The organism is Pseudomonas sp. EU05-FHT14B02 (assembly GCF_058791055.1).
Map to the genome: position 1 here is coordinate 57,672 of NZ_JBYTDD010000013.1, position 57,110 is coordinate 114,781.

The window sequence follows — 57,110 nt, forward strand, 5'->3', positions numbered from 1 at the left end:
CTGGCGGACTTGGGTCAGGGCGAAGGTGCGGCGCATGAGGGACTGGCGGTGCTTGAGGCCGAGTTCAACCAGTTGAACCGTACCATGCAACGCTGGATGAACTCGCCGACCGAGTCCTTTCGTTTTAGCCCGGAGGGCGTGGCGGAGTGGCATGCGCGAAACAACATCTACAAAGCGCTCAGGCAATGCTGGCAGCGCACCGGGCCAGAGGGCATCGAGGCTACCGGGGTAGTGCGGCCGCAGGCGTTGAACCTGGACAACATTCCCAAGCTGGGCCGACTTCTGGAAACCCTGCCGAAGCTGGAGGCCAACTTTGACCATGTCACCAGGCTGAGCCTGCGCGGTGGCCAATTGCGTGCCGGGCACATGTCTTTCCTCGACTCGTTTCATCAGGTGCGCTACCTCAATCTGCAAGACAATCTGCTGACGGCCGTTCCGCAGGCGGTGGGGGACATGCGCCATCTCAGCCACCTGTTTCTTGACGGCAATAAAATTGAACTGGATGCATCGGCGGTAGATCGCCTGAAGAATCTGACGCGCATGACGTCCCTGCGCTTGAGTGGTAACCCCCTGAAGCTCATTCCAAACATCAGCCGAATGCCGCATTTGCAGGTGCTTTTGTTGCGCGAAACAGGGCTGGACAGCTGGCCTGTCGGGCTGTTTTCGCAGTCGCGACCGCGCGCTATCTATCTTGATCTGAGCGCTAACCCGATCAACCGGATACCTGAAGTCGCGCCCGGTTCATTTCGCGCAGAGTTGCTGGCGCGCACCGTGATCAGCAGGGATCCGCGTTGGATTTCGCCGGAAAATCTCGACATCCTGAAGTCTTACATCGAGTCGGTCGGCATGGACCCGGAGCGTCCTTATCCGCCCCTTGGCGTGCTCGACAGTTCGGATTGGGTGACGGGCATGTCTGAGCGGCAATGGCAGGCAAAACAGGAAGTCTGGAACGCGGTCGAGGATGAATTCGATTCAGTGCCGTTCTTCAACGAAATTCGCAGGCTCACCCAATCCGCCGACTTCAAGGCCGGCGGCACCTATCAGGCAGAGCTTACGGCCAAGGTCTGGCGCATGCTTGAGGCCATGGCCAGCGACACTGAACTGCGCATCAAGTTGTTCAACGAAGCCGCAACCCCCACCGAATGCGTGGATGGCGGGACGCAACTGTTCAATGCCATGGGCGTGCAGGTGATGGTTCACGAGGCCTACGCCCTCGTGCGCGCAGATCTGATCGAGACGCAATTGCTTGAGCTGGCCCTGGGCAAATCCCGGCTCGATGAACTCGGCGCCATCGCCCGTCACCGGGTGTCCGAGCGATTGGCGAAGGGAGAACAGTTCCGTCGGACCGGTGTCGATGGCGAAGTGACCGGTACGATCGATGAAGTGGAAGTGCACCTGGCCTACATGACCGATCTGGCGCAGCGCCTGGATTTACCGTGGCAGGCGCGGGGCATGCAGTTTCGCAGCATCGCCGAGGTCAGCAAAGAAATGATCGAGGCGGCGCTCGAGCGGATCAAGGCGCTGGAGGAGGGTGATCTGCTGATCGATCGGATCTTTGAGCAACCGCTCTGGAAGTCCTGGCTGGAGTCGACTTACCGCGAGGAATTGAATGGCTTGAAACGCCGGATCGACGCCACCACCGATTTGCAGGTTGCGTTGCAGCGCAGGGCCGAAGGTACGCGGCTCACCACCGAGGAAAAGGCTGCAGTGGAGGCGGAAATCAAGGGGCTGTGCAGCGAATTGGGCAAAAGTGAAGCAGACTATGCAGATGGCCGGGTGATGACTGACGAGGCGTATGTTCAAGCCTTGAATGACATCGACCGGCAGGTCACACAGCGGCTGAAGAACCTGACCCGAGAAGCGATGGCGCGGGCCAAGCTGGACCGGCTGCGGATTGGGGCCGATCAATAATCACGGAAAATACAAAGGCCTCGACACCCTGGGTGCGAGGCCTTTGTGTGGGGTGCAACAAACGGCTTAGAACAGGAAATAACGCTGGGCCATTGGCAAGGTTTGCGCTGGCTCACACCACAGCAACACGCCATCGGCCTTGACCTGATAGGTCTGCGGATCGACGTCGATGTTCGGCAGGTAGTCGTTGTGGATCAGGTCGGTTTTCTGCACGTCGCGGCAACCTTTGACCACGGCGATTTTCTTTTTCAAACCCAGGGCTTCAGGCAAGCCTGCATCCTGCGCCGCCTGGCTGATGAAGGTCAGGCTGGTGGCGTGCAGCGAACCTCCGTAGCTGGCGAACATCGGGCGGTAGTGCACCGGTTGTGGCGTCGGGATCGAGGCATTGGCGTCGCCCATCAGGCTGGCCGCGATGGCGCCGCCCTTGAGAATCAGCGTCGGTTTCACGCCAAAAAACGCCGGACGCCAAAGTACCAGATCCGCCCATTTGCCCACTTCGACCGAACCCACTTCATGGCTGATGCCGTGGGTGATCGCCGGGTTGATGGTGTACTTGGCGATGTAGCGTTTGGCGCGGAAGTTGTCGTTGCCTTCACCATCACCGGGTAGCGGCCCGCGTTGCTTTTTCATCTTGTCGGCGGTCTGCCAGGTGCGGGTGATGACTTCGCCGACCCGTCCCATGGCCTGGCTGTCGGAGCTGATCATCGAAAACGCACCGAGGTCGTGGAGGATGTCTTCGGCGGCAATCGTCTCGCGGCGGATGCGGCTTTCGGCGAAGGCCACATCCTCGGCAATGCTCGGGTCGAGGTGATGGCAGACCATCAGCATGTCGAGGTGTTCATCAATGGTGTTGCGGGTGAACGGCCGGGTCGGATTGGTGGAGCTCGGCAGCACGTTGGCAAGACCACAGGCCTTGATGATGTCCGGCGCGTGACCGCCACCGGCACCTTCGGTGTGATAGGTGTGAATGGTGCGGCCCTTGAAGGCGGCAATGGTGGTCTCGACGAAACCGGATTCGTTGAGGGTGTCGGTGTGGATCGCCACCTGCACGTCGAACCGGTCGGCCACGCTGAGGCAGTTGTCGATACTCGCCGGCGTGGTGCCCCAGTCCTCATGCAACTTGAGGCCGATGGCGCCGGCCTTGACCTGCTCGATCAATGGTTCCGGCAGGCTGGCATTGCCTTTGCCGGTCAGGCCGATGTTCATCGGGAACGCATCGGCGGCCTGGAGCATGCGCGCCAGGTGCCACGGCCCGGAAGTGCAGGTGGTCGCATTGGTGCCAGTGGCCGGTCCGGTGCCGCCACCGATCATGGTGGTGACGCCGCTCATCAATGCCTCTTCGATCTGTTGTGGGCAGATGAAGTGGATGTGGGTGTCGATGCCGCCGGCGGTGAGGATCATGCCTTCGCCAGCGATGACTTCGGTGCTGGCGCCAATGGCAATGTTGACGTTGGGCTGGATGTCCGGATTGCCGGCCTTGCCGATCGCCGCGATGCGCCCGTCCTTGAGACCGACGTCGGCCTTGACGATGCCCCAGTGATCGATGATCAGTGCGTTGGTGATCAGGGTATCGACCACCTCGGCGGCTAACAACTGGCTCTGACCCTGGCCATCACGGATGACTTTACCGCCACCGAATTTCACTTCTTCGCCGTAAGTGGTGAAGTCCTGTTCCACTTCGATCCACAACTCGGTGTCGGCCAGGCGCACTTTGTCGCCGACAGTGGGACCGAACATGTCGGCGTAGGCTTGACGGGAAATCTTCATGTGTTCGCCTTGAGATTCAATTGAATTTGAAATCGTTCGCTGCGCTCACATCGCGAGCAAGCCCGCTCCCACAGTTGATCGCGTTCCCCTGTGGGAGCGAGCTTGCTCGCGATGGGGGCGGTACTGACAACGCATTAATCAGAGATCGCCCATGATCCGCCCGGCAAACCCGAACACCCGACGATGCCCGGCCAGGTCCACCAACTCCACCTCGCGGCTCTGCCCCGGTTCGAAGCGCACGGCGGTGCCGGCAGGAATATTCAAGCGCATGCCACGGCTGGCGGCGCGGTCGAATGTCAGGGCGTCGTTGGTTTCGAAAAAGTGGTAATGCGAGCCAACCTGGATCGGCCGGTCGCCGCTGTTGGCCACCTTCAGGCTGAGGGTGCGCCGGCCAACGTTGAGCTCGATCTCGCCGGGCTGGATCTGGTATTCACCGGGAATCATCAGTGGGCTCCTTGGAGAATCTTGTAGTAGAGGGCGGTCGGCTTGTAGCGGCCGCTCGGGTCGCAGGCGTAGTCGGGGATTTCACCGGCGCGGGTGTAACCCAGCGATTGGTAGAAGGCTTCGGCGGGCGAACCGGCTTCGGTGTCGAGGTAAATCATGCCGCGCTTTTGCTGCAGGGCAGCCGCTTCCAGAGCGCTCATCAGTTGCTGGCCCAGACCGCGACGCCGCGCATCTTCGCGCACCAGCAGCTTCTGCACTTCGGCGCGGTTCAGGCCGTTGGCTTTCTGGCACAGACTCAGTTGCACGCTGGCCTGTACCTGCTCGTCCTTGACCACCACCCACAGCAACACACTGCCTTTGTTCAGGTTGTCCTGGACTTCATCGAACCAGGCGTGGGCCTGGGCCGCATCGAGGTCAGCCATGAAGCCGACACTGGCGCCATAGCCGACGGCATCGAGCAGCAGATCGATCAGGCCCTGGCGATAATGCGCAAAGCTTTCGACGTTGACGCGTCGCAGTTGGGCGGCGTTCATCGGGCATTACTCCTGGTTGATGCTGGGCGGCTGCGCGCCGGGGTCGAGGGTCAATTGCATGAAAGTCAGGTCCAGCCAGCGACCGAACTTGGTGCCAACCTGCGGCATTTGCCCGGTGGTGATAAAGCCGATGCGCTCATGCAAGCGAATGGAGGCGAGGTTACCGCTTTCGATGGCGGCGACCATCACGTGCTTGCCGCAGCCTTTGGCACGCTCGATCAGTGCTTCCATCAGTTGCGGACCGAGGCCGTTGCCGCGCTGGTCGCTGCGCACGTAGACCGAGTGTTCGACGGTGTGACGGAAACCATCGAAAGGTCGCCAGTCGCCGAACGAGGCATACCCGAGCACCGTGTTGTCGGCATCGACGATCACCAGAACCGGATAAGCCTGGGATTGCCGAGCGCTGAACCAGGTCTGGCGGTTGCCGAGGTCGACTGCCTGCTCGTTCCAGATTGCCGTGGTGTTGAGCACCGCGTCGTTGTAGATGTCGCGGATGGCCGGCAGATCGGCATGCACGGCATCGCGGATGTGGTAGGTCATGGCGCGGCCTCAGGCGATGGGTTGGTGGACTGTGACCAGTTTGGTGCCGTCGGGGAAGGTGGCCTCGACCTGGATTTCCGGGATCATTTCCGGGATACCTTCCATCACTTGTTCGCGGGTCAACAGGGTGGTACCGAAGTGCATCAGCTCGGCCACGGTCTGGCCGTCGCGGGCGCCTTCAAGCAACGCTGCGCAAATGTAGGCCATGGCCTCCGGGTAATTGAGCTTCACACCGCGAGCCAAACGCCGCTCGGCCACCAGGCCGGCGGTGAAGATCAGCAGCTTGTCTTTTTCGCGTGGGGTCAGGTCCATCGTAGACATCCATCCGGGCAGATTAAAAAGAGTGGGATCTGCTCCCACATTGAATGGTATTTCACGTGTTCCAAATTCGTGGTGGCACGGCCTCGCGCCCCAATGATGCCGGTCTTAACAATCGCCATAGGTCGATTAGCCAGCCTCGCGCCAACAGCGCCTCACTGGCCAGGCATCGGGCAACCAGCAGCCCCGGCAACTGCGTCAGATCCCCGCGCACGTCATGGCTCAGCGAGCGGCAGCGCTCCAGTAGTTCGCTATCAATTTCACCCGTCACCAGCAATGTCGCAAACACCGGCTGCCCATCCAGCCCAATCGGCGAATCGAGCAAACCGTCAGCCCCGACAATGCGCTGGCGTTCGTGCCAGAGCAACTGACCGTCGCGGCGGATATCCAGTTGCGCCTGAAAGTGCCCGAGGTCGAAGCGTTCGCCACTGGCCGGACGGCCCAAGGCCACGACGTCCCAGTAGAACAGCCGCGCATCGCCTTCAAGCTCAATGCAAGTGCTGAGTTCAGCTCGGGCAGCACTGAAAATGATCGTCTCCTGGGGCAACCATTCCAGTGTCGCACCGGCCGCTACTCGCAAGCTCAGCCGCTGAAACGCGGGACCAGCCGCACGATACCACTTGGCTGCCCCGGGGCTGGTGATCTGCGCCCAGGCGTCAGTGCCGACGCTGGCCGAAATGTCCAGTCGATCACCACCGGCAATTCCGCCTGGGGGGTGGACGATGATGTGCTGGCAGACTTCAGGCCCTTCGGCGTACAGGTGCTTTTGCACCCGCAGTGGGCCTTTGTGTCGACGCTGGACCGGGCGGGTGGTGTTGTCGAATCGGGCGTAGCCCAGTTCCAGTTCGGCATGCCAACTGGGGGTAAACAAAACGCCGGATGCAGGAAGAGTCATGGTCAGTGCTTATCGAGAGGTCCTCAGGAGGGTTGCAAAGGCTGTGCCGCAGGGCATCACTGGAATGAGAGCGCCGTTGAGCGTCGCCGCGCACCAGTTGAGGGCGCAGCGTGGAAGATGGTGCGACAAAATGGTGCTTCGAGCCCGCTGTGGACGGAAGCTCAGATCGTGACCAGCCCGCGCACCCCTTCAGCTTCCATATTCTCGCCGCGACCCTGTTGCACGATTTCACCCCGGGACATCACCAGGTATTGATCGGCCAGTTCGGCGGCGAAATCGTAGAACTGCTCAACCAGCAGAATGGCCATGTCGCCACGGGCCGCGAGTTTCTTGATCACCGCGCCGATCTCCTTGATCACCGAGGGTTGGATGCCTTCGGTGGGCTCATCGAGGATCAGCAGGCGAGGGCGGCTGGCCAGTGCACGACCGATCGCCAGTTGTTGTTGCTGACCACCGGACAGGTCACCCCCTCGGCGTTGCTTCATTTGCAGCAGCACCGGGAACAGCTCGTAGATGAACGCCGGCACTTCCTTTGCCTCACTGCCGGGAAACCGCGACAGGCCCATCAGCAGGTTCTCTTCCACGGTGAGGCGGCCGAAGATCTCCCGGCCCTGTGGCACGTAGGCGATGCCGGCATGCACACGCTGGTGCGGTTTGAAGGCGGTGATTGGCTTGCCTTCCCAATTGACCGCGCCTTCTTTGGCCGGCAGCAGGCCCATCAGGCATTTGAGCAGCGTGGTCTTGCCCACACCGTTGCGCCCGAGCAGGCAGGTGACTTCACCGACCTTTACGTCAAACGTCAGGCCACGCAGGATGTGGCTCCCGCCGTAGTACTGGTGCAGCTTTTCGACTTGCAGCATTTCCAGACTCTCCTCAGATCCCCTGTGGGAGCGAGCTTGCTCGCGATGGCGTCGGCACACTCAACATTGTTGTTGACTGATACACCGCTATCGCGAGCAAGCTCGCTCCCACAGTTGGATAGGTGTTTGCAAGTTTAGCGACCGAGGTACACCTCGATCACCCGCTCGTTGTCCTGCACCTGCTCCAGCGACCCTTCGGCCAGCACGCTGCCCTGATGCAACACCGTGACGTGGTCGGCAATCGAGCCGACGAAGCCCATGTCGTGTTCCACCACCATCAGCGAGTGCTTGCCGGCCAGGCTCTTGAACAACTCGGCGGTGAATTCGGTTTCGGCGTCGGTCATGCCCGCAACCGGTTCGTCGAGCAGCAGCAATTGCGGGTCCTGCATCAGCAGCATGCCGATCTCCAGGAATTGTTTCTGGCCGTGGGACAACAGACCGGCCGGACGATTGACCGACGAGGTCAGGCGAATGGTATCCAGCACTTGAGCGATGCGGTCTTTCTGCTCGCCGCTCATGCGCGCCCGCAGGCTGGCCCAAACGGATTTGTCGGTTTTCTGCGCCAGCTCAAGGTTTTCGAACACGCTCAAGGCTTCGAACACCGTGGGCTTCTGGAACTTGCGGCCGATACCGGCCTGGGCGATCTGCACTTCGCTCATTTGCGTCAGGTCCAGGGTTTCGCCGAACCAGGCCTTGCCGTGACTGGGGCGGGTCTTGCCGGTGATCACGTCCATCAGGGTGGTCTTGCCCGCGCCGTTGGGGCCGATGATGCAGCGCAGTTCGCCGACGCCGATGTACAGGTTCAGATTGTTCAACGCGCGGAAGCCATCGAAGCTGACGCTGATGTCTTCCAGGGTCAGGATGGTGCCGTGGCGCGTGTTCAGCCCTTTGCCGGCACGTTGGCCGAGGCCGATGGCATCGCGGCTGCTGCCGGCGTCCTTGTTGGGCTCCACAGGAAAAAACGCCGGTTCGAGCATGAATTCAGCCGTTGCAGTGACTCTCATGATTCACCTCTTTTTTTCAGCAGACCGATCACGCCCTTGGGCAGGTACAGGGTCACGACGATGAACAGCGCACCTAGGAAGAACAGCCAGTATTCGGGGAATGCCACGGTGAACCAGCTCTTCATGCCGTTGACCACACCGGCACCGAGCAACGGACCGATCAAGGTGCCGCGACCGCCAAGGGCCACCCACACCGCTGCTTCGATAGAGTTGGTCGGCGACATCTCACTCGGGTTGATGATCCCCACTTGCGGCACGAACAGCGCACCGGCCAGGCCACACAGCACCGCGCTCAATACCCAGACAAACAACTTGAACCCGCGCGGGTCGTAGCCACAGAACATCAAGCGGTTTTCCGCATCGCGCAGTGCGGTCAGTACCCGGCCGAACTTGCTTTGCGCCAGACGCCAGCCGATAAACAGGCTCGCCACCAGCAACAGCACCGTGGCGAAAAACAGCACTGCGCGGGTGCCCGGCTCGGTGATGCCGAAACCGAGAATCGTGCGGAAGTTGGTGAAGCCATTGTTGCCGCCGAAGCCGGTTTCGTTGCGGAAAAACAGTAGCATCCCGGCGAAGGTCAGGGCCTGGGTCATGATCGAGAAATACACGCCCTTGATCCGCGAGCGGAAGGCGAAGAAGCCGAACACCAAGGCCAGCAATCCCGGCGCCAAAACCACCAGGCACAGGGTCCAGAGGAAGCTGCTGGTACCAGTCCAGAACCACGGCATTTCGGTCCACGACAGGAACGTCATGAAGGCCGGCAAGTCATCACCCGCGGCCTGGCGCATCAGGTACATGCCCATGGCATAGCCGCCGAGGGCAAAGAACAGGCCGTGCCCGAGGGACAGAAGGCCGGCGTAGCCCCATACCAGATCCAGCGCCAGTGCGACGATGGCGTAGCAAAGAATCTTGCCGACCAGGGTCAGCGTATAGGCTGAAATATGCAGTGGGCTGTCCACCGGTAACAACGACAGGAGCGGTAGCGCCAACAGTAAAGCGAGGATCACTGCACCTGCGGCAATCGAGGCTTTAGGGCCGGCTTTTTGGGTCGCGGTAACGAGCAGGGGCTGGTTCATCAGTCGATCACCCGTCCTTTGAGTGCGAAGAGGCCTTGCGGACGTTTCTGGATGAACAGAATGATCAGCGCGAGGATGAGGATTTTGCCGAGTACGGCGCCGATCTGCGGTTCGAGAATCTTGTTGGCGATCCCCAGGCCAAACGCCGCCAGCACGCTACCGGCCAACTGACCGACACCGCCGAGCACCACCACCAGGAACGAATCGATGATGTAGCTCTGGCCGAGGTCCGGGCCGACGTTGCCGATCTGGCTCAGGGCCACACCGCCAAGGCCGGCGATGCCCGAACCGAGACCGAAGGCGAGCATGTCCACGCGTCCGGTGGGAACGCCGCAGCAGGCGGCCATGTTGCGGTTCTGGGTGACGGCGCGAACATTCAGGCCCAGGCGAGTCTTGTTCAGCAGCAGCCAGGTCAGCACCACCACAAACAGCGCAAAGGCAATGATGACGATGCGGTTGTACGGCAGCACCAGGTTCGGTAGCACTTGAATGCCGCCCGACAGCCACGCGGGGTTGGCCACTTCGACGTTCTGCGCGCCGAACACCAGGCGAACCAGTTGAATCAGCATGAGGCTGATGCCCCAGGTGGCGAGCAGGGTTTCCAGTGGGCGGCCATAGAGGTGGCGAATCACCGTGCGCTCCAGCGCCATGCCGATGGCCGCGGTGACGAAAAACGCCACCGGTAGCGCGATCAGCGGATAGAACTCGATGGCCTGCGGGGCCAAGCGCTGGAACATCAGTTGCACGACGTAGGTCGAGTAGGCCCCGAGCATCAGCATTTCGCCGTGGGCCATGTTGATCACACCGAGCAGGCCGAAAGTGATCGCAAGTCCCAGGGCCGCGAGCAGCAGAATCGAGCCCAGGGACATGCCGCTGAATGCCTGGCCGAGCATCTCGCCGACCAGCAGTTTGCGTTTGACTTGAGCGAGGCTGGTTTCGGCCGCAGTGCGTACGGTGGCATCAGCCTCAACGCCAGGATCGAGCAAGCCTTCGAGGCGGGTGCGGGCCAGGGGATCACCCGTTTCGCCGAGCAAGCGCACAGCGGCCAGCCGTACAGCCGGGTCCGTATCCACCAGTTGCAGGTTGGCCAGAGCCAGGCTCAGTGCGGCGTGAACGCCTTCGTCCTTTTCGCCCGCCAGCTGTTGGTCGAGGAATTTCAACTGCGCCGGTTTGGCGCTTTTCTGTAGTTGCTGCGCGGCGGCCAGACGGATTTTGGCGTCGGCGGCGAGCAACTGATGAGTGGCCAGGGCAGTGTCGATCAGCCCCCGCAGGCGGTTGTTCAGGCGCAGGGCTTTCGGTTGCCCGTCGATGGTCAACTCGCCTTGTTGCAGGGCGTTGATCAATTCGATGCGAGCCGGATCGGGCTGCGCGGCCCAGGCTTCCAGCAGCCTGGCTTGCTGCACGGGATTGGCGGCGACGAAGTCTTCGGCGTCGCCGGCATGGGTGGCCATCGGCAGTAGCAGCACGAGGGCAAGGATGTAGCGGTAGAGGGCAGTGGGCATGTCATTGGCCTTACGCGATCAATGTGGGAGCGAGCTTGCTCGCGATAGCGGCGGTTCAGTCACAGTGATGTTGAATGTGCCGCCCTCATCGCGAGCAAGCTCGCTCCCACAGGGAATTGTGTCGTCCTCAGGCACCGTGCCTGGAACCGACACCCAGTGGCTCAGTTGCTCTTCATCGCGTAGTCCGGTTTCTTGTCGTTACCCGGAATGAACGGGCTCCACGGCTGGGCGCGGATCGGGCCTTCGGTCTGCCACACCACATTGAACTGACCGTCGGCCTGGATCTCGCCGATCATCACCGGCTTGTGCAGGTGGTGGTTGGTCTTGTCCATGGTCAGGGTGTATCCGGACGGCGCGGCAAAGGTCTGGCCGCCCAGGGCTTCGCGAACTTTGTCGACGTCGGTGGACTTGGCTTTTTCAGCCGCTTGCGCCCACATGTGGATGCCGACGTATGTGGCTTCCATCGGATCGTTGGTCACCGCTTTGTCGGCGCCCGGCAGGTTGTGTTTCTTCGCGTAGGCTTTCCAGTCGGCGACGAATTTCTTGTTCGCCGGGTTCTCAACCGACTCGAAGTAGTTCCACGCCGCGAGGTTACCCACCAATGGCTTGGTGTCGATGCCACGCAGCTCTTCTTCGCCCACCGAGAACGCCACGACCGGCACGTCGGTAGCCTTCAGGCCCTGGTTGGCCAGTTCCTTGTAGAACGGTACGTTGGAGTCGCCGTTGACGGTGGAGATGACCGCCGTCTTGCCGCCTGCCGAGAACTTCTTGATGTTGGCGACGATGGTCTGGTAGTCGCTGTGACCGAACGGGGTATAGACCTCTTCGATGTCCTTGTCGGCCACGCCTTTGGAGTGCAGGAACGAACGCAGGATCTTGTTGGTGGTGCGCGGATAGACGTAGTCGGTGCCGAGCAGGAAGTAGCGCTTGGCACTGCCGCCTTCTTCGCTCATCAGGTATTCAACGGCAGGGATCGCCTGCTGGTTCGGCGCAGCGCCGGTGTAGAAGACGTTCGGCGACATCTCTTCGCCTTCGTATTGCACCGGGTAGAACAGCAAGCCGTTGAGTTCTTCGAACACCGGCAGTACCGATTTTCGCGATACGGAAGTCCAGCAACCAAATACCACGGCGACCTTGTCCTGGGTCAGCAATTGACGACCCTTCTCGGCGAACAGCGGCCAGTTCGAGGCAGGGTCGACCACCACCGGCTCGAGCATCTTGCCGTTCACGCCGCCCTTGGCATTGATCTCGTCGATGGTCATCAGCGCCATGTCTTTGAGCGATGTTTCGGAGATCGCCATGGTTCCGGACAACGAATGCAGAATACCGACCTTGATGGTCTCGGCGGCCTGGACAGTCCAGGTCATGCCCATCGCGGCAATGGATGCCGAGAGTGTGAAAGCCTTGATCAAACTGCGACGCTTCATTGTGCGATCTCCATGAACTTATGAGTTTTCTTGGTTGGCAGATGCGGACTACTGAAGGTGTGTTTTGCAAGGGCTGTGCCCGGTCGGCAAAGGCAGGGAAATGTCGGTTTAGAGCGGTCGTGCGGTTTGATGGCGCACCATGAAGGATCGCGACAGGCGTGTTGGTGCGAAGAGGTGCGCCAGATTGGAGCGCAGATCTTGTGGGCAACCCCAATCAACTGTGGGATCAGCGACGGCGCATCAGGCCGATGAAGAACAGTCCGCCAATCGCGGCGGTTGCGACGCCGATGGGAAGATCTTCCGGGGCGATCATGGTTCGGGCGGCGACGTCGACCCAAAGCAGAAACACGCTGCCAAGCAACACGCACACCGGCAGTAATCGGCGGTGTTCCGCGCCGACCAGCCGCCGCGCAATGTGCGGCACCATCAGCCCGACAAAACCAATCGAGCCGCTGATCGACACCAGCACTCCGGTCATCAACGAGGCAATCAAAAACACTCGCAGGCGCACGGTGCGTGCATTCAGGCCCAGGGTCACCGCCGTCTGCTCACCGGCCATCAGTGCATTCAGCGGTCGCGCCATGCCCAGCAGCAATATCAGCCCGAACAACACACTGGCTGTCGGTACTGCCAGCAATTCCCAGCGTGCCAACCCTAGCCCGCCGAGCATCCAGAACATCACCGCCGAACTGGCACGATGGTCGCCCATGAACAGCAGCAGATTGGCGATCGCCATCATCACGAACGAGACCGCCACGCCGCACAGCAGCAACCGGTCACTGTCCAGGCGCCCATGACGACTGGCAATCATCAGCACCACCAGCATGCTCAGCAATGCGCCGATGAATGCCGCGATCGGCAAGGTCAGCAGGCCAACGATTTCGCCGACATGCAATACCACAATCACCGCCCCGAGGGTGGCGCCGGAGGTGACGCCGAGCAGGTGCGGATCCGCCAACGGGTTGCGCGTCACCGCTTGCAGCACCGCGCCGATCAGTGCCAGGCCGGCGCCCACCAGTGCGCCGAGCAACATGCGCGGGACGCGGATCAGCCAGACGATGTGATCCTGGCCGGCGCTCCAGTCCTGCGCGCCGATGCCGAACAGCTTGTGCAGCAGGATCCGCCACACCACGTCCACCGGCACCCGGGCCGGGCCGAAGCCCAGCGACACTACGCACGACACCAGCAACAGGGCACCGAGTGCGATCAGCATCAGGACGTAGCGATGGTTGGTCATTCTCCGTGGAAACCCTTGGCCAGGGTTGCGACCGCCAGCACGTTATCGATCCCCGGCGTGGCCTGCACGTAAGGGATGACGATGAAGCGCTGGTGCCTGATCGCGTCCACCGATTGCAGGGCCTTGTTGCTCAGCAGGAATTGAATCTTCTGATCGGCAGTGATTTCGCTGTAGTCGACGATCACGATCACCTGCGGATTGCGCTCGACCACGGTTTCCCAATTGACCCGGGTCCAGCTTGCGTCGACATCATCGAGAATGTTGTGCCCGCCAGCGGCATCGATCAGCGCTTGTGGCATACCCAGGCGCCCCGAGGTCATCGCGCGATCTTCGCCACTGTCGTAGAGAAAAACCCGCGGTTTTTTCGCCGGCAGGCCCTTGTGGATCTCTGTGATCTGATTCTGCATGGCGGCGATCAGCGCGTTGGCGCGGTCCTGCACATCGAAGATTTTGCCGAGGTTGCGCAGGTCGTTGTAAGTGTCTTCCAGGGTCGCGGCAGGGCGCTTCATCACGAAGGCGCAGGATTCGCTCAGCTCATACACATTGATGCCCAGCGGTTGTAGGGTTTGCGGCGTGAGATCGCCACCGATACGCATGCCGTAGTCCCAGCCGGCGAAGAAGAAATCGACGTTGGCATTGAGCAGGGTTTCCACTGACGGGTACTTGGCCGCCAGTTCCGGCAGGCCTTCGAGAATGCCCTGCATCTCGGGCGTCACGGCCTTCCAGCCACTGATGCCGCTGTAACCGGCCATCCGTGGCTTGAGGTCTAGGGCGAGCATCATTTGGGTCATGTTGATGTCGTGGCTGAGGGCGTGTTGCGGTGCCTGCCTGAAGGTCACTTCGCGGTTGCAGCTTTTGATTGTCAGCGGGTAGTGGGTGGCTTCAGCCAATACCTGGACGCTGCCCAGCAGCATCGCGAGAGAGAGGCCGGAGCGCAGCAGGGAACGCAAAGTCATGGTTGGGTTATCCAGGTGATTCGTGGGTAGCCGTGCAGCGGATGTTCATCGATCAGTGCTTGGACGCCGAACACATTGCGCAGCAGCGCAGCCGTCAGGACTTCTTTCGGTGTGCCGCTGGCGACGATATGACCATGGTTGATCACGTACAGTCGATCACAAAAAGCCGCCGCCAGATTGAGGTCGTGGATGCTTGCCAGGGTGCCGATATTCAAGCGCTTGACCAACTTCAAAAGCTCAAGCTGAAAACGCGGGTCGAGGTGGTTGGTCGGCTCGTCAAGGATCAGCAATTGTGGTTGCTGGGCCAGGGCGCGGGCGAGGATGACCCGCTGTTTTTCACCTCCGGAGAGAGTGGCGAACCCGTGGTCTTCGAAGCCCTTGAGACCGACGGATTCCAAGGCCTGATTGACCAGGTCGCGGTCTTCAAGGGTGTCGCCATCGAACAAGCCTTTGTGCGGCGTGCGGCCCATGGCGACCACTTCCTCGACAGTCAGGCCGAAGGCATCAGGGAACTCCTGCAACACCACGGCGATGCGTTGCGCGCACCAGCGCGAGGAGCGCTTCCAGACGTTTTGGTGATCGAGTCTGACCTCGCCGGTTTCCGGTTGATTGAAGCGCCAGGCACACCGCAACAGGCTAGTCTTGCCACTGCCGTTGGGGCCGATCAGCCCGACGAACTCACCGGCGGCCACGTGTAGCGAGGCGTCACGCAGCTGGAATTGGTGGTGGCAATGGCCGTGACCCAGTGGGGACCAGGTGAGGTTTGTCAGATTCAGCGAGGTCATGCAGTGACTCTTGAGGTGATGCGCGGGGAGTTTACAGTGCCTTTCGCCCGGCGCATCTCGCCTGTTTCAAGATGAAGATGAAGCCGACTCAGTTTGCCGGGTAAAGCGCGACAGCAGCACGCGATCGAGCACCCACACCGCCACCAGAGAAGCACCCACCAACGGGAAGGCCACTGCCAGGGCGAACATGATAACCATCGCGGTTTTCCATTTTGGCAGGTGATGGCGCAGCGGCGGCACGCCGAGTTTTCCTTGTGGGCGGCGCTTCCACCAGATCACCACGCCGCTGACCGCGCTGAGCAAAATCATCAGGCAGATCAGCAACACGACGATCTGATTGAACACACCGAACATCTTGCCCTCGTGCAGCATCACGCCGATTTCCGTGGCGCGGGCGACGGTGCCGTACTGCTCGAAGCGTACATCGGCCAGGACCTTGCCGGTGTACTGGTCGATGTGCAGCGTGGCGTCATTACGCGGGTCGTCGGCGAATACGGCGATGGTGAACACGCCGGTCGCGGTGGTCGGCAGGGTGATGCTGTAGCCCGGTTCGACCTTGCGCTCTCTGGCGATGTTTTGTACGTCCTGCAGGCGGATGGTCGGCGATGCCGGACCGGCCGCTGCGCCGTCGTGGGCCATGTGCTCGGCATGGTCGCCGGACATCGGCAACGGGGTGTTTTCCATGGCCCACGGCACGGTCTGGCGGGTGGCGGTGTTGAGGCTGCGTGCCTCGATGTCGGACTTCGGCACGTCATCCCACATGGCCGCCGGGAACACGTTCCACACTTCGGCGTATTGCTTGCCCCAGAATCCGGTCCAGGTCATGCCGCTGAGCAGCATCACCAGCAGTAGGGACGCGCCCCAGAACCCGGTGACCGCGTGCAGGTCGCGCCACAATACGCGACCTCGACTGTTCAGGCGTGGCCACAAAATGCCTGCCGCCTGACCGCGCGGCCACCACAGGAAAATGCCGGACACCACCAGCACCACGCCCCACCCGGCGGCCAGTTCGATCAGCCGATCGCCAACGGTGCCGATCATCAGCTCGCCGTGAATCGACCGGGCGATGGCTTGCAGGTTCTTCTTGGCATCTTGTTCACCGAGGATGTCACCGTGGTACGGATCAACGAAAACGTTCAGCTCCTTTTCATCGTTGAGCACGACAAACTGCGCGCTGCGCCCGGCATTGACCGGCGGCAGGTACTGGGTGACCTGACCTTGTGGGTAAGCCGTTTTCACCCGTTTCAGCAGGTCGTCGGCCGGGACGGTGTGATGACCGGCCGGGACGTTAAGCAGGCTGCTGTACATCAGCGAGTCGAGCTGCGGTTTGAACAGGTAGACGGTGCCGGTCAACGCCAGCATCACCATGAATGGCGCAACGAACAATCCGGCATAGAAATGCCAGCGCCAGGCCAGGTTGTAGAAATTCACTTTGGGCTGTTTCATCACGTGTGCTCCGCTTGGCTGGATCTTTCAGTTGTTTGTTTTTGCGATTGCTGCGCAACCGATCGCGAGCAAGCTCGTTCCCCTGTAGGAGCGAGCTTGCTCGCCAAGCTTTTAGAAACTCATGTCCACCTTGGTCCAGAGTGTTCGCCCCGGTTCCTTGATGGCTTGCGGGTCATTGGCCGGGTAGCCGAAACCGGCGTTGCCGGCCAGGTTCAAGTGTTCGGCGTAAGCCTTGCCGAACAGGTTGTCGACGCCGCTGCTGACCTTCCAGTTGCTGTTGATCCGATAGGCTCCGTTGAGGGAGAACACGCCGAAGCCCGGCGTCTTGTCGAAGTCCTTGCCGACCACGTTGCCCTTGTTCTGGTCGATGCGGTTTTGTGCGGCGACTACTCTCCACAGTGCGCCGGCGCTCCAGTTGTCTTCGCTGTAGGTCAGGCCGAAACGGGCATCCAGCGGCGGCATCTGCGGCAATGCACTGCCATCGCTGCTGTTCTTGCCCCAGGCATAGGCCAGGGTCGCGTCGGCTTTCCAGTTGTCGGTGAAGTTGTAAGCGGCGCCCAGTTCGCCGCCCATGATTCGTGCGTCGATGTTTTCGGCTTGCGAGGTCGTACCCATCATTGTCGGGGTGTAGTTGAACAGGATGTAATCGCGCACCTGTCCGACGTAAGCCGAGGCCCAGGCTTCGAGGTCTTCGGTCTTGTATTGCAGGCCGAAATCGAGCTGGGTGGTTTTTTCCGGTTTGATCGAGTCGAAGGCATTCACCGAACCGGCGGGGCCGGACTTGGGAGAGAAAAGCTCCCAGTAATCCGGGAACCGCTGGGAGTGACCGAGGCCTGCATACAGGGTGGTCGGGCTATCGGCCAGGTCATGTTCATAGCGGATGAAACCACTCGGCAGGGTGTCGGCGCGGGTGTCGTCGGCGGTCGGATTCGGACGGGTCATCATGCCCGAGCCAGTGGTCTGCCGATAATCCTTGGCCGATGCTCGGTCCAGGCGCGCGCCGCTGATCAGGCGGTCACGGTCGGCGGCGTACCAGGTCAATTCGCCGAAGACTCCGTAGTTATGGAAGTCGGCATCCTTGGTGTACGGCAGGTCCTTGTAGGTGTCGACGCCCATGGCACCGCGCTGGCGATGTTCGTTGGTCTGCGCGTCGATGCCGCTGATCAGTTGCACATCAGTCCAGCGCCAGGTGGCCTTGACCCGGGCGCCGAGGGTGCGGCGGTCGACGTTGGAGGCCATGGGGCCGGCCATCATCCCGGTGCCGGACGGCGTGCGCAGGGTGTAGTTGTCCATCACGTGATCGGCGTAGTTGTAGTAGACCTGCGCCTCGACCTTATCCAGTACCTCGCCGATGTTGGATTGCTCGAAGCGCAGGCCAAGGCTTTCGCGCAGGAACTGCGAGCCGTCCATGCCGCGCCCGGCGTAGCGGGCTTCACCATCGCCACGGCCGGCGGTCAGCTCCAGCAAGGTGTCGGTGTTCGGCGTCCAGCCGACGGCCACGTCGCCGTTCCATTTGTCATAGCGCGACGCCACGGTGTCGTTGTTGCCGTCCTGGTAGTCGTCGGAGTGCGCGGTGTTGCCGATGACCCGCACATAACCCGATTGTCCACCGGCGGCAGCGTCCACCAGTTTGTCGAAGCGGCCGTTGGAGCCGGCCAGCACGCTGGCGTTGACCCGTGTGCCGAGTGCGCCGAAATGCTCCGGCTCGCGGTCGAACAGGATAGTGCCAGCCGAGGAGCCCGGTCCCCACAGCACGGTTTGCGGGCCTTTGATCACGGTGAGCTTGTCGTAGGTTTCCGGTGAGATGTAGGAGGTCGGGGCGTCCATCCGGCCCGGGCAGGCGCCGAGCATCATGCTGCCGTTGGTGAGGATGTTCAGCCGCGAGCCGAACATGCCGCGCAGCACCGGGTCACCATTGGTGCCACCATTGCGCACCATGGCAAAGCCGGGGATGGTCTTCAGGTAATCGGCGCCATCGCTGGCCGGCACCGGTTGTCGCGGGTCCTTGGGGTTGGTGACGATGGTCAGGGGCAAGCTGGGCGCAACGGCGGTAATCACCGTCGGGCTCAGTTCTTCGGTGTGACCGGCATGATCATCGGCCAGCGCAGAAGGCGCCAGCAATGCACCGCACAGGATGGCGGTGGCGTGCCTGAAACGAACACCGGATTCGTTCAGGGCATAAGAGGCTTGGGCAGGGCTCAAGCACGGGACAGCGGAAAACCTGGACATGACAATTTCCATCGAACAGTCGTAAACGACACGGCCGGCAGCCTGAAGCTGTCCCTGTGGGAGTGGGCTTGTTCGCGAAAGCGGTGTGCCAGACGACATCAACGTTGACTGACACTTCCTCCTCGCGAGCAAGCTCGCTCCCACAGGTTGCTTTGGCTGTCTTGCGGACCGTGTGAAATCAGAAGTGAGTGTTTACGCGACGACGGGCGGGGCGCGGGTACGGGCGCCGGGGAAGAAGGTTGGCCGAGCATGGCCCTGGCGCGCAGAGGGTGTGGTGAAGGTGTTGACGGGCCGGATGACGAAGTTGGCGAAAGACACGCCACCGGTCAGCGCCGGGCAATTGAACAGCAGGCTGCAATAGCCGCATTTTTCCCACAGCACATGGTGCCCCGGGGCTGGCGGGCAATGCTCGGCGGTGGCTTGCGTGCCATGGTCTGCATGCTCCATCGCCGACATGTCCATGCTCATACCCGTAGGCATGTTCATCGACATGGCGCGCGAATCCATCGGCATCGACTGAGAAATCAGCGGACCGATAAAGATCATCAGCATGGCGAACAGGCTGATCCAGCTGCCACGTGTCAGGCTCAATGCCTGATTGCGTGACCTGGATGACCTGGCGCTAAGCGGGCGCATGGGCGTATTCAGCGCAGGTGGTTATTGCGCGTGCTTGTGTTCTTGCATGGCGTCCGGCGCTTGCTTCTGCACTGCGACTTCGACCGTCACGTCACCGGACTTCTCGAAGTGCAGCGTCATGGGGAAGCGCTTGCCGTCAGTGAGCAGGCTGCGGTCCTTGAGGCCCAGCAACATCACGTGATAGGCCATGGGCGCGAAAGTGACCTCGCCACCGGCGGGCACTTCCACGCTCGGTACGTGCTGCATTTTCATCATGTCGCCTTGCATCACGTGCTCATGCAATTGCGCTTCGCCCGCAATGGGGGTGTCGACGCTGAGCAGGCGGTCGGCGGTCTTGCCTTGATTGTTGATCACGAAATACGCCGCAACGGTGGGCGCATTGGGCGGCAACTCCTGGGACCACGGATGAGCGATTTCCAGTGTGCCGACCTTGTATTCGTGGGCATTGGCAAAGCAGGCAGGCAGCAGCAACGCAGCCAGAACGATGAGTTTGTTCAACATGGCAATTCTCCGGAACGATTTAAAACGCAGTCAAATGCGAGAAAAAATCACACCAGAGGGGACGCGCGGGGGTTGAGACTCGGCCATTGCTGGCGCGGTGAAGGGCTTTCCAGAGAGGTCGCAGGCAGGCTTCGGTTGGACTCGAAGTGCGCAAAATACAGCTGTGGCGTATGCCCCGGCAGCGCCACCAATGGTGCAGAACCCGAGCAGCACCAGCAATGCTGCATGTTGGAATGATCGTCGCTTTGCGGGGCTTTCTGTTCCAGGTCCCCGATGGAAATCGCCACCATCCTGGTGCCGCTGGAGCTGCAGAAACTGCCCCACAACAACTGTTCGGCCGGTGACTTCACCGATTGCGCCATCGCTCCGGACATCGGCATGGCGAGCATGTTGAACAGCACTGCGAAGCAGGCTATCCAGGCAATTGCAAGCCGTTGTCGGGACATGGGACAAATCCGTTTGGGTGGGCGATCAGGCGCGGGCTATTTAGCCTGATCAGGGCCGATAAGTAAAAAGACGGCGTGCGGTGTGGTGTCGCAGCATCAGACAGCGATGGCGTGCAAACGCAGACCCAAGGCTTTCATAACCTTCATGATAGTCGCGAATTCCGGATTGCCACTACTGCTCAGCGCCTTGTACAGACTCTCGCGCCCCAAGCCGGCATCACGGGCTATTTGTGTCATGCCCTTTGCCCGGGCGATATCGTTGAGCGCTGCACGTATCAGCACGCCGTCTCCAGCATCCTCTTCAAAGCAGGCATCCAGATAAGCCGCCATTTCTTCCGGTGTCTTGAGAAACTCGGCGGCATCAAAACGGGTAAATTGTTCGGCCATGATTTACTCCTCATTACCGATATTGTGTGCCATTTGAATAGCACGTTTGATATCTCGTTTTTGAGTCGACTTGTCACCCCCAATCAACAGCAAGTAAATCACCTCATCTCGGCGAGTGAAGTACAACCTGTAGCCTGGGCCGTAGTGAACGCGCATCTCATACACCGCAGCACCTACAGATTCACAATCACCAAAATTTTCATACTCGGCTGCCCGGAGTCTCGCGATTATTCGAGCTTTGCCAATGGTGTCCCTCAGCGAGTTGAGCCAGTCAGCAAATACTCGGGATCGCTCAAATTCGACCATATTTAATCGTATTCCTTGGGATACAGGGTGGCAAGCGTCACTTTCTTTTGGGCGAGGCCATTCATCCCCGTGGATGTCGGGTGCGCTTGATCGGTTCAGGAGGAGGCGAACTATAGGAATGCGGTCGTAGAGTACGATAGCCAGCTGCGTCTGAGTTTATTGCCAGCGCAATCGCTGGATTTAGCAACTCTCAGGAACAGTCCTACATAGATAGGACATCCAGCATATCCGCCACCGAGAGGAATTCACAATCCACGTCGGGCAACACCGGCCGCTTCAAGACAATCACCGGCACCCCACGTTCACGTGCGACTTCCAGTTTCGGTTCGGTCGCCGTGCTGCCGCTGTTCTTGCTGATCAGCACGTCGATGTTTCGCCGTTCGAACAACTCACGTTCATCGTCGATCAGGAATGGTCCACGGGCGCCGATCACTTCGCAGCGCTCGTTGCCCGGATACACATCCAGTGCGCGCAGGGTCCAGAATTGTGCCGCTGGAATTTCGTCCAGGTGTTGCAGGGGCTCGCGACCGAGGGTGAACAGCGGTCGACGGAAGGGCTTCAGAGCGTCGATCAGTCTCGCCCAATCGCTGACTTCCCGCCAGTCATCACCCGCCTGGGCTTGCCAGGCGGGACGCCGTAGCGCCCAGCAAGGAATGCCGCTCAAGCGCGCGGCGGTCGCGGCGTTCTGGCTGATTTGGGCGGCGTAGGGGTGAGTGGCATCGAGCAGCAGATCGATGCCTTCTTTGCGAATGAACTGCGCCAGACCCTCGGCGCCGCCGTAGCCGCCGACGCGAACCTGGCATTGCAGATCTGTTGGTATCCGACCTACGCCGGCCAGGCTGTAGATGTGCTGCGGTCCCAGCGTGCGGGCAATGGCCATGGCTTCGGTCACGCCGCCGAGCAACAGGATGCGCTTCATTGAAAGGCCCCCGCATGGCCAACGATCCCGCCCTGGCGATCGATGGCGAAGACTTCCACCTGAACCTGCGGCGGCACCACGCTGCGGGCAAAATCCAGGGCGTGCTGACAGACGGCATCGCCCAGGGCAACCCCGGCTGCGGCGGCCATGGCCAGTGCCTGCTGGCTGGTGTTGGCCTCGCGGATGCTCTGCTGCAACGCCGCATCGGCGCCGACCTGCGCCGCCCATAACGCCAGTTGCGGCAGGTCAATGCTCGAATGACGACTGTGCAAATCCATGTGCCCGGCCGCCAGTTTGCTGATCTTGCCGAAACCACCGCACAGGCTGAGTTTATCCACAGGCGCTTTGCGCAGATGCTTGAGCACGGCGCCAACGAAGTCGCCCATTTCGATCAGGGCGATTTCCGGCAGGTTGTAGACCCGGCGCATGGTGTCTTCGCTGGCGTTGCCGGTGCAGGCGGCGATGTGTAGGTAACCGTTGGTCTTCGCCACGTCGATGCCCTGGTGGATCGAGGCGATGTAGGCGGCGCAGGAAAACGGCCGGACGATGCCACTGGTACCGAGTATCGACAGGCCACCAAGAATGCCCAGGCGTGGGTTCATGGTTTTCAGTGCCAGCGCCTCGCCGTTCTCGACATTGACCGTGACCTCGAAACCGCCACTGTAGCCGAGTTCGTCAGCCAGTCGGGCCAAGTGTTCGCTGATCATTTTTCGTGGCACCGGGTTGATCGCGGGCTCGCCGACTCCCAGCACCAGCCCGGGCCGGGTCACGGTGCCGACGCCGCGACCGGCCTTGAAGCGCGTCCCCGGTTCGCTGCTCAGGCGCACCTGGGAGTAGAGCAGGGCACCGTGGGTCACGTCTGGATCGTCACCGGCGTCCTTGAGGGTTCCTGATTCGGCGCCGTCCTCGGTGAGGCGGCAGAACTCCAGGCGCATCTGCACCTGTTTGCCCTTGGGCAACACGATTTCCACCGCATCGGTCGATGTGCCAGCCAGCAGCAGACGCGCGGCGGCGAGGCTGGTAGCCGTGGCGCAACTGCCGGTGGTCAGGCCGCTGCGCAGAGGGGCGGGGTGTTCGGCGGTTTCGTCACGCATCGAAGGGTTTCGTCACGTCCAGCAAGGTAATCGGCAAGGCCTGGCGCCAGGTGTCGAAGTCGCCCAGCGGTTGGGCCTGGGCGATATGAATTCGCGTCAGCTCCCCGCCGTGTTGCTCGCGCCAGGCCATCAGGGTCATTTCACTTTGCAGTGTGACTGCGTTGGCAATCAGCCGGCCACCGGGTTTGAGTTCGGCCCAGCAGGTATCGAGCACGCCCTCGCGGGTGACACCGCCGCCGATGAAAATCGCATCCGGCCGCTCCAGCCCGGTCAGTGCCTGCGGCGCGCTGCCGCGAACCAGTTGCAGGCCGGGAACGCCGAGGGCATCGCGGTTGTGTTCGATCAACGCTTGTCGGCCCGCATCTGCCTCGATGGCCAGTGCGCGGCAACCGGGGTGGGCGCGCATCCATTCGATGCCGATCGAGCCACTGCCGGCGCCGACATCCCACAACAGTTCGCCGGGGATCGGGGCCAGGCGCGCGAGGGTGATGGCGCGCACATCGCGCTTGGTCAGTTGGCCGTCGTGCTTGAAGGCGGAGTCTGGCAGGCCGGCCAGTCGTGACAGGCGTAGCGTGTTCGGCTCGGCGATGCACTCGATAGCGATCAGATTCAGGTCGGCGATCACAGGATCAGTCCATTCATTGGCGATGCCATCGACACGCCGCTCGGCTTCACCGCCCAAATGTTCGAGCACTGTTATCCGGCTCGGACCGAAACCACGTTCACGCAGCAGTGCGGCGATGGCGGCGGGGCTGTGGCCGTCGTTACTCAACACCAGCAAGCGCACGCCACTGGACAATTGTGCGTTGAGTGCGGCAACGGGGCGGGCAACCACCGACAACGTGACCACTTCCTGTAAGGGCCAACCCATTCGCGCCGCAGCAAGTGAGCAAGAAGAGGGAGCGGGCAGAATAAGCATTTCATCGCTGGATAAATGTCGGGAGAGACTGGCTCCCACCCCGAAAAACATCGGATCACCGCTGGCCAGGACGCAAACGGGGTCTCCCTGTTTCGCCAAAACCGGTTCAAGGGCGAAAGGACTGGGCCACAATTGCCGTACACCGCAGATGCAGGCCGGCAACAGGTCCAGTTGCCGTTGACCGCCAATGATCCGCGTGGCGTTCATCAGAGCGTGTCGGGCATTTTTGCCAAGCCCCTTGAAGCCTTCTTCTCCAATGCCTACCACTGTCAGCCAGGGGGTCATGCTGTTCCTCTTCTATCAATCGAAGCCAAATCATCGCGCTGCCGATCTGTATCGACCTGTGCGGTGGTGCATCATAGCGCGGTGTGGATTGAGTTCGCCTGTCGCTGGTGTCTGTCAATGTGATCAGGGCTTATCCAGTTAATGGTTCTTTTTCAGGTCGAATCTCTTCATTCTGATTTCGAGCCGCTTGCGTTCGATGAGCGATCTTTTGCTTTCGAGTATGTTTTTGTCCAGTTTAAGATAAGCACGTTGCTGGATGATTTTTGCAGCGTGATCCTCCATATTCCAGAATAGAAAACCACTTTTTTTGATCGTGGTAACTAATTCAAGATTAAAGACTGCGATTTCAAGAAACCCCTTTGAGTCGTAGCGTGCGGGTATTACTTGAAAGCGCTCCCCCAGGGAACTTTGTTGGTCCAGTGAATAAAGCGCCGTCTGGTTGGGTTTCAATGCGTCGAGTGTGTCAATCATAGCGTTCCCTTGCCGGCTATCCGGCATGGTTTGAGCGCTTTGGATCAGAAACTCGGCAATGCTTTTCGAAACGGAGTGTTGGGTGCGGGTGAAGATGGCATCCTGAAAAACGGACCAGCCGAAAAAATTCAACGTCGCAACGTATTCATTCAGCCACGTTGTCGAGTCGGCGAAGCGACTGCCAACCATGTCTGCGGACTGGGTGGCTATTTGTGTGCAATGGGTGAAGTCGTCGTAATCTTGCAGTGATATTTCGTCGATACATGAAATAAGGTTGTGGGCTGTCAATATTCCGGTTGTTTTTTCAGATTTCATTTTTTGTTCCCTTGAAATGGCTGGTTTTTTGCCGTTGTTTTATTTGGGGGGTGGTGAAAAGTACAAGGGTTGGTGTGTGGTTTAAATATGTCTGGATGGTTGAATTGATTCTTGCTGTTAGCGTTTTTTACTGAGTATTCAATTAGAACTTGCGATGGCTATTCAGGCTTGAAGCGCAAAGCCTGGGCCGGGGATCACGCGCTTTTCGTCGTCAACCTGCCAGGGTTTTTCATCAGGTCGGACAAAGCAGGCATAATGCTGTCCTTCGTCTTGTACCGGTCGTCCTGTGAAGTCACGTCAGATACCCAACCGCTTGCGCCCTTCCGCCTGTCCCGGGTTGTTGCGTGTCGTCCAGGCATTGGACGGTGGTATTTGCCGGATCAAACTCGACGGTGGCGCCATCCGTGCGCACCAGGCAATTGCTGTGGCCGATGCCGCCGAGCGATATGCCAGCGGAGCGATCGAAGCGACCAACCGGGCCAACCTGCAGATCCGCGGCATTGGCAACGAGCAAGCGGCGTTGATCGACAGCCTGCTGGCCGCCGATCTGGGGCCGCGAACGGCGGCTGGCGACGATGTGCGCAACCTGATGCTCAGCCCCGGCGCCGGGATCGATCGGCGCATGCTGTTCGACACTCGTCCGCTGGCCGGGCAGATCCTCGCCACACTGCAAAGCCAGGAAGCGTTCCACGACCTCAGTGCCAAATTCGCCGTGCAGCTTGATGGCGGTGAAGACCTGACGATGCTCGAGCATCCCCATGACCTGTGGCTCTCGGCGTTTGAACAAAACGGCGAGCGACGGCTGGCGTTCGGTCTGGCGGGATGCCCGACGGACAGCCCCGCCGGCTCGGTTGCACTGGCTGACGGGCACGCGCTGGTAGTCGCGGTCCTTGAGTTGTTCCTTGAACTGGCGCGCCCCGAGCAAACGCGGATGCGCCATTTGCTGGCCGAGTACCCGATCGGGGGCATTGTGCTTCGACTGGCTGAGCGAGTGCCGCTGCAGGCCGTTATCGGTTGGCAACGGGTTTCGGGCTCCAGTGATTTGCACATGGGTGCCCATCCCCAAGCCGAGTCCGGTGTTGTCTATGTGGGAGCCGTCCCGCCGCTGGGGCGACTTGATCCGGCGATGCTGCGGGGTGTGGCACAACTGGCGCGGGAGTTCGGGGATTCCAGTCTGCGCTTCACTCCTTGGCAAAGCCTGCTGTTGCCCAATGTCCGCACGGAAAACGCCGCTGAGGTCATTCGGCAATTGCAGTGTATTGGCTTGCAGTGCGAAGCCGATCTGCCCTTGTCCCGGTTGATCGCCTGCACCGGCTCAAACGGCTGCGGTAAAAGCCTGGCCGAGACCAAGGGCGATGCCCTGCAACTGGCCAGATTGCTGCAGCGTCACGGTCAAACACCGAGCGTGCATTTGAGCGGGTGCGCGCGCTCCTGCGCCGCCGCGCATACGGCGCCCGTCACATTACTGGCCGTCGCCCACGGTCACTACGACCTCTATTTTCGCGATGCAACGCAGCCGGGTTTCGGCGCGCTGCACGCACGCAACCTTACTATTGAAGCGGTCGCGGCCCTGCTCGACGCCCGCTCACGGAGCCCCCTTGATGCTTGATTACATCCGCGACGGTCAGGAGATCTATCGCAACTCCTTCGCGATCATTCGCGCCGAGGCCAACCTCGACCGAATCCCGGACGATCTGGAGAAACTCGCGGTCCGTGTCATTCACGCCTGCGGCATGGTCGAGGCCATCGACGGCCTGCAGTTTTCCGAAGGTGCGGGCAAGGCCGGGCGTGATGCGCTGGCGGCCGGCGCGCCGATTTTGTGCGATGCGCGGATGGTCTCCGAAGGCGTGACCCGTGCGCGGTTGCCGGCGAACAATCCGGTGATCTGCACCTTGCGCGACGAGAGTGTTCCGGAACTGGCTCGTGATTTGGGTAACACCCGCTCAGCCGCTGCGCTGGAACTGTGGCGCCCGCATCTGGAAGGCAGCGTGGTGGTCATCGGCAACGCTCCGACGGCACTGTTTTACTTGCTGGAAATGCTTGACGCCGGTGCGCCAAAACCGGCGCTGATCCTCGGTTTTCCGGTGGGCTTCGTCGGTGCCGCCGAATCCAAGGCCGCGCTGGCGGCTGACAGCCGTGGCGTGCCTTTTGTCATCATGCAGGGTCGCCTGGGCGGTAGCGCCATGGCCGCCGCCGCCGTCAATGCCCTCGCCACGGAGATCGAATGATGCAGCAACCTGGACGTTTGATCGGCCTCGGCGTCGGTCCCGGTGATCCGGAACTGATTACCGTCAAGGCCCTGCGCTTGCTACGCGAATCCCCAGTGGTGGCGTACTTCGTGGCCAAGGGCAAGAAAGGCAACGCCTTCGGCATCATCGAGGCGCATCTGCAGGAAGCGCAGAATTTGTTGCCGCTGGTGTACCCGGTGACCACCGAAGCCTTGCCGGCACCGTTGTCCTACGAGCAAGTGATCAGCGACTTCTACGATGACGCAGCCGGCGAATTGGCGACGCATCTCGATGCCGGTCGCGATGTGGCGGTGATCTGCGAAGGCGATCCGTTCTTCTACGGCTCCTACATGTACCTGCACGACCGGCTCGCCGAGCGTTATCAGGCCGAAGTCGTGCCCGGTGTGTGCTCGATGCTTGGCGGGGCCTCGGTGCTCGGTGCCCCGCTGGTGTATCGCAATCAGAGTCTGTCGGTGTTGTCCGGTGTGTTGCCGCACGACGAACTCAAGCGTCGCCTGGCCGATGCCGATGCGGCGGTGATCATGAAGCTTGGGCGCAACTTTCCCAAGGTTCGCCAAGTGCTGGAAGAACTTGGCCTGGCCGAGCGCGCGTTGTACGTCGAGCGTGCAACCATGGCCAATCAGAAGATCGTGCCGCTGGATCAGGTCGAGCCGATGTCCTCGCCGTACTTCTCGTTGATCATCGTTCCTGGTGAAAGGTGGCAAGGCTGATGACCCGTCCAGTTCCGGCGATTGTCATTCTTGGCAATGGCAGCCTCGCCACCGCGCGTAGTATTCAGCAGGTGTATCCCGACGCCCTGATCCATGGCTTGGCCGAACGGGTCGAAGGCGCGGATCGGGCCTATCACGAGTTCGGTGCGACCCTGCGCGAACTCTATCAACAGGGCGCGCCGATCATTGCCCTGTGCGCGGCCGGGATCGTGATCCGCACGCTGGCGCCCCTGTTGCTGGAAAAAGGCGCCGAACCACCGGTATTGGCGGTAGCCGAAGACGGTAGCGCAGTGGTTCCACTGTTGGGTGGTCTCGGTGGGGTGAATGTGATGGCGCGGGAAATTGCTGCCGCGCTTGAAGTCGCGGCGGCGATCACCACCAGCGGCGAGTTGCGTTTCGGCACTTGCCTGCTCAACCCGCCCAGCGGCTATGCCCTTGGCGATCTTGAGTTGGGCAAACGATTCGTTTCCGATCTGCTCGCCGGCGAAACGGTGCGCATTGAGGGTGAGGCTCCGTGGCTGGCACATGTGCAGTTGCCTGAGAATGAGCAGGCGCGGCTGACCGTTCACGTCGGCCATACCGAGCGCGAGCCAGCCGCAAACGAATTGCTGATCTATCCACGCAACGTGCTGGTTGCCGTCACGGGCGAATCGAGCAATGTGTCGGGGATCATTCGCGAGGCTTTGCATCAGGCCGGAATCGCCGTGCAATCGATGGCTTGCCTGTTGGCCGCCGACACCGAAATGGCCAACTCTGCGCTGCGCGAAAGTGCGCTTGAGTTGGGTGTGCCATTGCGTTTTGTCAGTGCTGCAGGTGCGGCCAGTGAACTGCTGCGGCATGCCATAGGGCAGCCTGTCTCCATCGTTGGTGATGACACTATTGCCATTGCGGTCGCCGAGCAGCCGCTGGACCCCTTGCAGATCGGCCGCCCACGCGGGCGCCTGGCGGTGATTGGTCTCGGGCCGGGGGCTGCCGAATTGATGGTGCCGGCGGTGAAGGCGGAACTGGCTCGTGCCAACGATGTTCTCGGCTACGAGACCTACGTGCGCATGGCCGGGCCGTTCCGGGCTGATCAGGTCTTGCACTGCACCGATAACCGTGAAGAAATGCAGCGCGCCCGTCACGCCTTTGAACTGGCAGCCCAAGGTAGGTCGGTGGTGGTGGTTTCGTCTGGCGATCCGGGTGTTTTCGCCATGGCAGCCGCTGTGCTTGAGGCGCTTCACGAGTCTAGCGATGCCATCTGGCACAGCGTCGATCTTGAGATTTTGCCGGGTGTCTCTGCTTCGTTGGCAACCGCTGCCCAGGCCGGTGCGCCCTTGGGGCATGACTTCTGTGTGCTGTCGCTGTCGGACAACCTCAAGCCTTGGTCGATCATTGAAAAACGCCTGGATCTGGCCGCTCAAGCCGATCTCGCCCTGGCCTTTTACAACCCGATCTCGCGTTCGCGGCCGTGGCAATTAGGGCGGGCGCTGGAGATTGTTGGCCAGCATCGTGAACCGGCCACGCCGGTTGTGTTGGGGCGGGACATCGGTCGTCCGGGGCAGACCTTGCGGGTGACAACACTCGGTCAACTGAGTGTCGATCAGGTGGACATGCGGACCATGGTTCTCATCGGCTCATCGACAACGCGCGTGATTCCTCGCCTCGATGGTAGTACGTGGGTGTACACGCCGCGCAGCTATGGCGATAAGCTCACCCCCTTATAACAGTCAGTATTTTTATTTGTTGGATAAAGCCGGATCGTCATAGGTTAATGACGGTCCGGTTGTCTTGCGTGCTTTATTTGTATGGGGTGTATGTGCTCTTGGTAAATGTTGATTGAAGTACATATGTTGTATTTGGTCGCAGTTGATAGTCTGGATTGGGCGGGTTAGATTCAGGGCGCTCCCGGATGGGGCGCTTATTAATATATAAAGGAGTATTGTTTATGGATGATTTTGAGAGCGCGGTAAGTGTTTCGCAACGCGTTGAGTTTGTAAGGAAGTGCATTCAGAAGCGTAAAGTTGCCTTGGCTGACAAGCCGCGTGTAAGGTCCTTGGCTTTGTCGATTGCCTCGAGCCCTACAAAGGAGCTCAACGCGCTGGTACTTGGCAACAGTCTGGTCGGGTACGGAGACAAAATAAGTCTCGAAAACATGGCGATTATTGAAAATCTGATCACCATGTCGAAGATGGAAGCAACTTATGAAGTTTCCGGTAATAAGGATCCCAAGGCTTGGTACCATGCGTTTACAAAGTGCATGGAGGATCTTGGATGTTTCGTGCCGGATAAAGGCTATTCAAAATACAGCGCCACTTCGCTTAAGGTAACGATGGATAATATCATGGTTGATATTATCCAGGCGGCCGTCGAAGCCGCAAAGGCTGCAATTCCAGGGGCTTCCGTGCTCAGTGCAGTGACCAGCTCTACATTGGATGCATTGAAGAAAGAGCCTGAGGCGATCAACCTGTTGAATCTTGAGTCGAAGAATGCCGAAGGCGTGCGCTTGTCCACTATTCCCTGCGAACAAATGGCGAACGGAATGATTCTGATTGCGATAGGCGCGGTTGATCATCAGGGTGGGGGGAAGGACGGCGGCTTGCTGTTTGTTGATTGGAAGACGTCCTCTCTGGAAATTTTTCACGGAAAGTCGTTCATTACTTTCAATCCCGTCCGTTATGCGGAGATCAAGTCGGATATCGAAGAGTATCTTGGCATCCACCGAAAAGAAGTTCTGGTCAAGCGTTTCAGCCGGCGCAAGTGAAGGGGCAAGGCCAGAGGCTTTGTGTCTCTGGCCTTCTTGAAAAAAGGAAAGCGCATGGCGTATTCCGTATTGATAAATTCAGGCAGCGTTTTGCTGTTGTCGACGTCGTTGTCGGCTGCAATCGGGCAGGACGCCCTTGACACTATTTTGTTTGCGCAACTCGCGGCAGAGGAAGATTTTCCAGACGGCAGGAACCACGCTCAATGGACCGATGTATTTGTGGATACGCTGGTTGCCTGTGGTTGGAAGCTCCACGATCAAGGGACAACTTCGGGAATGTTCCCGGTTGCAGGTGTTACGGTTTTCTCAATACAGGATGCTGTCCGTGCGGCCTTTCAATCAAGTCTGTCCGCTGAGCAGATCGTGCTGACGGCAAGTGCTTTGCGCAGGGTCGCGCAATTGCCGGAGACGTCGGTGGCATCGGGTGTTTTCCGTGGGCAATCGATCATGGCTGTCGAGACTGAATCGGCGAGCACGGCAGGTCATCACGCCGGCAACCGTCATCATCGCGTGAGAGTGCTGGCAGGCGTTATCGAGGCTGATGGCTTCCTGACGTTGGCTTCGATGTTTTTTGAAACGGGTCAGCCGATAGATCGCCAGTTCATCAGGCAGGAATTTGCCTTGAGTCGCGTTGTGGGAGGTGTGAGCACTTCGTTCCTTCATTCGCGTTTTTCGGTCGACGAATACAAGGCATTCAGAGAAGACACAGTGCTGTGGTTAGGGTCGCAACGACAGGCACTGTGCATTCAGGTCAGCGAGCACACCGTGCAGTCTCCTCGCGGGCTAAGGAAGCAGGTAGCCCCTGACCCCGGTGAAGATGATCTGTGCTGCCAGTGCACACACGAACAACCCCATCAATCGACTGACGATCTGTAACCCCTGGTCGCCGAGAATACGTTCGATGCGGCTGGACAAAAACAGCACCACGCCCACGGTAAAACTGGCCAGGGCAATGCCGACAATGGCCGTGAGCTTGTCGTCCCAGTGCGGCTGGCTCACTCCCATCACCAGCAAGGCACCGATGGTGCCGGGGCCGACTGTCAGCGGGATGGTCAGTGGAACGATGGTGACATCCTGCTGCACATTGTCGGTCTGTACCGCCGATTTGCCTTGCGCCATGCCCAGCGCCGAGATGAACAGCACACTGCCGGCACCGATACGAAAGGCGTCCACGGTAATGCCGAACACACTGAAAATCACTCGGCCGAACAAGTACAGCAGAATGCTGGAGACCAGGGTGGCGACCGCTACTTTCCAGGCCAACCGACGCTGTTCCTTGCGCGAATAACCACGGGTCAGGCTGATGAAGCAGGACAACACGAAGAATGGGCTATAGAGCACCAGCATCTTCAGATAAACGCTGAACAACACATGGAGCATGGTGCCGGGCTCACTGGCGAGGGAAGTCGAGGGGGAGTCTATCAGGGGTTGCGAAGTCTGTCGGCTCAGGACGTTGGGGTCGTCGTGCGTTTCTGCTGATCACGCTGGGCGACCCAGTGTTCGATCAGTTCGCGCAACTGCGACAGTTCCACCGGCTTGGCCATGTGTCCGTCCATGCCAGCCTGGCGCGCACGCTCTTTGTGTTCGGCAAGGATATGGGCGGTCAACGCCACCACAGGGGTGCGAACCCGTTGGTTGCTGACTTCCCAGGCGCGCAATTGCTGAGTGGCCGAGAAGCCGTCGAGGATCGGCATTTCGCAGTCCATCAGCACCAGGTCGTAACGCTGGGCTTTCATCGCCTGCAAGGCTTCTTCGCCGTTGCAGGCGGTATCCGGTTGCAGGTTGAGCTTGCTCAGCATGCCGCGGATCACCTTAGTCGAGATGCTGTTGTCTTCAGCCACCAGAATGCGGAAGTCGCAGGGGACCTTGACCGGTAACGTCGGGCCGATTGGCAGGGGCTGGGTCGCGACGAGCCCTTTGTTGCGCTGGGTCAGTTCGTCGGCCAGAGTGGTCTTGAGGGTATAGCCGGCCACCGGCTTGGCGAGAATGCGCTTGATCCCGGAGTTGCGTGCGATGATCTTGCTCGGTGCGTTGCTGATGCCGGTGAGCATGATCAGCAGGATGTCATGGTTCAGGCTCGGGTCTTCCTTGATCTTGGCCGCCAGTTGCATGCCGGTCATGCCGGGCATGTTCTGGTCCAGCAAGACTATATCGAAGTAATCGCGCAAATGAGCCTTGGTGCGCAGCAAGGCCAGCGCCTCCTTGCCGGAAGATGCGGCGCTGACGTTCAGACCCCAGGCGCTGCATTGCTGCACCAGCACCTTGCGACAGGTGTCATTGTCATCCACCACCAATACCCGCGCACCTTGCAGCGGGCCGTCGAGGTCGGAGGTCGGGTGTTCGAGGCGATCCGGGTCCAGCGGCAGGGTCAGCCACAGGGTGCTGCCCTGGTTGTTGCCGCTCTTGATCCCGAATTCCCCCTGCATCAAGCGGATCAACTGACGGGCTATCACCAGCCCCAAGTTGCCACCCAACTGGGTGGCCGAAAGAAAATGCCGGCTGTGCAGTTCGGTATGCATCAGGGCGTCGCGCTCTTCGGCGTCCATGGGCTCGCCACTGTCCTGCACGGCGATACGCAGGCGTGGTTTGGTGTTGCGCTCGTCGAGCGCCACGACGATCAGGATTTCGCCTTCATCGGTTTTTTTCAGGGCGTTTTCAAGCAGGCTCAACAGCGTCTGGCGCAAGCGTGTCGGGTCACCGCTGATCACCCGAGGCACTTGCGGCTGGATGAAACTGATCAACTCGACGTTTTGCTGCTCGGCCTTGGCGCGGAAGATGCTCAGGCAGTCTTCGATCAGCGCGTTGAGGTCGAACTGCACGTCGTCCAGTTCAATCTGTCCGGACTCGAGTTTGGAAATGTCGAGAATTTCGTTGATCAGTGTCAGTAGTTCGTTGCCGGCGCTGTGGATCGTCTGAACGTAGTCGCGTTGCTTGACCGATAGCGGCGTGCCCAGCAGCAGTTCGGTCATGCCGAGGACGCCGTTCATCGGGGTACGGATTTCATGGCTGATTTTCGCCAGGAACTCGGCCTTGGCGTTGATCTCGGCGTTGCTGGCCGCCAGGTCACGGCTGATGCTGAAGCGGTCTTCGGTGATGCGTCGCTGGCGTTCGCTCAGTGCAATGCTCATCAACAGGCCGCTGATGCAGATGAACGCCAGCAATGTGGTGATCAGGCCGTGGGGTTCGATCAGGGTCAGCCCCAACAGAGCAGGCAGGATGACCAGTGTCCCGAGGTTGAACACCACCATGGCCGCCACGAAGAGGCGAGCCGGGCGATAACCTTTTTGCCAGTGATAGGCGCTGATGAACAGCATGCTCAGGCCAGCCAGGGCTACCAGGCCGTAGGTAATGAAGTTCAGCGGCAAGGTATTGACGAACAGCAGCATCAGGCCGCAGGCGGTGATCAGCAGGACCTCGCCAAGCAGCAACCGGTTCAGCGGATGCGGCCCGAGCGGGGTGAAGAAACGATAGGCAAGCATCAGACCGCAGGGTGCAGTCATCAATAATGCCAAGTAAGCCCCCGGCGTTTGCAGTGCATGCCAGTCCGGCAGCCAGGGGCCTGCGAGATTCAACAACAACAGCAGACTGAGCATCAACAGCCCTTCGCACGTCGCCAACCATAGGGCGCTATGCGAGCGGGTGTAGGCGTAGCGGATGAGGTTGTGCAGGATCAGCATGGCGATACAACCGAACAGCAGGCCATAAATCAGCGTCTGGTTCTGGTTGGCGGCCGAGATGATCGCTGACTGCAGGGTGATGTAGGGCCGTAACTGGTGGTCGGAGGCCAGTCGCAGGTAGACGTCGAGGGGGGTGTCACTTTGCGGCAGGGCCAGCATGAAGTCGCTGCTGGGCAATGGTCGCTCGGATTGGGGGTGTTCGTTGCCCGTGCTGGATTGATCGATCAGCTTGTCGCCGTCCAGAACGAACATGTTGAACTGGCGCAGGTCAGGCGCGAACACACGCAACAACTGTTCATGTTTGCCCGGTGCAAGCCTGAATCGCAACCATAACGCGCCATCGGGTTCGGCGGCGGTAATGCGGTCGAGTTCGATAGGGCTGAATTGATTGGTGTAACGTGCGGAACGAATGTCGCTCAGCTGCAGGTCGCCCTGTTCGTCGAGCAATACCGCCCAGCCACTGCCTTGCGCGGCGTGGGCCGGTAGCATGCAGAGCAAGGTCAGCAAAGTGACGGTCAAGCTTACGGCAATCCTGAGCCAGCGCACGGCGAAATCCCTTCGTTAGGTTGATGCCAGAATATAACGATGCGCGGCGCCGGAATAGCCGGGCAATAAACGGTGTTTATTGCCCGGCGCGGTGTTTACCTTATTCCTGATTTTCGCCACGCTCGCGGGCAATGGCGCGGTAGCCAATGTCCTTGCGATAGAAGCAGCCTTCCCAATCAATCGAAGCCGCGAGCTTGTAGGCCTGCTGCTGTGCAGCGTCAACGCTGGCACCCATGGCCGTTGCGCAAAGCACCCGACCGCCGGCCGTTACGACTTGGCCGTCCTTGAGCGCAGTACCGGCGTGGAAGACTTTGCCTTCCAGTGCGGCGGCTGCATCCAGCCCCTTGATGGCCACGCCTTTGGCATAGTCACCAGGATAGCCGCCAGCGGCAAGCACGATGCCGACGCTCGGGCGTGGATCCCATTGCGCTTCTACTTTGTCCAGCGCCTGGGCCAGAGCAGCCTCGACCAGCAGAACCAGGCTCGACTGCAGGCGCAGCATCACCGGTTGGGTCTCAGGGTCGCCGAAGCGGCAGTTGAATTCGATGACTTTTGGGTTACCAGCCTTGTCGATCATCAGACCGGCGTACAGGAAACCAGTGTAGACGTTGCCTTCCTCGGCCATACCGCGCACGGTCGGCCAGATCACCAGATCCATGACACGCTTGTGCACTTCGGCGGTGACCACTGGCGCCGGGGAGTAAGCACCCATGCCGCCTGTGTTTGGACCGGTGTCGCTGTCGCCGACGCGTTTGTGGTCCTGGCTGGTGGCCATCGGCAGGACGTTCTTGCCGTCGACCATGACGATGAAACTGGCTTCTTCGCCGTCCAGGAACTCTTCGATGACCACGCGCGAACCCGCATCGCCAAAGGCATTGCCCGCCAGCATGTCGCGCACGGCGTCTTCGGCTTCGGCCAGGGTCATGGCGACGATCACGCCTTTACCGGCGGCCAGGCCATCGGCCTTGATCACGATCGGAGCGCCTTTTTCACGCAGGTAAGCCAGGGCCGGCTCGATTTCGGTGAAGTTCTGGTAGTCGGCGGTCGGAATCTTGTGGCGAGCCAGGAAGTCCTTGGTGAAGGCTTTCGAGCCTTCCAGCTGCGCAGCGCCAGCGGTCGGACCGAAGCAATCCAGGCCACGGCTGCGGAACAGATCCACAACACCGGCAACCAGCGGCACTTCAGGGCCAACGATGGTCAGGGAAACGTTTTTCTCGGCAAAGTCTGCCAGTTGCTCAAGCGCCAGAACGTCGATGGCGACGTTCTCGCACTTGGCTTCGATGGCGGTGCCGGCGTTGCCCGGTGCCACGAACACCTTCTGCACGCGCGGATCTTGAGCCACTTTCCAGGCCAGGGCGTGTTCACGGCCACCGCTGCCAATGATCAAAACATTCATTTCAAAAACCTCGGATGACGCAAATCTGGGAACTGTAGGAGCGAGCTTGCTCGCGATGGTGGTTAACGATAACGCGGGGTGTCTGAAACACTGTGGCGTCTAGTCGTTCTTCGCGAGCAAGCTCGCTCCTACAGGGGAGTGCTGTGCTGTCAGTGACGGAAGTGGCGCATGCCGGTAAATACCATTGCGATACCGGCTTCGTCGGCAGCAGCAATCACTTCAGCATCACGCATCGAGCCGCCTGGTTGGATCACGGCAGTCACGCCCGCCTTGGCCGCATTGTCCAGACCGTCGCGGAACGGGAAGAAGGCGTCGGAAGCCATCACCGAACCGGCTACCTGCAAACCGGCATGTTCCGCCTTGATAGCAGCAATACGCGCGGAGTTCACGCGGCTCATCTGGCCGGCGCCGACACCGATGGTCTGGCGATTCTTGGCGTAGACGATGGCGTTGGACTTCACGTACTTGGCAACTTTCCAGGCGAAGATCAGGTCATGGATTTCCTGCTCGCTCGGTGCGCGCTTGGTCACCACTTTCAGGTCGTCGGCGCCAATCATGCCGATGTCGCGGCTCTGTACCAGCAGGCCACCGTTGACACGCTTGTAGTCCCAGGCCGCCGCTCGGTCAGCCGACCACTCGCCGCAGGCCAGCAGGCGTACGTTGGCTTTGGCAGCGACGATGGCGCGGGCCTCTTCGCTGACCGACGGAGCGATGATCACTTCGACGAACTGACGTTCGACGATGGCCTTGGCAGTCTCGGCGTCCAGTTCGCGGTTGAAGGCGATGATGCCGCCGAAGGCGGATTCGGTGTCGGTGGCGTAGGCCAGGTCGTAGGCCTTGCGGATGCCGCCTTCGGCATCAGGGCTGACAGCCACGCCGCACGGGTTGGCGTGCTTGACGATCACGCACGCCGGCTTGACGAAGCTCTTCACGCATTCCAGCGCGGCGTCGGTGTCGGCCACGTTGTTGTACGACAGTTCCTTGCCTTGCAGCTGGGTCGCGGTGGCGATGCCGACTTCGGCAGGCTTGGCTTCAACATAGAACGCCGCGCTCTGGTGCGGGTTCTCGCCGTAGCGCATTTCCTGAGCCTTGATGAACTGGCTGTTGAAGGTGCGCGGGAACTCGCTGCGACCTTCGGTGCTCAGGGTGTCGGCAGACTGGTTCACGGTGCCCATGTAGTTGGCGATCATGCCGTCGTAGGCGGCGGTGTGCTCGAAGGCCTTGAGCATCAGGTCGAAACGCTGGGCGTAGGTAAGGCCACCGGCCTTGAGGTTTTCGAGGACGCTGGCGTAATCGCTGGCGTTGACCACGATGGCCACGTCCTTGTGGTTCTTGGCGGCGGAACGGACCATGGTCGGGCCGCCGATGTCGATGTTCTCGATGGCGGTCGGCAGGTCGCAGCCTGGCTTGTTGATGGTGGCTTCGAACGGGTACAGGTTGACCGCTACCAGGTCGATCGGCTTGATGCCGTGCTCGTTCATGATTGCGTCGTCGATACCGCGACGACCGAGGATCCCACCGTGGATTTTCGGGTGCAGGGTCTTCACCCGGCCGTCCATCATTTCCGCAAAGCCTGTGTAATCCGCGACTTCCACTGCGGCAACGCCGTTGTCCTGCAGCAGCTTGAACGTCCCGCCGGTGGAGAGGATCTCGACGCCCAGGGCTTCAAGCTCCTTGGCGAATTCGAGGATCCCGGTCTTGTCGGAAACGCTGATCAAGGCGCGGCGGATCGGCAGGCGGGTAGTCTGGTCGGTCATCTCAATTTCCATCAAAAGCAAAGGAAGTCAGCAAAAAAGGCGACCGTTTTTACGCGGGCGCCTTTCTGGTTTGATTGAATGCTTACAACAAATCGTACTGCTTGAGTTTCTTGCGCAGCGTGCCCCGGTTAAGCCCGAGCATCTCGCTGGCCTTGGTCTGGTTGCCCTTGACGTAGTTCATCACGCACTCGAGCAGGGGAGCCTCGACTTCGGAGAGCACCAGGTTGTACACATCCGTGACGGCAGCGCCCTCAAGGTGGGCGAAATAATTGTGCAGCGCCTTCTCGACACTCCCGCGAAGGGTCTGACCTTCTTCGCTTGGCGTATTGAGGTGCTGTTTCAAATTCACGTTGTCGCTCACGGGTGTTGTTCCACTCACTAAAGTCTCGGTCATCATCGTCATGCGGCCACCCACTCTCCGTCCCCTGTCAGGCTCTTGTAACGCTCGGCGAAAAACGCCCGAACGTTGGCGCATTGTGCATCCGTACCATCCAAACGATTGAAGTGGGCGCGAAACTCCCTGGCGCCCGGCAGGGTTGCGAGATACCAGCCCACATGCTTTCGAGCAATGCGTACGCCCATGACATCGCCATAAAAGGCGTGCAGGGCAGCCAGATGCTCTAGCAGAATGCGTTCCACCTCGATCAGTTCCAGCGCCGGGAGTTTCTCGCCGGTACGCAGGAAATGGTCGATCTCGCGAAAAATCCATGGCCGCCCCTGGGCAGCCCGGCCAATCAACAGGCCATCGGCACCGGTCGCGTCGAGCACGTACCGGGCTTTTTCCGGCGAATCGATATCGCCATTGGCGAAGACCGGAATCGACACCGCCTGCTTGATTGCGGCAATGGTGTCGTACTCGGCTTCACCGGTGTACAGGTCGGCACGGGTGCGGCCATGCACCGCCAGCGCCGTAATACCTGCCTGTTCGGCGATCTTCGCCACCGTCAGGCCGTTCTTGTTGTCCCGGTCCCAACCGGTCCGGATCTTCAGGGTAACCGGCACATCGACCGCAGCCACGACGGCCTGCAGGATCTCGGTTACCAGGGGTTCATCCTTCAACAGTGCGGAACCGGCAGCCTTGTTGCAGACTTTTTTTGCCGGACAGCCCATGTTGATATCAATGATCTGCGCACCCATTTCAACGTTGGCACGGGCGGCGTCCGCCAGCATCTGTGCGTCCCCACCGGCGATCTGTACCGAGCGTGGCTCGGGATCACCTTCGTGGATCATGCGCATGCGTGACTTGCGGGTGTTCCACAAACTCATGTCGCTGGTGACCATTTCCGAGACGACCAGTCCCGCGCCCAAGCGCTTGCACAGCTGACGAAAGGGCTGGTCGGTGACGCCCGCCATGGGGGCGAGAATCAAGCTGTTATGTAATGTGTATGGGCCGATGCGTACCGCCGACATAGGACTTCCCTGTTGTGGGGCCGGATCATGAGAGTTCGAAAAAGGGTTGGCATGATACCCGCTCTCGATGACTGGATAAAGGCTGAATTGAACAAATTCTGAACAGCTATTCTGTTATTACCCGTGGTTTGGTTTGCCTGGAGCAGTCAGAAAGCCGGCGTTAATCCGGGAGCAATGAAGCGTTTTACTCCGGAGAGTGGAAGCTCAGACTGTAGTTCACGGCCTTGGCGCCTGGGTCGAGAATGTCCAAGGCGATGTGGATCGGCGTTTGCGGAGGCATCTCCGCCATGCCTTCGAGATCGCCATTGAGGTACTCGCCAGGCTTGAAGCGACGACTGGCGATCAGATGGCCATTGAGGTCGGCGAAGCGCAGTTCCAGCAGCGGGAAGGGCTGGGAGAAGGGCGCGCGGTTATAGATGATCGCATCGACCACCAGGGCGCCATTGAACTCGGGGTGGCTGCGCACCACCAGGTTGCTGCTTTTGATTTTCGCGATGTCGACTTTGGAGGGCACGGTGCAGCCGATTTGCGGGCACAGTTGCTGGAACCACGGGCGATATTGATCCTGTCGCGCCAGTTCGTCGAAATGGTAGGCGATGTACTGGCCAGCGAGGGCGCCAGCGGCAATCAGCACCAGCAGCAACCACAACAGCCGTCGGCCCCAAGGTGAGCGGCGTTTTTGCCAGTCCAGTTGCAGCGGGTCGTCGGTCAGGTCTTGCAGCACTTCGGCGCGTACGCCCGGTTCGCTGCGTTCGCGTCGCTTGCGCAGCGGTTCTATCGGGGGCAGGTTGTCGTCGATTTCGCTCTTGTCGGCGGCCGACAGGTGTTCGTGGTTCAGCGGCGCATCAAGAGGGTCGTGCAATCGCAAATGGGGTGGTTGCGGTTCGTCGTCGAGATCAACCGGTTCCAGGGACAGCGAAGGTTCGGTGCGTGAGGTTTTGTCCGTTTCGACCGTCGGCTCTGGTGTTTCAAGGCTGTCGAGCGGTTCGTCGACTGGCGCGCGATCGGCCGCCGAAGCACTGAACAGGCTGTCGGACCACGGCTCCTCGTCGTCCTGCCCGGCGCTGTCGCGACGGGCGCTCAGCGAATCGTCGCGGTGGCGGCCGAGTTCAGTGGCCGGCTGGATTTCCCGCTGTTCGAGCCGGGCGAGTTCTTCGTCGAGGTCGAGACTGTCCAGGTCCAGTTCGGTCGCGCTCCATTGCTTTTGGCTGATGGCGCGCGGTGGCGATGGCTCAAGGGGCTCCTCAGGCTGCGCAGGCGGGAGCGGCGTCGCGACCGGTGGTTCCTTGCCGGCCTGCTCAAGCAACTGCCTGGCGGCATTGAATACCTGCAAGCAGGAGCCGCAACGAACCACCCCGCGAGCCACGCTCAACTGGGCATGGCTGACGCGGAAGCTGGTTTGGCAATGCGGGCACTGAGTGACGAAGCTGTCGGTCATGCGGCGATCCGGATTATGCAGGCGATCATTCTAGCGCCGACGGCCAGTGATGCGCACCCAGCCATCGCGATTGGCGATTGGGTCCAGATCGAAGTCCTTGGCGTAGGCGGCAGCGACTTCGTCACCCTGTTCGGCGAGGATGCCCGACAGTGCCAGGCGACCGCCTGACTTGACCAGGCCCGACAGCTGCGGCGCCAGGGAAACCAGCGGGCCGGCGAGAATGTTGGCCACCAGCACATCGGCCTGAACCTGCGGCAAATCTTCCGGCAGATACAGTGGGAACAATTCATCAGCGATGTTATTGCGTCCGGCGTTGTCGCGGGACGCTTCCAGCGCCTGCACGTCGATGTCGGTACCCACGGCCTCCTTGGCGCCCAGCAACAGGGCGGCAATCGCCAGAATTCCCGAGCCGCAGCCGAAGTCCAGCACGTTGCAGTCTTTCAGGTCCTGGCCGTCGAGCCATTCCAGGCACAGTGCGGTGGTCGGGTGGGTGCCGGTGCCGAACGCCAGGCCCGGGTCCAGCAGCAAATTCACTGCATCAGGCTCCGGCGCGGCGTGCCAGCTCGGCACGATCCACAGGCGCTGGCCGAAACGCATTGGCTGGAATCCGTCCATCCAGCTGCGTTCCCAGTCCTGGTCTTCGATCACTTCGCTGTGGTGCTCGGGCAGCGGGCTGCCGGTCAACAGCTCCAGATGGGCCAGTACCGGGCCAGGCTCGGTGCCGCCTTCGAACAAGGCCAGCAGGTGCGTGTGGGACCACAGGGGCGTGGTGTTGAGTTCCGGCTCGAAGATCGGCTGATCTTCGGCGTCCATGAAGGTCACCGATACGGCGCCCACTTCAAGGAAAGCGTCTTCATAGGTTTCGGCTTGTTCTGGGCTGATGGCGAGACGGACTTGCAGCCAAGGCATGGCGGGCACCTTTGAAAAATATTGATTGCAGCCTAGCGGGCTGCGAGAAGCGCGCAAGTTTACGCGAGCGCGGGGCAGATGACGACACGCCAGGTGCCATTTCCACGCGCAGGCCTGTGTAGGAGCGAGCTTGCTCGCGAAGAATGCAAGGAAGACGCGTACAGTCTGAGCGCACGCGTTATCGTTGACCACCATCGCGAGCAAGCTCGCTCCTACAGCGGGGGGAGGGGGCGTCCAGATACGACAAAGCCGCCCGAAGGCGGCTTTGTTGATCGGGTCGAAGCTTAGTGCTTCTCGCCAGCCAGCTTGTGCTCGAGGTAGTGAATGTTCACGCCCCCTTTGCAGAAGCCTTCATCGCGGGTCAGGTCGCGGTGCAGCGGGATGTTGGTCTTGATCCCGTCGACCACGATCTCGTCCAGCGCATTGCGCATGCGCGCCATGGCTTCGTCGCGGGTTGCGCCGTAGGTGATCAGCTTGCCGATCAACGAATCGTAGTTAGGCGGAACCGCATAGCCACTGTACAGGTGCGAGTCGACGCGAACGCCGTTGCCGCCTGGTGCGTGGAAATGCTTGACCGTGCCCGGGCTTGGCATGAAGGTTTTCGGGTCTTCGGCGTTGATCCGGCATTCCAGCGCGTGACCGCGGATGACCACGTCATCCTGGGTGAACGACAGCTTGTTGCCGGCGGCGATGCTGAGCATCTCCTTGACGATGTCGATGCCGGTGACCATTTCCGAAACCGGGTGCTCTACCTGGACACGAGTGTTCATTTCGATGAAGTAGAAGCGGCCGTTTTCGTAAAGGAACTCGAAAGTGCCTGCGCCACGGTAGCCGATATCGATGCAAGCCCTGACGCAGCGTGCGAGTACTTCCTCACGTGCGTTTTCGTCGATACCCGGTGCCGGCGCTTCTTCAAGAACCTTCTGGTGACGACGTTGCAGCGAGCAGTCGCGGTCGCCCAGATGGATAGCCTGGCCCTGGCCATCGGAAAGAACCTGGACTTCCACATGGCGTGGGTTGGTCAGGAACTTTTCCAGATAGACCATCGGGTTGCCGAACGCCGCGCCTGCTTCGGAGCGGGTCAGTTTGGCCGAGGCAATCAGGTCTTCTTCCTTGTGCACAACGCGCATGCCGCGACCACCGCCGCCGCCAGCGGCCTTGATGATCACCGGGTAACCGACTTCGCGACCAATGCGCAGAGCGGTTTCTTCGTCTTCCGGCAGCGGGCCGTCAGAGCCCGGAACAGTCGGTACACCGGCGGCGATCATGGCGTGCTTGGCCGATACCTTGTCGCCCATCAGGCGAATGGTTTCGGCTTTCGGGCCAATGAACGCAAAGCCGGATTTCTCGACCTGCTCGGCGAAGTCGGCGTTTTCCGCAAGGAAACCGTAGCCCGGGTGAATGGCGGTGGCGCCAGTCACTTCGGCTGCGGCAATGATTGCTGGAATGTGCAGGTAGGAGTGGGCGGCCGATGCCGGACCGATGCAGACGGATTCGTCTGCCAGACCCAGGTGCATCAGTTCCTTGTCAGCCTTGGAGTAAACGGCGACGGTCTTGATGCCCATCTCTTTGCAGGCGCGCAGGATCCGCAGGGCGATCTCACCGCGGTTGGCGATCAGAACTTTTTCCAACTTCGCAGTCATCAAAGGCTCTCCGCGGTTCAAACGATGGTGAACAGCGGTTGGTCGTACTCAACCGGCTGGCCGTCTTCGACGAGGATGGATTCGATCACACCGCTGGTTTCAGCTTCGATGTGGTTCATCATCTTCATGGCTTCAACGATGCACAGGGTGTCGCCTTTCTTCACGGTCTGGCCGACTTCCACGAAGGACGGCGAGGTTGGCGAAGACTTGCGATAGAACGTACCGACCATCGGCGAACGGGCAACGGTGCCGTTCAGTGCTGGTGCGGCGGCGGCAGCAGGTGCGGCAGCGGCAACCGGAGCGGCGGCAGCGACAGGCGCGGCAGCCGGAGCATGCATTGGAGCTGGCGCGTAGTACTGCTGAGCCGGGGTCTTGCTATGACGGCTGATGCGTACGGACTCTTCGCCTTCCTTGATCTCGAGCTCGTCGATGCCGGACTCTTCCAGCAATTCGATCAGTTTCTTAACTTTACGGATATCCATGAATCATCAACTCCCAAGGGTCGGTCAGGGGCGGTTAACTTGTTGTTCAAGCTGTTCCAGGGCGGCCTCCAGGGCCAGTCGATAACCGCTGGCGCCAAGGCCGCAGATCACTCCCACCGCTACGTCGGAGAAGTAAGAGTGATGGCGGAAAGGTTCGCGTTTGTGCACGTTAGACAAATGCACTTCGATGAATGGGATGCTCACCGCCAGCAGCGCGTCACGTAATGCGACACTTGTATGTGTAAAAGCTGCTGGGTTGATCAGAATGAAGTCCACACCTTCACTGCGTGCAGCGTGGATGCGGTCGATCAATTCGTACTCGGCGTTGCTTTGCAGGTGCAGCAAATGGTGACCGGCTTCGCGGGCACGACGTTCCAGGTCCTGGTTGATCTGCGCCAGCGTCGTGGCGCCGTAGGTGCCCGGTTCGCGAGTGCCGAGCAGGTTCAGGTTGGGTCCGTGCAGAACGAGTAGCGTCGCCATCGGCGGTTCCTATGTTATCTGTGAGCAATTGTCAGAACCCGGCGACTATGCCGCAAAGCCTTTGTGACTGTCCAGTTCTCTGCAATAGCCGGCACGATGACCGATGTTTGCGCGAAATATATGACTGCTTGATTAAAATTGGTCATTCGCCCTGGTTACACGTTCGGCGAAGTCCCTGGCGTTGATCTCGCCGATCACCCGCACATCGGCGCGTTCGACACCGTCCTTGCCAAAAAACATCAGGGCCGGAGGGCCGAACAACTGGTAGCGATCGAGCAGGGCGCGTTGCTCGGCGTTGCTGGCGGTGATGTCGAAGCGGATCAGCCGGTAACCCTTGAGGCGTTCGATGACGACAGGGTCATCCAGCACCTCATGTTCGATGACTTTGCAGCTGATGCACCAGTCGGCGTACCAGTCGAGCAGCAGCGGTGTGCCGGATGATCGTGCATCGGCGAGTGCGCGATCCAGTTCGGCCGGTGTGCTGATGGTTTGCCAGGTGCTGGTGTTTTGCACTTGTCCGTTGTTGTCAACGATACGGGGCTGGCCAATCGGGTTGAGCGGGTCGGTCTGGCCGCTGAGAGCGCCGTACCAGCAGGCCAGTGCGTAAAAAAGAAGGAACATGCCGAGCAATTGGCCCAGGCGTTTGCGCGGTGGTTTATAGACGAACTCCAGCGCCCCCATGAACAGGCCGACGCCGCCTGCCAGCAAGCCGATCAGCAGCAAGGTGACCTGGCCCGGCAAGACGCGGCTGAGCAGGCCAACGGCCAACCCGAGCAACAACACGCCAATCGCGTTTTTCACGTAGACCAGCCACGGGCCGCTTTTCGGCAGCCAGGCTGCGCCACCGGTGGCCACCAGCAACAGCGGCGCGCCCATGCCGAGGCCGAGCATGAATAGTTTCAAACCGCCGCCCAGCGCATCGCCACTGGCGCTAATGTACAGCAGCGCCCCGGCCAATGGCGCCGAAACGCAGGGTGAAACCAGCAAGCTGGATACCACGCCCAACACCGCGGCGCCCCACAGTGACCCGCCTTCGGTGCGGCCGGCGATACGATCCAGGCGACTGCTGATGGCATGCGGCAGCTTGAGTTCGAAGACGCCGAACATCGCCAGGGCAAATACTGCAAAAAACATCGCGAACGGCACCAACACCCAGGCCGATTGCAGTCGCGCCTGTAGGTTGAGCTGGGCACCGAACAGGCCCATCAGGGCGCCGAGCAGGGCAAAACAGGCGGCCATCGGCAGCACATAGGCCAGTGAAAGATTGAAGCCGCGCCAGCCACCGACCTGACCGCGCAGCACCACGCCGGAAAGGATCGGCAGCATGGGCAGCACGCATGGCGTGAACGTCAGGCCCAGGCCGGCGAGGAAAAACAAAGCCAGTTCGCGCCAGCTCCATTGATAAGTCGTCCCTGGAGCGCCGCTGCCATCGATGCTCAGGCGCTCGGTTTCCGGTGGATAGCACAGGCCTTTGTCGGCACATCCCTGATAGGTCACGACCAGGGTGAAGGCGCGCTGGTCGGTGCGCGGCAACTCGATGTCGAGAATGCCGTGGTAGACCTCGACATCGCCGAAGTATTCATCGTGCTTTTTCTGGCCGTCGGGCAGTTTCGCCGCGCCGAGGAGGATATCGGCCGGATCGGCGCGAAATTGAAAGCGGTGGCGGTAGAGGTAATAACCTTCGGCGGCGACGAAACGCAACTTGATCGATTGCGGCGTGCTGTCAACCAGACTCAGCTGGAAAGCTTCGCGCACCGGCAGAAAGTCGGCGCTGTTGTTGATCGAGCCCAGGCTTGAGCTGGGTCGGTTCTCCAGCAAGCCAGTGGCGCTGGCCGGCAGGATGAACACTAAAAACAACAGGCAGAGCAAGCGGCGCATGACGATCTCGCGTATCGGGATTGGGGGGATGATAGCGGACGGCGGCGTGGTATGCAGGAGGGGGAGTCTGAGGTGTTTGTTCTGACGCCATCGCGAGCAAGCTCCCACAGGGGATTTGCGTCGTGCACAAATCAAATGTGGGAGCGAGCTTGCTCGCGATGGCGGTCTGTCAGACGCGGAAAGCCTGAACGGCTGTATGCAGTCGCCCCCCCAACACCAGAAGATTTTCTCCCTGTTCACGGCCTTCGCCGATACGCAGCAGGTTATCCCCTCCCAACTGATGAATCCGTTCACTGTGGTCACGGATTTCGCTGACAGCACCGCTTTGCTGGGCGGTGACATCGGCGATGCGTACCGCCGTGTCGGAAATGGTCTGGATCGCCCCAACGATTTTATCCAGCGCGCCATCAGCGGCCTGGGCCTGGCTGGCCGTGGCTTCGGCGTGTTCGACCTGAGCGCGCATGCCCTCCACCGATTGTCGCGCGGCGGTTTGCAGCCCTGCGATCAGCGTCTGGATTTCTGCGGTGGCTCCGGCGGTACGTTGCGCCAGTGAGCGCACCTCTTCGGCTACCACCGCAAAGCCTCGGCCCATTTCCCCGGCCCGGGCCGCCTCGATGGCGGCGTTCAAGGCCAGCAGGTTGGTCTGGTCGGCAATCGAGCGGATCACCGTCAATACGCCGCCGATGGTGGCCGACTCTTCGGCCAGGTGTTCGATCATTTGCGCATTGCCTTGCACTTCATCCACCAGCGCATGCAGGCCGGTGAGGCTCAGACCGATGACTTTCTGTCCGTGTTCCACGGCCAGGCCGGCGTGGCGGCTGGCGTCGGCTGCCTGGCTGGCATCGCCGGCGACTTGTTGAATGGTTGCTTCCAGTTCGCTGAGGGAGTCGCGGATCAGTGCCGTATCACCGGCCTGATGCTCGGCACCTTCATGCAGGTCGTTGCTCAGGTCGGCCAGGGTGCGGCTGCTGCCGGCCACCTGTTCGGCATTGCGGCGAATGGTCCCCACCAAGTCCACCAGATAGGCGCGCAAGCGGTTGAGCGAGGCTTCAATGTCATGCAATTCGCGGTTGGTGTTGCCCAGTTGAATGTCGCGGCTGAAGTCGCCTTCGGCCCAGGTCGAGAGGGCCGGGGCGAGGTTGGTCAGGGTCCGGGCGAGCTTGCGTTGCAAGGTGTCGATCAGCAGTGCGATCAACAGAATCAAACCGATCATCACGCCTTGCATCAGCCGTACTTCACCCTGGATCTGCCCGTGCTGGGCGCGCACCACCGGTTCCATCCCGGCAATGGCCTGTTGCACGTCGGCGATTTTCAGGTGGGTCGCCGCGCTGAGGTCGGCGCGTTTGCGGATTTGATCGCGAGTGCGCGAGAGCTCGGCCGGATAGCGGATGAGCAGGCTGTTGAGCTCGCGCTTTAGGCCGACGCCGGCATCTTCGGTGACGGTTTTTTCCGTGTTCTCAAGGCCCATCATCGAGGCGAAATCGTCGGTGTTCGACTCGCTGTTGGTGGTCACGCCCAATAATGGCAAAGCGTCGAGTTTTTCGGCCTGGGTGCGGATGTTGGCCACTTCGCGTTCGACATCGGCGGCCAGTTCGCTGCGACCGCTGCTGACCAGTTTGTCCCGGGCCAGGGACAGTTTCCCCAGGTGCTGTGATGCGATGAGCAGCGGCGTCAGGTAGGCCGCATTGCCACTGGCGTACTGGCTGAGTTGATCGAGACTGGCACCCAGTTCGCGCTCGGCCTGCAGCAGCAAGGCCTGTGGGTCGCCTGCCAGTTTGCCGGCGGCCAGCAGGTCGGTCTTGCTGAATTCTTCAAGGGTCGACAGGCTGGGGTGCAGCGTCTCGGCAAGGGCCGATGGCAATTCGTCGAGTTCTTTTTTCAGGCTGTCGATACCTTGGGCCGCGCTGCTCAGGCGCAGCGCATCACCGCTGCCCAGGTAGTCCTCGACACTGCGGGCGACGTCATTCTGAAACTGCTGCGACAGGCTCAGGTAGCGCTCCATTAATAGATACGGACGCTCAAGGGCTTTCTGCGACCACCACAGCGTAGCGCCGAGGGCCACGCACACGGCCACTAGAAGGAGGGTATTGAGATTGGTCAGCAGCTTCAGGCGCATTACGGACTACCAACGGCAGAAATGGTAAGTGCCTGAAGTTATTGCGTTTCTATTACAGGGTTATGACCGTATCGGTCGATTCCGATAAAAAAGTGGCATTTTGCTTTGACGTGCGTGCGGCCTGTACGCGATTGCGTCCGCCGTGTTTGGCGCGATACAGCGCTTCGTCCGCCTGGTTGGCCATTATCAGGCTGTCGGAGCTTTCGCAAAGCTCAACCACTCCGGCGCTGAAGGTGCACCACAGATCCTCGGGTTGCGCGGGGTAGTGAATCTCGGCAAATCGCTGACGGATTTCATCGAGTACGTTGTAGGCCGCTTCGATATCGGTATCCGGCATGACGATGGCGAACTCTTCGCCACCGTAGCGGCCGATGAAGTCGGTTTTGCGCAGGCGTTGCTTGAGAAACAGCGCCAGGCTCTTGATCACCCGATCGCCCATGGGGTGGCCGTGGCTGTCATTGACCCGTTTGAAGTGGTCAATGTCGAGCATGGCAAAACTCAACGGCTTGCTTTCGCGGCGGGCGCGGAACGAGCAGTCTTCGAGCAATTGCAGGATGTGCGTGTGGTTGTATAACCCGGTGAGACTGTCGCGGACCATCCGTGCCTTGAGGTTGCGTGCCCGGGCCGCGCGGTTGCGCACGGTGGTGATCAAGTGCCGGGGCTTGATCGGTTTGGTCAGGAAGTCATCGCCGCCCTCGCTCATGGCGTCGAGCTGCTTGTCCAGGTCGTCTTCGGCCGACAAGTAAATGATCGGCACGCTGACGTAACGGTCGTTATGGCGGATCACCTTGGCCAGTTCCGTACCGGTGCAGGCTGGCATGTACATGTCGAGGATGATCAGGTCCGGCTGGAAATCCGCCAGTTCGGCCATGGCCTGGATCGGCTCGATGAGCGTGCGGGTGACGATCCCGGCGCTGTTGAGCAGGCGCTCGGTGTGCAAGGCCTGGGCGCGGGAGTCGTCGATGATCAGCACTTTATAAGGCTCGTACTGGGCAACGCAGGTCAGGACTTCGATCTTCTCCAGCAGGCTCGACGCTTCGAGGGTGCCGGTAAGGAATTCCTGGCCGCCGGCACGCACGGCGGCCAGACGGGTCGGGGTGTCGGTTTCGTGCAGGCTGAAGAACAGCAGCGGAAGCTGATGATCGAGGCCTTCCTGGGCTTCGGCGGCCAGTTTCAGGCCGACACCGGTGCCACAAAAGTCCACGTCCATGACAATCGCCGCCGGCATGCGCTCGACCATCGATGAGCGAAACGCGTCTACGCTGCCCAGGGACTGGGCGCTGAGGCCGAAGAACTCCAGTTGTTTGGCCAGGCGCTCGGCGCGGTCGTGATCCTGCAACATCACGTAGATGGGCTTGCGTAGCGGCGGCAGGAAGGTTTGATTGAGTTGGTCACCATGGCGCAGGCCGGTACGTGACAGGCGCTGCATCAAGCGGTTGAGATCGGTGATCAGGCCGCTGCTCAGGCGTCCGCGATTGGCGTCGACCGCCTCCAGTGACTGACCGATGTGACGGGCCAGTTGCGAGTGTTCCGGTTGTTCGAAACGCTCGGCGAAACGCAGCAGGCGCAGATTGGCCTCGCTCAGCTCCGAAAGGTCGGCGGTGGACCACTCACTGCGTTGCAGGCGCTGCCATATCTCAAGAATCTGACGAGCCTGATGAATTACCCGCTGGGCAAAGTGGTGCTTGAGGCGCTTGCGGCTGGGGTCTTCTGGCTCGGTCATATCCTGACTACTAGTTAGGGGGCACACTGAGGTCGAGTGGTGGCTCTATGCTAGCACCACTTTTCCATTACATGAGTGCTGTACGTCAATAATCTGCAATGTGTCTTTATTCAGTTTGTGACTGGGCGGTCTCGCCAGAGCCTTTCCAGTCGTGGTTTGCAGAGGGCGAAGTGCTTGAATCAGGGCACTTGGCGGGTGTGAAGTGGAAATGGGCAAGTGGCTGATATCCGGCCATTCATGATTTTTTGCCGGTGCTTATCGGCACGTTTTTTTGGGTTCCGGAGGGTCGGGGATTCCCTTAGCGTGGCAATCCAAACCATTAGGGGAGGATTTCGATCGCTGCGGAGTCGTCGGGTGCACGGGCACTCTTTTCATACGCAAGCCCAGTAATTTTCCGTATCGGTGCGATGGCGGGTGCCGGGCCAAGGCACGTTGTTGTATGGTTGTGGTCGAACCGTTGAACTCAAGAGCTTGAAAGGATATCGCCATGCTGGACTGGAAGAACCGCACAGACAGTGCGCCTGAACGTGCCGCTGAACCGAAGTCGGAGACCCGCAGTTATCTGGGTGGTCTGTTGTTCAGCCGGGCGCTGGCCACTCTGCTGGGCATCTACCTGTTGGTGGCGAGTGTCCTGGGCTGGTACTGGAGCCAGGAGCCGGCGCTGTTCCCGGTCCAGCAAACCGCTCAACTGGCGGCCGAGAAAGAAGGCAAGCAGATGGTCGTCGGCTACACCACGGTGGAAACCCTCAAGACCGTAGCCGGCACCTTGCTGACCAAGCCGGGCGGCTATATTTCCAACGACCGATTCCCGCCTGGCCTGTGGATGGACAACATGCCGAGCTGGGAATATGGCGTGCTGGTGCAGGTCCGCGACCTGAGCCGGGCACTGCGTAAAGACTTCGCCCGTTCGCAGTCGCAGTCCGCCGAAGACGCCGACCTGGCCAAGGCCGAGCCGCGTTTCAACTTCGACAACAAGAGCTGGGTGCTGCCGTCCAGTGAGTCCGAGTACCAGGAAGGCATCAATTCCCTGAGCCGTTATCAGGCGCGCCTGTCCGATCCTAACCAGAAGAGCGCGTTGTTCTATGCCCGTGCCGACAACCTGAACAACTGGCTGGGTGACGTCGGCACCCGTCTGGGTTCGCTGTCGCAACGACTCTCGGCCAGTGTGGGCCGGGTCAAGCTCAACACCGCGCTGAAGACTGAGGTGGTGACGCCGGGTGTGGCGCCGCAAGTCGATGAGGAAATCGTCGAAACCCCTTGGCTGCAGATCGACAACGTATTCTACGAAGCTCGCGGCCAGGCCTGGGCTCTCTCGCATTTGCTGCGTGCCATTGAAGTCGACTTCGCCGATGTGCTGGCCAAGAAGAACGCCACGGTCAGCGTGCGCCAGATCATTCGTGAACTGGAAGCGTCGCAGGAGTCGGTGTGGAGTCCGATGATCCTCAACGGCAGTGGCTTCGGCGTACTGGCCAACCACTCGCTGGTCATGGCCAACTACATTTCCCGGGCCAACGCGGCGGTGATCGATTTGCGTCAACTGCTCAATCAGGGCTGAGTCATGGTTGATAACGCCAGGGAGGCCGCGCACCGTGCGGCTTCCGATGCCGAACAGATCGCCTGGGTTGACGAGCAGGACAACCTGCTCGGCGCCCTGGTCCGTTCCGATTTGCGCGAGCGCGGGCTGATCGGGCGCGGCACTTACATAATGTTGTTCAACTCCGCTGGCGAGCTGTGCGTGCATCGTCGCACCCTGAGCAAGGCAATCTATCCCGGTTTCTGGGACGTGGCGGCGGGGGGCATGGTGCTCGCCAGTGAAACTTATGCCGAGTCGGCGGCAAGGGAGCTGGAGGAAGAACTGGGCGTGAGTGGCGTGGAACTGACCGCCCATGACCACTTTTACTTTGAGGACACCGGCAATCGCCTGTGGTGTTCGGCGTTCTCGGCGGTGTGGGACGGCCCGTTGATCCTGCAACCGGAAGAGGTACTCGAAGCGCGCTTTATCCCTATCGATCAGGTCATGCTGGAAATCGAGCAAAAGCCTTATTGCCCGGACTCGCTGGCGGCGTTGAAGCGCTATCTGAAGGCTCAACAAAGCGACGTCGCAAAACAACTATAAATTGGCGCCGATTGGCTCTTAGCAATCGGCGTTTTTGCCGTTACACTGCGCGACCTTTTTAAACTGAACCGGTATTGCTTCCTGTAGGAGCGAGCCTGCTCGCGAAAAACGCAAGAACGACACGGGCTGTCTGACGTCCCGCGTCATCGTTGACGTCCATCGCGAGCGAGCTCGCTCCTACGGTGAAATGAATGTCGTACCGTTTCAGTAGCGCTGCCCCTGCCTGAGTGGGGCTTCGCGGTCGATAGCCTTCCCAAGTGCTGCGACCAGTCTTTGTCCTCCGAAGAGGATTGCCGGTGGCCAAAAAAGCCGCATCCTTCGCCGCCTTGGGCGGCCTGGTATTTTCCACCGACGCAGGTCGTCATTGCCCGGAATGCAGTAAACCGGTGGACGCCTGCATCTGCAGACAGACCGTTATCCCGGCCGGCGACGGCATCGCTCGCGTGCGTCGAGAAAGCAAGGGCCGTGGCGGCAAGACGGTGACCACCATCACCGGCGTGCCGTTGGCTGAAGACGCGCTCAAGGACCTGGCCACGACGTTGAAGAAACGTTGTGGTACCGGTGGGGCGCTGAAAGACGGTGTCATCGAAATCCAGGGCGATCATGTCGAGCTACTCTTGGCAGAACTGATCAAGCTCGGTTTCAAAGCGAAGAAGTCCGGCGGCTAGCAGCCTCTGTGAAAACCACCCTCGGCTTGATCCGATCCTGATGACATTCAGGTCCGGCATCGTCTACATGGTTTTCACAGAGCCTGTTCATGACCGGTATCTAAACTCACTGCGGTCGGCGGGGTCTATTGCCTCGTTGACGAACCGTCATTTTCATTCTTTAGACTGCGCCGGCCTGAACCCAGGCGACGCACTATGACTTCTTTATAGGGGACTTCGATGTCCGTACGACGCACACGCAAAGACGATGGCAGCCAATGGACAGTTGCGGACAGCCGCAGTGTTTACGGGATTCGCCATTGGGGGGCCGGGTATTTCGCGATCAATGACGCCGGTCGCGTCGAAGTTCGTCCGAACGGTCCGAGCAGCTCGCCTATCGACCTGTACGAGCAAGTCGACCAGCTGCGCAAAAGCGGCCTGTCCTTGCCATTGCTGGTCCGTTTCCCGGATATCCTGCAAGACCGCGTGCGTCAGCTGACCGGCGCATTCGACGCCAACATCGAGCGTCTGGAATACCAGAGCAAGTACACCGCGCTGTACCCGATCAAGGTCAACCAGCAGGAAGCGGTGATCGAAAACATCATCGCCACCCAGAACGTTTCCATCGGCCTGGAAGCCGGCTCCAAGCCTGAACTGCTGGCGGTGCTGGCACTGGCGCCGAAGGGCGGCACCATCGTCTGCAACGGCTACAAGGACCGCGAGTTCATTCGCCTGGCGCTGATGGGTCAGAAGCTCGGCCACAACGTGTTCATCGTGATCGAGAAAGAGTCCGAAGTCGGCCTGGTGATCGAAGAAGCGGCTTCGCTCAAGGTCAAGCCTCAGGTCGGCCTGCGCGTGCGCCTGTCGTCCCTGGCCTCGAGCAAGTGGGCGGACACCGGCGGTGAAAAATCCAAGTTCGGCTTGTCGGCGGCGCAACTGCTGTCGGTGGTCGAGCGTTTCCGCGCGGCGGGCCTGGATCAGGGCATTCGCCTGCTGCACTTCCACATGGGCTCGCAGATCGCCAACCTGGCGGACTACCAGCACGGTTTCAAGGAAGCGATCCGTTACTACGGCGAACTGCGCAACCTCGGCCTTCCGGTGGATCACATTGACGTCGGCGGTGGCCTGGGCGTTGACTACGACGGCACGCACTCACGTAATGCCAGTTCGATCAACTACGACATGGACGACTACGCTGGTGTCGTGGTCGGGATGCTCAAGGAATTCTGCGATGCGCAGAGCCTGCCGCACCCGAACATCTTCTCCGAAAGCGGCCGTTCCCTGACCGCGCACCACGCGATGCTGGTGATCCAGGTGACCGACGTCGAGAAACACAACGACGACGTGCCGCAGATCGAGAACAAGGAAGCGCTGCCGGAAACCGTGCAGTGGCTTGTGGACCTGCTGGGGCCGACCGACATCGAAATGGTCACCGAAACCTATTGGCGCGCCACGCACTACATGAGTGATGTTGCCTCCCAGTACGCCGACGGCAAGCTGACCCTGGCCGAGAAAGCCCTGGCCGAGCAGTGCTACTTCGCTGTGTGCCGTCGCCTGCACAACTCGTTGAAGGCGCGCCAGCGTTCCCACCGTCAGGTGCTGGACGAACTCAACGACAAGCTGGCCGACAAGTACATCTGCAACTTCTCGGTGTTCCAGAGCCTGCCGGACACCTGGGCCATCGACCAGGTCCTGCCGATCATCCCGCTGCACCGTCTCGACGAAGAGCCGCTGCGTCGTGCGGTGCTGCAAGACCTGACCTGTGACTCCGACGGCAAGATCAACCAGTACGTCGACGAGCAGAGCATCGAGACCAGCTTGCCGGTGCACGCGTTGAAAGAAGGTGAGGACTACTTGCTGGGTGTGTTCCTGGTCGGTGCCTACCAGGAAATTCTTGGTGACATGCACAACCTGTTCGGCGACACGGATTCGGTGAACATCTACCAGAACGCCGATGGCAGCGTGTACCACGCCGGTATCGAAACCCACGACACCATCGAAGACATGCTGCGTTACGTGCACTTGTCGCCGGAAGAACTGATGACCCACTACCGCGACAAGTGCGCCAGTGCCCGCATCAGCGCAACCGAGCGCACGCAGTTCCTCGATGCCTTGCGTCTGGGGCTGACCCGTTCGTCTTACCTGTCTTCCTGAGGTAAGCGTCACGCTCATCAGGTCGTCTGAAAGTTTACCGTTCGCTGCGGAAATTTCAGATGACCTGGTGCGGCGATTCTCCTGTTCCTGGCGAAATTTCCAGCTTCTTCGATGAACTAACGCATTTGGTCTTCTTTTCGCGTAGGTTATTTCCTAATTTGTATTTCGGCACTCTACTCGGCCATGTCTCTCAGCGAGAATCCCCGGCCGCCCCTCCTGTAGAGAAACGCCGATGTTCAATCCAGTCAGCGAACCTTCATTTCGTCTGGATATAGCAGGTCTGCCCGACTCCTTAGAGGTCTTGGCCTTTACCGGCAGAGAAGCCATCAGCGAGCCGTTCATGTTCGACCTGGAGCTGCTGATCGAAGACCCGGCACTTGACCTTGCCAGTTTGCTGTACCGCCCGGCTACGTTGCATTTCGGACCTGCCGGAAACCATGTGCATGGACAATTGCATGAACTCGTCCAGCGTGACCACGCCTTCGGTCCCCGACTCTGCCAGGTGCGCCTGGGGCCAAGACTGGCCTGTCTGGCCCAGCGCTTCAGCCAACGAATCTTCAGCGCCCGTTCAGTGCCGCAAATCCTCGACCAGGTGCTCAAGGAGCACGGCATTACCGGCAAGGATCGACGCCTGGAACTAAGTCGCGAATACCCGCCTCGGGACTTTTGCACGCAATATCGAGAGTCAGACCTGCAATTTCTCCTGCGACTGTGCGCCCGGGAAGGGCTTCACTACTACTTCGAGCACCGGGCCCGCGGACACTGCGTGGTGTTTGGCGATGACTGGCAGCATTTTCCAACTGGCGAACCTGCGGTATTGCGCAGCGAAGGCGAACGGCCGGCGGTGCGGGAGTTCGTGCGTCAGCGCTGCGGTGGGACAGCGGTGCTGAGCGCCGAATGCCGGACGGACCTGGCGACATTGCGCAGCGGTCGGTTGATGCCGTTGTCCGGTCATCCGGTTGCCGGTTGCAATCGGCCCTGGTTGCTGACCCGCGTTGAGCACTGGGGCAGCCAGGATACGACGACGCCTTACCACAATCAGGCTCGAGCCCAGCAGTGGCCGGCACCCATCGAGCCGCCCTGTGCAACGGTTCGACCAAGGATGCATGGCCCGCAACGGGCGTGGGTGGTCGAAGTCGATGAGCCCGGTCCCGACCCGGCAAGGCCGGTACCGGTGCAATTCGACTGGCTTTATCAGGGCGAAGGAGCGAAAGCCAGTCATTGCTGGCTGCCCCTGACCAGGCAGTTGCAGGCCTCGACGTTCACGCCGATACGGGAAGGGACTGAGGTGGTCGTGGGTTTTGTCGAGGGCGATCCCGATCAACCGCAGATAACCGGGGTGCTACATACGCCGGCAACGGTCAAGGTGACGGATGCCGACACCCCCCAGCCCGGCTGCACCCATGATGAAGGCCTGGAGCAATGGTTGCGCTCGGGGGAGCCATTGCTGATGTTGTGCCTGCTACCCGGTGGCGGCAGCTTCAACCATTGCGCACAGGCTTTGTGCACCTGTCGTCTGGCGACGCAGCTTGGCCAGAGCTCTGGAGCATGATTGTCACACGTACGTCCGAGGCCCCCCCGCAGTGGCTGTTGCTGGATGTGCCGGGCACGCCGCAGGCGGGTGTCACACTTCGGCAAATGTTTGCCCAGGCCCAATGGTTCGGGTTGTTCGAAGGCACGGAGTGGCATGCGCTGTATGAACAGGGGCCGGTCCTGGTCGATCTGCGCACCTGCCCGGCACTGGCCGATTTATGCATCGTCGACGGAAAACGCTGGCCCGGATTGCTGGTGGCCAGCGAGGCAGGCGCTTCGTCGTTGCTGGCGCAT

The 57,110-nt window shown here is 60.5% G+C and carries 52 protein-coding genes (2 of these 52 cut by a window edge); 13 read left to right on the forward strand and 39 right to left on the reverse strand.

Features of this window, described 5'->3' with window-relative positions:
• Positions 1 to 1,911, forward strand: partial view of an NEL-type E3 ubiquitin ligase domain-containing protein gene (locus tag AC3WTM_RS14080; protein ID WP_102669230.1) — the final stretch only. The gene continues 3,348 nt to the left of window position 1, outside the view; 1,911 of the gene's 5,259 nt are visible here — the last part of the coding sequence; its start codon lies beyond the left edge, outside the window; it ends in the stop codon at positions 1,909 to 1,911.
• Positions 1,912 to 1,977: 66 nt separating this feature from the next.
• Here the strand turns inward: AC3WTM_RS14080 and ureC are convergent, their stop codons facing one another.
• The 25 genes from ureC to AC3WTM_RS14205 form a co-directional block, all read right to left on the reverse strand.
• Positions 1,978 to 3,678, reverse strand: a complete 1,701-nt coding sequence (gene ureC / locus AC3WTM_RS14085; protein WP_102669229.1) for an urease subunit alpha — start codon at positions 3,676 to 3,678, stop codon at positions 1,978 to 1,980.
• Positions 3,679 to 3,816: 138 nt separating this feature from the next.
• The gene (locus tag AC3WTM_RS14090; protein WP_102669228.1) at positions 3,817 to 4,122 is read right to left on the reverse strand and encodes an urease subunit beta; all 306 of its coding nucleotides are present in this window, start codon (positions 4,120 to 4,122) and stop codon (positions 3,817 to 3,819) included.
• Positions 4,122 to 4,655: a GNAT family N-acetyltransferase gene (locus AC3WTM_RS14095; RefSeq protein ID WP_102669227.1), complete on the reverse strand. Its 534-nt coding sequence runs from the start codon at positions 4,653 to 4,655 to the stop codon at positions 4,122 to 4,124. Before AC3WTM_RS14095 ends, AC3WTM_RS14090 begins: the two co-directional genes overlap by 1 nt.
• Positions 4,656 to 4,661: 6 nt before the next feature.
• Positions 4,662 to 5,195, reverse strand: coding sequence for a GNAT family N-acetyltransferase (locus tag AC3WTM_RS14100; RefSeq protein ID WP_102669226.1), 534 nt, complete (start codon positions 5,193 to 5,195; stop codon positions 4,662 to 4,664).
• Between the two features lie 9 nt (positions 5,196 to 5,204).
• Positions 5,205 to 5,507, reverse strand: coding sequence for an urease subunit gamma (gene ureA, locus AC3WTM_RS14105; protein WP_102669225.1), 303 nt, complete (start codon positions 5,505 to 5,507; stop codon positions 5,205 to 5,207).
• A gap of 61 nt (positions 5,508 to 5,568) precedes the next feature.
• Positions 5,569 to 6,408 (reverse strand): urease accessory protein UreD, encoded by an 840-nt coding sequence (locus AC3WTM_RS14110; protein WP_102669224.1) that lies wholly within the window; start codon positions 6,406 to 6,408, stop codon positions 5,569 to 5,571.
• Between the two features lie 161 nt (positions 6,409 to 6,569).
• Positions 6,570 to 7,268, reverse strand: coding sequence for an urea ABC transporter ATP-binding subunit UrtE (urtE, locus tag AC3WTM_RS14115; RefSeq protein ID WP_057712190.1), 699 nt, complete (start codon positions 7,266 to 7,268; stop codon positions 6,570 to 6,572).
• A gap of 134 nt (positions 7,269 to 7,402) precedes the next feature.
• Positions 7,403 to 8,272: an urea ABC transporter ATP-binding protein UrtD gene (gene urtD, locus AC3WTM_RS14120; RefSeq protein ID WP_102669223.1), complete on the reverse strand. Its 870-nt coding sequence runs from the start codon at positions 8,270 to 8,272 to the stop codon at positions 7,403 to 7,405.
• The gene (gene urtC / locus AC3WTM_RS14125; RefSeq protein ID WP_102669222.1) at positions 8,269 to 9,348 is read right to left on the reverse strand and encodes an urea ABC transporter permease subunit UrtC; all 1,080 of its coding nucleotides are present in this window, start codon (positions 9,346 to 9,348) and stop codon (positions 8,269 to 8,271) included. Before urtC ends, urtD begins: the two co-directional genes overlap by 4 nt.
• Positions 9,348 to 10,850, reverse strand: coding sequence for an urea ABC transporter permease subunit UrtB (gene urtB, locus AC3WTM_RS14130; protein ID WP_102669221.1), 1,503 nt, complete (start codon positions 10,848 to 10,850; stop codon positions 9,348 to 9,350). Before urtB ends, urtC begins: the two co-directional genes overlap by 1 nt.
• A 161-nt stretch (positions 10,851 to 11,011) precedes the next feature.
• Positions 11,012 to 12,277, reverse strand: a complete 1,266-nt coding sequence (gene urtA / locus AC3WTM_RS14135; RefSeq protein WP_057712186.1) for an urea ABC transporter substrate-binding protein — start codon at positions 12,275 to 12,277, stop codon at positions 11,012 to 11,014.
• Between the two features lie 226 nt (positions 12,278 to 12,503).
• Positions 12,504 to 13,514: a FecCD family ABC transporter permease gene (locus AC3WTM_RS14140; RefSeq protein WP_102669220.1), complete on the reverse strand. Its 1,011-nt coding sequence runs from the start codon at positions 13,512 to 13,514 to the stop codon at positions 12,504 to 12,506.
• Positions 13,511 to 14,470, reverse strand: a complete 960-nt coding sequence (locus AC3WTM_RS14145) for an ABC transporter substrate-binding protein (protein WP_102669219.1) — start codon at positions 14,468 to 14,470, stop codon at positions 13,511 to 13,513. Before AC3WTM_RS14145 ends, AC3WTM_RS14140 begins: the two co-directional genes overlap by 4 nt.
• The gene (locus AC3WTM_RS14150; protein ID WP_102669218.1) at positions 14,467 to 15,255 is read right to left on the reverse strand and encodes an ABC transporter ATP-binding protein; all 789 of its coding nucleotides are present in this window, start codon (positions 15,253 to 15,255) and stop codon (positions 14,467 to 14,469) included. Before AC3WTM_RS14150 ends, AC3WTM_RS14145 begins: the two co-directional genes overlap by 4 nt.
• Before the next feature lie 66 nt (positions 15,256 to 15,321).
• Positions 15,322 to 16,701: a PepSY-associated TM helix domain-containing protein gene (locus AC3WTM_RS14155; RefSeq protein WP_102669217.1), complete on the reverse strand. Its 1,380-nt coding sequence runs from the start codon at positions 16,699 to 16,701 to the stop codon at positions 15,322 to 15,324.
• A gap of 111 nt (positions 16,702 to 16,812) precedes the next feature.
• Positions 16,813 to 18,930, reverse strand: coding sequence for a TonB-dependent copper receptor (locus AC3WTM_RS14160; RefSeq protein ID WP_102669216.1), 2,118 nt, complete (start codon positions 18,928 to 18,930; stop codon positions 16,813 to 16,815).
• A gap of 192 nt (positions 18,931 to 19,122) precedes the next feature.
• Positions 19,123 to 19,566, reverse strand: coding sequence for a DUF2946 domain-containing protein (locus AC3WTM_RS14165; protein WP_102669215.1), 444 nt, complete (start codon positions 19,564 to 19,566; stop codon positions 19,123 to 19,125).
• 21 nt (positions 19,567 to 19,587) lie between these two features.
• Positions 19,588 to 20,067 carry a copper chaperone PCu(A)C gene (locus AC3WTM_RS14170; RefSeq protein WP_057712179.1) on the reverse strand — a complete coding sequence of 160 codons (480 nt, stop codon included), beginning with the start codon at positions 20,065 to 20,067 and terminating at the stop codon, positions 19,588 to 19,590.
• Positions 20,068 to 20,114: 47 nt separating this feature from the next.
• A complete protein-coding gene (locus AC3WTM_RS14175; protein WP_102669214.1) occupies positions 20,115 to 20,513 on the reverse strand; it encodes a DUF2946 domain-containing protein in 399 nt (132 codons plus the stop codon).
• Positions 20,514 to 20,609: 96 nt separating this feature from the next.
• Positions 20,610 to 20,900, reverse strand: a complete 291-nt coding sequence (locus AC3WTM_RS14180; protein ID WP_057397803.1) for an addiction module antidote protein — start codon at positions 20,898 to 20,900, stop codon at positions 20,610 to 20,612.
• A gap of 3 nt (positions 20,901 to 20,903) precedes the next feature.
• Positions 20,904 to 21,206 (reverse strand): type II toxin-antitoxin system RelE/ParE family toxin, encoded by a 303-nt coding sequence (locus AC3WTM_RS14185; RefSeq protein ID WP_102669213.1) that lies wholly within the window; start codon positions 21,204 to 21,206, stop codon positions 20,904 to 20,906.
• 202 nt (positions 21,207 to 21,408) lie between these two features.
• Entirely contained in the window at positions 21,409 to 22,125 is a 717-nt protein-coding gene (locus tag AC3WTM_RS14190) for a cobalt-precorrin-6A reductase (protein WP_102669212.1), read from the reverse strand.
• Positions 22,122 to 23,219, reverse strand: a complete 1,098-nt coding sequence (locus AC3WTM_RS14195) for a cobalt-precorrin-5B (C(1))-methyltransferase (protein WP_102669211.1) — start codon at positions 23,217 to 23,219, stop codon at positions 22,122 to 22,124. Before AC3WTM_RS14195 ends, AC3WTM_RS14190 begins: the two co-directional genes overlap by 4 nt.
• Positions 23,212 to 24,423 (reverse strand): precorrin-6y C5,15-methyltransferase (decarboxylating) subunit CbiE, encoded by a 1,212-nt coding sequence (gene cbiE, locus AC3WTM_RS14200; RefSeq protein WP_102669210.1) that lies wholly within the window; start codon positions 24,421 to 24,423, stop codon positions 23,212 to 23,214. The genes AC3WTM_RS14195 and cbiE overlap by 8 nt, the downstream gene beginning before the upstream one ends.
• 138 nt (positions 24,424 to 24,561) lie before the next feature.
• Positions 24,562 to 25,209, reverse strand: a complete 648-nt coding sequence (locus tag AC3WTM_RS14205; protein WP_102669209.1) for a hypothetical protein — start codon at positions 25,207 to 25,209, stop codon at positions 24,562 to 24,564.
• A 301-nt stretch (positions 25,210 to 25,510) separates the two neighbouring features.
• Here AC3WTM_RS14205 and cobG point away from each other — a divergent pair, with 301 nt between their 5' ends.
• The 6 genes from cobG to AC3WTM_RS14235 all read left to right on the forward strand — a co-directional run bounded on the left by cobG (position 25,511) and on the right by AC3WTM_RS14235 (position 31,787).
• Positions 25,511 to 26,818, forward strand: a complete 1,308-nt coding sequence (gene cobG / locus AC3WTM_RS14210; protein ID WP_102669313.1) for a precorrin-3B synthase — start codon at positions 25,511 to 25,513, stop codon at positions 26,816 to 26,818.
• Positions 26,811 to 27,437, forward strand: a complete 627-nt coding sequence (locus AC3WTM_RS14215; RefSeq protein ID WP_057712171.1) for a precorrin-8X methylmutase — start codon at positions 26,811 to 26,813, stop codon at positions 27,435 to 27,437. The genes cobG and AC3WTM_RS14215 overlap by 8 nt, the downstream gene beginning before the upstream one ends.
• Positions 27,437 to 28,168 carry a precorrin-2 C(20)-methyltransferase gene (locus AC3WTM_RS14220; protein WP_102669312.1) on the forward strand — a complete coding sequence of 244 codons (732 nt, stop codon included), beginning with the start codon at positions 27,437 to 27,439 and terminating at the stop codon, positions 28,166 to 28,168. The genes AC3WTM_RS14215 and AC3WTM_RS14220 overlap by 1 nt, the downstream gene beginning before the upstream one ends.
• Complete coding sequence (cobJ, locus tag AC3WTM_RS14225) at positions 28,168 to 29,874, forward strand: precorrin-3B C(17)-methyltransferase (protein WP_102669208.1); 1,707 nt, start codon at positions 28,168 to 28,170, stop codon at positions 29,872 to 29,874. Before AC3WTM_RS14220 ends, cobJ begins: the two co-directional genes overlap by 1 nt.
• 221 nt (positions 29,875 to 30,095) lie before the next feature.
• Positions 30,096 to 30,911 carry a hypothetical protein gene (locus tag AC3WTM_RS14230; RefSeq protein ID WP_256586031.1) on the forward strand — a complete coding sequence of 272 codons (816 nt, stop codon included), beginning with the start codon at positions 30,096 to 30,098 and terminating at the stop codon, positions 30,909 to 30,911.
• A gap of 54 nt (positions 30,912 to 30,965) precedes the next feature.
• Positions 30,966 to 31,787, forward strand: coding sequence for a hypothetical protein (locus tag AC3WTM_RS14235; protein ID WP_146023683.1), 822 nt, complete (start codon positions 30,966 to 30,968; stop codon positions 31,785 to 31,787).
• Here the strand turns inward: AC3WTM_RS14235 and AC3WTM_RS14240 are convergent.
• The 14 genes from AC3WTM_RS14240 to AC3WTM_RS14305 all read right to left on the reverse strand — a co-directional run bounded on the left by AC3WTM_RS14240 (position 31,695) and on the right by AC3WTM_RS14305 (position 50,366).
• On the reverse strand, positions 31,695 to 32,291 hold the full coding sequence (locus AC3WTM_RS14240) for a MarC family protein (protein WP_102669206.1): 597 nt from the start codon (positions 32,289 to 32,291) through the stop codon (positions 31,695 to 31,697). The genes AC3WTM_RS14235 and AC3WTM_RS14240 overlap by 93 nt on opposite strands.
• A gap of 65 nt (positions 32,292 to 32,356) precedes the next feature.
• Positions 32,357 to 35,134, reverse strand: a complete 2,778-nt coding sequence (locus AC3WTM_RS14245; protein ID WP_102669205.1) for a hybrid sensor histidine kinase/response regulator — start codon at positions 35,132 to 35,134, stop codon at positions 32,357 to 32,359.
• 100 nt (positions 35,135 to 35,234) lie between these two features.
• Positions 35,235 to 36,530, reverse strand: coding sequence for a phosphoribosylamine--glycine ligase (gene purD / locus AC3WTM_RS14250; protein ID WP_102669204.1), 1,296 nt, complete (start codon positions 36,528 to 36,530; stop codon positions 35,235 to 35,237).
• 149 nt (positions 36,531 to 36,679) lie between these two features.
• Positions 36,680 to 38,287, reverse strand: coding sequence for a bifunctional phosphoribosylaminoimidazolecarboxamide formyltransferase/IMP cyclohydrolase (purH, locus tag AC3WTM_RS14255; RefSeq protein ID WP_102669203.1), 1,608 nt, complete (start codon positions 38,285 to 38,287; stop codon positions 36,680 to 36,682).
• Between the two features lie 82 nt (positions 38,288 to 38,369).
• Positions 38,370 to 38,690: a DNA-binding transcriptional regulator Fis gene (gene fis, locus AC3WTM_RS14260; RefSeq protein ID WP_015093301.1), complete on the reverse strand. Its 321-nt coding sequence runs from the start codon at positions 38,688 to 38,690 to the stop codon at positions 38,370 to 38,372.
• Positions 38,687 to 39,697, reverse strand: a complete 1,011-nt coding sequence (gene dusB / locus AC3WTM_RS14265; RefSeq protein ID WP_057712163.1) for a tRNA dihydrouridine synthase DusB — start codon at positions 39,695 to 39,697, stop codon at positions 38,687 to 38,689. Before dusB ends, fis begins: the two co-directional genes overlap by 4 nt.
• Before the next feature lie 184 nt (positions 39,698 to 39,881).
• On the reverse strand, positions 39,882 to 41,135 hold the full coding sequence (locus AC3WTM_RS14270) for a DUF3426 domain-containing protein (protein WP_102669201.1): 1,254 nt from the start codon (positions 41,133 to 41,135) through the stop codon (positions 39,882 to 39,884).
• A 30-nt stretch (positions 41,136 to 41,165) separates the two neighbouring features.
• Positions 41,166 to 42,044, reverse strand: coding sequence for a 50S ribosomal protein L11 methyltransferase (gene prmA, locus AC3WTM_RS14275; RefSeq protein WP_102669200.1), 879 nt, complete (start codon positions 42,042 to 42,044; stop codon positions 41,166 to 41,168).
• Between the two features lie 284 nt (positions 42,045 to 42,328).
• Positions 42,329 to 43,687 carry an acetyl-CoA carboxylase biotin carboxylase subunit gene (gene accC, locus AC3WTM_RS14280; RefSeq protein ID WP_057712161.1) on the reverse strand — a complete coding sequence of 453 codons (1,359 nt, stop codon included), beginning with the start codon at positions 43,685 to 43,687 and terminating at the stop codon, positions 42,329 to 42,331.
• A 17-nt stretch (positions 43,688 to 43,704) separates the two neighbouring features.
• Positions 43,705 to 44,169 carry an acetyl-CoA carboxylase biotin carboxyl carrier protein gene (gene accB / locus AC3WTM_RS14285; protein ID WP_008053948.1) on the reverse strand — a complete coding sequence of 155 codons (465 nt, stop codon included), beginning with the start codon at positions 44,167 to 44,169 and terminating at the stop codon, positions 43,705 to 43,707.
• A gap of 24 nt (positions 44,170 to 44,193) precedes the next feature.
• Entirely contained in the window at positions 44,194 to 44,649 is a 456-nt protein-coding gene (gene aroQ, locus AC3WTM_RS14290) for a type II 3-dehydroquinate dehydratase (RefSeq protein WP_007971361.1), read from the reverse strand.
• Positions 44,650 to 44,781: 132 nt separating this feature from the next.
• Positions 44,782 to 46,527, reverse strand: coding sequence for a protein-disulfide reductase DsbD (locus tag AC3WTM_RS14295; protein ID WP_102669199.1), 1,746 nt, complete (start codon positions 46,525 to 46,527; stop codon positions 44,782 to 44,784).
• Between the two features lie 169 nt (positions 46,528 to 46,696).
• Positions 46,697 to 48,643, reverse strand: coding sequence for a methyl-accepting chemotaxis protein (locus AC3WTM_RS14300; protein WP_102669198.1), 1,947 nt, complete (start codon positions 48,641 to 48,643; stop codon positions 46,697 to 46,699).
• 52 nt (positions 48,644 to 48,695) lie between these two features.
• Positions 48,696 to 50,366 (reverse strand): response regulator, encoded by a 1,671-nt coding sequence (locus AC3WTM_RS14305; protein ID WP_102669197.1) that lies wholly within the window; start codon positions 50,364 to 50,366, stop codon positions 48,696 to 48,698.
• Positions 50,367 to 50,853: 487 nt separating this feature from the next.
• On the opposite strand from AC3WTM_RS14305, the gene AC3WTM_RS14310 reads away from it, so the two are divergent.
• From AC3WTM_RS14310 to AC3WTM_RS14335, 6 genes are all read left to right on the forward strand, one after another.
• The gene (locus AC3WTM_RS14310; RefSeq protein WP_102669196.1) at positions 50,854 to 51,921 is read left to right on the forward strand and encodes a DUF2333 family protein; all 1,068 of its coding nucleotides are present in this window, start codon (positions 50,854 to 50,856) and stop codon (positions 51,919 to 51,921) included.
• A gap of 3 nt (positions 51,922 to 51,924) precedes the next feature.
• On the forward strand, positions 51,925 to 52,482 hold the full coding sequence (locus AC3WTM_RS14315; protein ID WP_102669195.1) for an NUDIX hydrolase: 558 nt from the start codon (positions 51,925 to 51,927) through the stop codon (positions 52,480 to 52,482).
• Between the two features lie 296 nt (positions 52,483 to 52,778).
• Entirely contained in the window at positions 52,779 to 53,150 is a 372-nt protein-coding gene (locus AC3WTM_RS14320) for a translation initiation factor Sui1 (protein ID WP_057712155.1), read from the forward strand.
• A 219-nt stretch (positions 53,151 to 53,369) separates the two neighbouring features.
• Positions 53,370 to 55,283 carry an arginine decarboxylase gene (speA, locus tag AC3WTM_RS14325; RefSeq protein ID WP_057712154.1) on the forward strand — a complete coding sequence of 638 codons (1,914 nt, stop codon included), beginning with the start codon at positions 53,370 to 53,372 and terminating at the stop codon, positions 55,281 to 55,283.
• Between the two features lie 232 nt (positions 55,284 to 55,515).
• Positions 55,516 to 56,835: a type VI secretion system Vgr family protein gene (locus AC3WTM_RS14330; RefSeq protein WP_102669194.1), complete on the forward strand. Its 1,320-nt coding sequence runs from the start codon at positions 55,516 to 55,518 to the stop codon at positions 56,833 to 56,835.
• On the forward strand, positions 56,832 to 57,110 hold the start of the coding sequence (locus AC3WTM_RS14335) for a DUF4123 domain-containing protein (RefSeq protein ID WP_102669193.1). The gene runs 522 nt beyond the window's last position; the window shows 279 of its 801 coding nt (coding positions 1–279); its start codon is at positions 56,832 to 56,834; its stop codon lies beyond the right edge, outside the window. Before AC3WTM_RS14330 ends, AC3WTM_RS14335 begins: the two co-directional genes overlap by 4 nt.

Bases quoted from the DNA above. Each gene is read 5' to 3' on its own strand.
- purD (WP_102669204.1), bottom strand. From the start codon at position 36,530: ATGAATGTTTTGATCATTGGCAGCGGTGGCCGTGAACACGCCCTGGCC.
- urtE (WP_057712190.1), bottom strand. From the start codon at position 7,268: ATGCTGCAAGTCGAAAAGCTGCACCAGTACTACGGCGGGAGCCACATC.
- prmA (WP_102669200.1), bottom strand. From the start codon at position 42,044: ATGCCTTGGCTGCAAGTCCGTCTCGCCATCAGCCCAGAACAAGCCGAA.
- AC3WTM_RS14215 (WP_057712171.1), top strand. From the start codon at position 26,811: ATGCTTGATTACATCCGCGACGGTCAGGAGATCTATCGCAACTCCTTC.
- urtB (WP_102669221.1), bottom strand. From the start codon at position 10,850: ATGCCCACTGCCCTCTACCGCTACATCCTTGCCCTCGTGCTGCTACTG.
- AC3WTM_RS14190 (WP_102669212.1), bottom strand. From the start codon at position 22,125: ATGAAGCGCATCCTGTTGCTCGGCGGCGTGACCGAAGCCATGGCCATT.
- AC3WTM_RS14155 (WP_102669217.1), bottom strand. From the start codon at position 16,701: ATGAAACAGCCCAAAGTGAATTTCTACAACCTGGCCTGGCGCTGGCAT.
- AC3WTM_RS14295 (WP_102669199.1), bottom strand. From the start codon at position 46,527: ATGCGCCGCTTGCTCTGCCTGTTGTTTTTAGTGTTCATCCTGCCGGCC.
- AC3WTM_RS14240 (WP_102669206.1), bottom strand. From the start codon at position 32,291: ATGCTCCATGTGTTGTTCAGCGTTTATCTGAAGATGCTGGTGCTCTAT.
- cobJ (WP_102669208.1), top strand. From the start codon at position 28,168: ATGACCCGTCCAGTTCCGGCGATTGTCATTCTTGGCAATGGCAGCCTC.
- AC3WTM_RS14180 (WP_057397803.1), bottom strand. From the start codon at position 20,900: ATGGCCGAACAATTTACCCGTTTTGATGCCGCCGAGTTTCTCAAGACA.
- dusB (WP_057712163.1), bottom strand. From the start codon at position 39,697: ATGTCGGCGGTACGCATCGGCCCATACACATTACATAACAGCTTGATT.
- AC3WTM_RS14090 (WP_102669228.1), bottom strand. From the start codon at position 4,122: ATGATTCCCGGTGAATACCAGATCCAGCCCGGCGAGATCGAGCTCAAC.
- aroQ (WP_007971361.1), bottom strand. From the start codon at position 44,649: ATGGCGACGCTACTCGTTCTGCACGGACCCAACCTGAACCTGCTCGGC.
- AC3WTM_RS14145 (WP_102669219.1), bottom strand. From the start codon at position 14,470: ATGACTTTGCGTTCCCTGCTGCGCTCCGGCCTCTCTCTCGCGATGCTG.
- AC3WTM_RS14140 (WP_102669220.1), bottom strand. From the start codon at position 13,514: ATGACCAACCATCGCTACGTCCTGATGCTGATCGCACTCGGTGCCCTG.
- urtA (WP_057712186.1), bottom strand. From the start codon at position 12,277: ATGAAGCGTCGCAGTTTGATCAAGGCTTTCACACTCTCGGCATCCATT.
- AC3WTM_RS14305 (WP_102669197.1), bottom strand. From the start codon at position 50,366: ATGACCGAGCCAGAAGACCCCAGCCGCAAGCGCCTCAAGCACCACTTT.
- AC3WTM_RS14230 (WP_256586031.1), top strand. From the start codon at position 30,096: ATGGATGATTTTGAGAGCGCGGTAAGTGTTTCGCAACGCGTTGAGTTT.
- AC3WTM_RS14300 (WP_102669198.1), bottom strand. From the start codon at position 48,643: ATGCGCCTGAAGCTGCTGACCAATCTCAATACCCTCCTTCTAGTGGCC.
- accB (WP_008053948.1), bottom strand. From the start codon at position 44,169: ATGGATATCCGTAAAGTTAAGAAACTGATCGAATTGCTGGAAGAGTCC.
- AC3WTM_RS14100 (WP_102669226.1), bottom strand. From the start codon at position 5,195: ATGACCTACCACATCCGCGATGCCGTGCATGCCGATCTGCCGGCCATC.
- purH (WP_102669203.1), bottom strand. From the start codon at position 38,287: ATGACCGACCAGACTACCCGCCTGCCGATCCGCCGCGCCTTGATCAGC.
- AC3WTM_RS14110 (WP_102669224.1), bottom strand. From the start codon at position 6,408: ATGACTCTTCCTGCATCCGGCGTTTTGTTTACCCCCAGTTGGCATGCC.
- AC3WTM_RS14330 (WP_102669194.1), top strand. From the start codon at position 55,516: ATGTTCAATCCAGTCAGCGAACCTTCATTTCGTCTGGATATAGCAGGT.
- AC3WTM_RS14195 (WP_102669211.1), bottom strand. From the start codon at position 23,219: ATGCGTGACGAAACCGCCGAACACCCCGCCCCTCTGCGCAGCGGCCTG.
- AC3WTM_RS14205 (WP_102669209.1), bottom strand. From the start codon at position 25,209: ATGAAATCTGAAAAAACAACCGGAATATTGACAGCCCACAACCTTATT.
- AC3WTM_RS14185 (WP_102669213.1), bottom strand. From the start codon at position 21,206: ATGGTCGAATTTGAGCGATCCCGAGTATTTGCTGACTGGCTCAACTCG.
- AC3WTM_RS14095 (WP_102669227.1), bottom strand. From the start codon at position 4,655: ATGAACGCCGCCCAACTGCGACGCGTCAACGTCGAAAGCTTTGCGCAT.
- accC (WP_057712161.1), bottom strand. From the start codon at position 43,687: ATGACTGCGAAGTTGGAAAAAGTTCTGATCGCCAACCGCGGTGAGATC.
- AC3WTM_RS14175 (WP_102669214.1), bottom strand. From the start codon at position 20,513: ATGTCCCGACAACGGCTTGCAATTGCCTGGATAGCCTGCTTCGCAGTG.
- speA (WP_057712154.1), top strand. From the start codon at position 53,370: ATGTCCGTACGACGCACACGCAAAGACGATGGCAGCCAATGGACAGTT.
- ureC (WP_102669229.1), bottom strand. From the start codon at position 3,678: ATGAAGATTTCCCGTCAAGCCTACGCCGACATGTTCGGTCCCACTGTC.
- urtC (WP_102669222.1), bottom strand. From the start codon at position 9,348: ATGAACCAGCCCCTGCTCGTTACCGCGACCCAAAAAGCCGGCCCTAAA.
- AC3WTM_RS14220 (WP_102669312.1), top strand. From the start codon at position 27,437: ATGCAGCAACCTGGACGTTTGATCGGCCTCGGCGTCGGTCCCGGTGAT.
- fis (WP_015093301.1), bottom strand. From the start codon at position 38,690: ATGACGATGATGACCGAGACTTTAGTGAGTGGAACAACACCCGTGAGC.
- cbiE (WP_102669210.1), bottom strand. From the start codon at position 24,423: ATGACCCCCTGGCTGACAGTGGTAGGCATTGGAGAAGAAGGCTTCAAG.
- AC3WTM_RS14315 (WP_102669195.1), top strand. From the start codon at position 51,925: ATGGTTGATAACGCCAGGGAGGCCGCGCACCGTGCGGCTTCCGATGCC.
- AC3WTM_RS14165 (WP_102669215.1), bottom strand. From the start codon at position 19,566: ATGCGCCCGCTTAGCGCCAGGTCATCCAGGTCACGCAATCAGGCATTG.
- AC3WTM_RS14170 (WP_057712179.1), bottom strand. From the start codon at position 20,067: ATGTTGAACAAACTCATCGTTCTGGCTGCGTTGCTGCTGCCTGCCTGC.
- ureA (WP_102669225.1), bottom strand. From the start codon at position 5,507: ATGGACCTGACCCCACGCGAAAAAGACAAGCTGCTGATCTTCACCGCC.
- AC3WTM_RS14160 (WP_102669216.1), bottom strand. From the start codon at position 18,930: ATGTCCAGGTTTTCCGCTGTCCCGTGCTTGAGCCCTGCCCAAGCCTCT.
- AC3WTM_RS14270 (WP_102669201.1), bottom strand. From the start codon at position 41,135: ATGACCGACAGCTTCGTCACTCAGTGCCCGCATTGCCAAACCAGCTTC.
- AC3WTM_RS14310 (WP_102669196.1), top strand. From the start codon at position 50,854: ATGCTGGACTGGAAGAACCGCACAGACAGTGCGCCTGAACGTGCCGCT.
- urtD (WP_102669223.1), bottom strand. From the start codon at position 8,272: ATGAGAGTCACTGCAACGGCTGAATTCATGCTCGAACCGGCGTTTTTT.
- AC3WTM_RS14150 (WP_102669218.1), bottom strand. From the start codon at position 15,255: ATGACCTCGCTGAATCTGACAAACCTCACCTGGTCCCCACTGGGTCAC.
- AC3WTM_RS14235 (WP_146023683.1), top strand. From the start codon at position 30,966: ATGGCGTATTCCGTATTGATAAATTCAGGCAGCGTTTTGCTGTTGTCG.